The following is a 57,671-nucleotide window of genomic DNA, read 5'->3' as shown; positions in this document are numbered from 1 at the left end:
CTGCAGAAACACCACTTCCCGGTTATCGTCGCCTGAACCCAATGGTATTCTGTGGACTTTATCCGATTGATGCAAACAAATATAATGACTTAAGAGAAGCGCTTGAACGATTAGAATTAAACGACTCTTCTTTACAATATGAAGCAGAGACTTCTCAAGCATTAGGGTTTGGTTTCCGTTGTGGTTTCTTAGGATTACTACACATGGAAATCATTCAAGAGCGTATTGAAAGAGAGTTTAATATCGAGCTTATTACAACTGCACCAAGTGTAATATACCAGGTCAAATTAACCGATGGAGCGGAACAATCAATCGATAATCCATCCTTTATGCCTGATCCACAAAAAATCGAAGAAATTAGAGAACCATATGTAAAAGCAACGATTATGGTACCAAATGATTATGTGGGGCCTGTAATGGAGCTTTCTCAGAAGAAGCGTGGAGATTTTATCGATATGCAATATTTAGACGACAATCGTGTGAATGTTGTATATGAAATTCCATTATCCGAAATTGTCTATGATTTCTTTGACCAATTAAAATCGCAAACCAAAGGTTATGCTTCCTTTGATTATGTGATGATTGGGTATAAACAGTCCAATCTTGTGAAAATGGATATTTTATTAAATAGTGAAACGATTGATGCGCTTTCTTTTATTGTGCACAGAGATTTCTCGTTTGATCGAGGGAAGCAAATTGTTGAGAAGCTAAAAACACTTATACCTAGACAACAATTTGAAGTCCCTATTCAAGCTGCTATTGGTAATAAAATTGTTGCACGTTCAACGATTAAAGCAATGCGTAAAAACGTACTTTCTAAATGTTATGGTGGAGATATTTCACGTAAAAGAAAACTACTTGAAAAGCAAAAAGAAGGTAAAAAGCGCATGAAAATGGTTGGATCAGTGGAAGTACCGCAAGAAGCATTTATGTCTGTACTTCGTATGGATGATGATAATAAGTAATGAATCTAACAACCCTTGTCATTAACTGACAAGGGTTTCGCACTTATATCTGCTCCTATGTACGTTGATATCGCGTAACAGGTTAAAGTAAGAAGAATGTAGGGATCCATAACAAAAGAAAAAGAAACTTGAAGAAGGATTGCCTGTGTTCAGACAAACAGAAATAATCAAATAACAGCTATAAGGAGATGAAATGTATGGTTTCATCCGCATATATACACATACCATTTTGTGAAAAAATTTGTCATTACTGTGATTTCACAAAATTCTTTTATGAAGAAAAGATGGCCGATGACTATATTGAAGCATTACAGAAAGAAGTAACTACCTATATTCAAAAGCCAAAACAGAAGATGAAAACAATTTTTGTCGGTGGTGGAACTCCAACGGCATTAAATACTCGTCAATTAAAGCAGTTGCTAGAAATTGTTGATCAACATTTTGAAGTTGCAACATGCGAAGAGTATTCATTTGAAGCAAATCCCGGTGATTTAGATGAGGATAAAATCAAACTACTAAGGGATTATGGTGTTAATCGAATTTCCATGGGAGTGCAAGTATTCGATGATGAAATGCTGGAACAACTAGGGAGACTCCACCGAATTAAAGATGTGTACCAAAATGTAGATGCCCTTAAACAACATGGAATTCATAATATCAGCATTGATTTAATTTATGGTTTACCCAATCAGACCCTTAATCATTTTGAACACACGATAAAAGAAGCACTATCATTTGATTTGCCTCATTATTCGGCATATTCGTTACAGATTGAGCCTAAAACCGTATTCTATCAGCGTTATATGAAAGGTAAATTAATGAAACCAAAAGAAGAAGTAGAAGCACAAATGTTTCAAGTGCTAAGAGATCAAATGTTAAGACACGGGAAACAACAATATGAAATCAGTAACTTTGCAGAGCCGGGCTTTGAAAGTAAGCATAACTTAACATACTGGAATAACGATTTTTATTATGGTTTTGGTGCAGGAGCACATGGGTATTTGCCTGGTGAACGAATAATAAATCTAAGACCGTTTCCAGCTTACGTAAAAAAAGCAAATGAAGATGGATTGCCGGTTTTGCATAAAGAAGAAATTGGTTTGAAAGAACAAATTGAAGAAGAAATGTTCCTTGGTCTTAGAAAGTTAGAAGGTGTCTCGAAGCAAAACTTCTTCAACAAGTACGATATTTCCTTAACGGAGCTTTACGCATCTTCCATTCAATATCTAAAACAAAAAAATTGGCTAAAGGAAACTGAAGATTACGTCCAGTTAACTGAGAACGGTTTATTGTTCGGAAACGAAGTCTTTCAAGCATTTTTATTAGATGACGAAACTTTTAAGCTTTCGCATTGACAATTTGAGTACCTTTTGATAATTTATTATTAGATTTAGCACTCGTTAGATAAGAGTGCTAACAGAGGTGATCATCGATGTTAACAAATAGACAATTGTTAGTATTACAAGTGATTATTGATGAATTCATCCAGACGGCACAACCGATTGGATCTCGTTCTATTGCAAAAAAAGAAGACGTTTCGTTTAGTTCAGCCACCATTCGAAATGAAATGGCCGATTTAGAAGAAATGGGATTCATTGAAAAAACGCATTCGTCATCTGGGAGAGTGCCTTCTGAAAAAGGGTATCGATTTTATGTCGATCATCTACTTTCTCCTTTTCGTTTGTCGAAATCGGACTTGAACATAATAACCGATACATTTGAAAAGGAAATGGTGGAATTTGAACAAGTTGTTCAAAAGTCAGCGCAAGTATTGTCGAATCTAACAAATTATACGTCGATTATCCTTGGGCCTGAAGTTTTTGAGACGAAGTTGAAGCAGTTACAAATTATTAGTTTGTCTGCCCATACGGCTGTCGCCATATTAGTAACAAATACGGGTCATGTGGAACATCGTTCATTTAGTGTTCCTGCAAAGATTCGTCCAAGTGATTTGGAAAAAATGGTTAACATTTTAAATGAGCGATTGGTCGGAGTACCAATCATCCAATTGCATGAAAAACTATCGACAGAAATTGCTCTTCTTCTGCATTCGTATATGGAAGATGTTGACCTTGCATACCAATACTTGCAATCAGCATTTTTTGATGAACAACAGGTCAAGCTTTATGTTGGAGGGAAAACCAATATTCTGATGCAACCGGAGTTTAAGGATATAGAAAAGATTCGTTCTTTATATTCCGTAATAGAACAAGAAGATGAGATTGCTGATCTTTTACGTGCTGCAACTGGTGGATTAAAGGTGTCCATTGGTCAAGAGAATAAAATTGACGCAATGCAAGACTGTAGCTTAATAACAGCCACGTATTCTCTAGGAGATAATCAACTTGGAACGATTGCTTTATTAGGTCCAACTCGTATGGAATATTCACGAGTTATATCTTTACTTAACGTTCTTTCATCACGATTAACAAAGACATTCCATTCTTGGTATTAAAAGTGAGGGATAAGGGAATAGATGGTTGTGGTGGGGATTTTTCCCATCCCTTATTTTTGCGTTGATGGGCATACTACTTTTATCTTTTGGAACTAAAGGTACCGTATCGTTTAATTCGAATTGATTTATTTTCAAAATCATTCGTGATATATTCAACAAGGCTATTCTTAGTAAGGTCGAGGAGGTGACAATCGTGGAAGAAAAAGATCAAACAAAAGATTATGAAACAGTTGAAGAAACAAATACAAACGAAGAAGAAATCATAGAAAATAGTGAACAAGAAATAGTAGACGAAACCTCAGAACAAGAAGAAGTGGAAACAATAGATTCAGAGGTAGAGAAAGTGAAGCAAGAGAAAGATGAAATCTATCAACGATTGTTGAGGGTTCAAGCAGAATATGATAACTTCCGCAAGCGCACGCAAAAGGAGAAAGAAGCGGATCGTAAATATAGATCACAATCTCTAATAACCGAATTGCTTCCAGTGGTAGACAACTTTGAAAGAGCGCTTCAAATAGAGGTAGAAGATTCGTCTGCTTCAGGAGTAGTTGATGGATTGAAAATGGTTTATCGTCAATTAACAGATGCTTTGAAAAATGAAGGCGTCGAAGAGATTGAGGCGAAGGGTCAGGAATTTGATCCACACCTACATCAAGCTGTGATGCAAGTAGAAGATGATCAGTTTGATTCGAATGTAGTTGTAGAAGAACTACAAAAAGGCTATAAATTAAAAGATCGGGTTATTCGCCCTGCAATGGTAAAAGTAAATCAATAATCATTACATATGGTGTAAAGGAGGAAACAAGTCATGGGAAAAATTATTGGAATTGACTTAGGTACAACAAATTCTTGTGTAGCAGTAATGGAAGGCGGAGAAGCGAAAGTTATTCCTAATCCAGAGGGTAACAGAACAACTCCTTCAGTTGTTGCATTTAAAAATGGGGAACGTCAAGTAGGTGAGGTTGCAAAACGTGCATCCATAACTAACCCTAATACAATCATATCTATTAAACGTCACATGGGTACTGATTATAAAGTAGAGGTTGATGGTAAAGAACATACACCACAAGAAATCTCTGCGATCATCTTACAGTATATTAAATCATATGCGGAAGATTATTTAGGTGAGACTGTAGATAAAGCAGTAATCACTGTTCCTGCTTACTTTAACGATGCAGAACGTCAAGCAACAAAAGATGCAGGTAAAATTGCTGGTCTTGAAGTTGAGCGTATCATTAACGAACCTACTGCTGCAGCACTAGCATACGGTATTGATAAAGGAGACCAAGATCAAACTGTATTGGTTTATGACCTTGGTGGTGGTACGTTTGACGTATCGATCCTTGATATTGGTGAAGGTACTTTTGAAGTAGTAGCAACAGCAGGTGATAATCGTCTTGGTGGCGATGACTTTGATGAAGTAATTATCGATCACTTAGTTGCCGAATTTAAAAAAGAAAATGGTATTGATCTTTCTAAAGATAAAATGGCATTACAACGTTTGAAGGATGCTGCTGAAAAAGCGAAAAAGGATCTTTCTGGTGTAACGCAAACGCAAATCTCTCTACCGTTTATTACAGCTGGAGATGCTGGTCCATTACACTTAGAAATGAACCTTACTCGTGCTAAATTTGATGAACTATCAGCTAACTTAGTAGAACGTACAATGGGACCTACTCGTCAAGCATTAAAAGATGCTGGTATGAATGCTAGTGAGATTGACAAAGTACTTCTTGTAGGTGGTTCAACACGTATTCCTGCTGTTCAGGAAGCAATCAAGAAAGAAATCGGTCAAGATCCTTCGAAAGGTGTTAATCCAGACGAAGTTGTAGCTTTAGGTGCTGCAATTCAAGGTGGGGTATTACAAGGGGACGTTAAAGATGTAGTACTTCTTGACGTAACACCACTTTCTTTAGGGATTGAAACAATGGGTGGCGTAACAACTAAATTGATTGAAAGAAATACAACGATTCCAACTAGTCACTCACAAGTATTCTCAACTGCTGCAGATAGCCAAACTGCTGTAGATATCCACGTGCTTCAAGGTGAGCGTGAAATGGCTGCGGACAATAAGACACTTGGTCGTTTCCAATTAACTGATATTCCACCAGCACCACGTGGTGTACCACAAATTGAGGTTTCGTTTGACATTGATGCAAATGGTATCGTAAATGTACGTGCAAAAGATTTAGGTACAAACAAAGAACAATCTATTACAATTAAATCTTCTTCTGGCCTTTCTGATGAAGAAGTAGAACAAATGGTAAGAGATGCAGAAGACAATGCTGAAGCAGATAAGAAGCGTCGTGAAGAAATTGATCTTCGTAACGAAGCTGACCAAATGATCTTTACGACGGATAAAACGTTAAAAGATCTTGGTGAAAAAGTTTCTGATGATGAGAAACAAAAAGCTGAAACAGCAAAAGAAGAATTGAAAAAAGCACTTGAGTCTGATGATGTGGAAGAAATCAAAGCTAAGAAAGAAGCATTAGAAGAACAAGTTCAAGCATTATCAGTCAAATTATACGAACAAGCTCAGGCAGAAGCTCAAGCGCAAGGTGGAGCAGAAGGCGCAGCAAATCAAGATGATGATGTTGTAGATGCTGACTATGAAGAAGTTAAAGATGAGGACGAGAAGAAGTCCTAATTAATAAATGAATGAATGTTTTTATAAAAGTCAAAGTCAGGTCTTTCTTGGCTTTGGCTTTTTCATTCAATATAGTCTAAATATGATGCGATATCATTTGCTCATAAAATACAATAAATGTTATGATAAACTCTATGCTAAGAGAGTCGGGAGAGTGATCGGTACGTGAGTAAACGAGATTATTATGAAGTGTTAGGTGTATCTAAAGATGCCTCTAAAGAAGAGCTTAAAAAGGCTTATCGTAAGCTAGCACGTAAATACCATCCAGACGTGAATAAAGAGGCGGATGCATCTGATAAGTTTAAAGAAGCAAAAGAAGCTTATGAAGTATTAAACAATGATCAAAAACGTGCGCAGTATGACCAATTTGGCCATGCTGGACCTCAGAGTCAAGGCTTTGGTGGCGGATTCGGAGGAGCAGAAGACTTTGGTGGATTCGGTGATATCTTTGATATGTTCTTTGGTGGGGGCGGACGACGGAGAGACCCTAATGCTCCAAGGCAAGGTGCGGATCTTCAGTATACTATGACACTGAATTTTGAAGAGGCCATCTTTGGAAAAGAAACAGATATTGAAATTCCAAGAGAAGAAAATTGTGAAACCTGTGATGGCTCTGGAGCAAAACCTGGTACGAAACCTAAAACCTGTTCGCACTGTAATGGATCAGGTCAATTAAATGTGGAGCAAAATACACCGTTTGGTCGTGTTGTGAACAAACGAGTATGTCACTATTGTCAAGGATCCGGTAAGATGATTGAGGACAAATGTAATACATGTGGTGGCTCTGGTAAGGTTAGAAAACGCAAAAAAATCCATATCAGTATCCCTGCTGGAATTGACGAGGGACAACAAATTCGCGTTTCTGGTCAAGGTGAAGCTGGAGCAAATGGTGGTCCTCCAGGAGATCTTTATGTTGTTATTCAGGTTAGAGGCCATGAATTTTATCAACGTGAAGGGGACCATATCTTCTGTGAGATGCCAGTAACCTTTGCCCAAGCAGCACTAGGTGATGAAATTGAAATTCCAACTGTACATGGAAAAGTGAAGTTAAAGGTGCCAGCAGGTACACAAACGGGCAAAACATTCCGTTTGAAAGGAAAAGGTGCACCAAATGTAAGAAGTCAAGTTCACGGAGATCAACACGTGAAAATAAGAGTTGTAACACCTACAAATCTTGATGATAGACAAAAAGAACTATTAAGAGAATTAAATGATTTAGGTGGAAATAAACCGACGGATGAACATGAAGATTCATTTTTTCAACGTGTGAAAAGAGCATTTAAAGGGGAATAATACGTATAGTGGATAAATGGACCTATCTCATTATATCCATTTGGTGTTGACATGATACGGATGTGTCATCAATAAAAGACGAAATGAGTTGATCTTTTGAAGTGGACTGAGCTGTGTATCCATACCACTAATGAGGCAATTGAACCAATTTCCAACATACTTCATGAAGCAGGAGCTAGTGGCGTTGTTATTGAAGATCCACATGATTTAGTAAAGGAACGTGACACGCAACTAGGAGAGCTTTATGAGTTAAATCCGGATGACTATCCAGAAGAAGGTGTCATCCTAAAAGCATACTTACCAGTAAATAGCTTTCTAGGCGAAACAGTTGATGAAATCAAACAAGCAATAAATAACTTACTACTTTACGACATTGATTTAGGGATGAACCAAATCACGTTAAGTGAAGTGAATGAAGAAGATTGGGCAACTGCTTGGAAAAAGTACTATAAACCTGTAAAGATATCAGAAAAAGTTACGATTACTCCTACGTGGGAAGATTATACCCCGGTATCGAGTGACGAGCTCATTATAGAGTTAGATCCAGGTATGGCCTTTGGGACTGGAACGCATCCTACGACGGTTCTAAGTATTCAGGCTTTGGAGCGTTATATACAACAAGGGGATGAAGTGATTGATGTCGGTGCAGGTTCAGGGGTGTTAAGCATTGCTTCTGTTTTATTAGGTGCTAGTCACGTGAGCGCTTATGACCTTGATGAGATCGCAGTTAAAACAACAAAATTAAATGCAAAGATTAATAAAGTAGAAGACAAGATTATTTCCAAGCAGAACAACCTGCTAAATAATGTTACAAACCAAGTAGATATTATTGTCTCTAATATATTGGCAGAAATTATTTTGCGATTTGAAAAAGATGCTTTCAACTTGCTAAAGCCTGGCGGAATGTTTATCACATCTGGAATTATTCAAGCGAAAAAACAACTAGTAAAAGAGGCACTAATTGAAACAGGTTTTGAGATAGTAGAAATTAATCAAATGGAAGATTGGATTTCTATTACAGCAAAAAAACAATAAGGAGGTGACCCTTTCGTGCAAAGATACTTTATTACTAGTTCTAATTGGGCAGACGGCCATGTGAAGATCACTGGTGATGATGTTCATCATATTGTTAGAGTTATGCGGATGGAAAAAGGAGACCACATTTTGTGTGCGCATCCAGAAGGTAAGGTCGCAGTTTGTGCGTTAATGGAACTGACAAATGACCATGTGACGGCTCAGGTCCAAGAATGGAAAGAGGAACAAGTGGAATTACCTGTAGATGTAACAATTGCACAAGGGTTACCAAAAGGTGATAAATTAGAGCTGATCCTACAAAAGGGAACTGAATTAGGAGCAGCCTCATTTATCCCATTTCAAGCATCGCGATCGGTAGTGAAATGGGATGAAAAAAAAGCCGCTAAGAAATTGGACAGATTCAAGAAGATCGTAAAAGAGGCTAGTGAACAGGCGCATCGATCTCGTATTCCTGTCGTCGACACTGTTGTTAGCTTCCAAAAACTACTAGAGAAAAGTAATGATTATGATGTTAAACTATTTGCATATGAAGAGGAAGCACGATCATCACACTTTGAGAAATTAAGTAATGCAATGCATTCACTTAAAGACACTCAGAGTGTTATTGTGTGTATCGGTCCAGAAGGTGGCTTCTCTGAAGCAGAGGTTAGTCAATTAAAGGAAGCTGGTTTTCGTTCGGTTAGGCTCGGACCTAGAATACTGAGAACAGAGACGGCGCCCCTCTATTTTTTATCTAGTATTTCTTATCATTTTGAAGAATTGAGGTGATGAAATGCCAACAGTGGCTTTTCATACATTAGGTTGTAAAGTAAACCATTATGAAACAGAAGGAATTTGGCAAAAGTTTAAAAATGCCGGCTATGACCGCGTTGAGTTTGACCATGGTTCCGATGTTTATGTTATAAATACTTGTACAGTTACGAATACAGGAGATAAAAAAAGTAGACAGGTTATTAGGCGTGCTGTACGTAAAAATCCAGACGCTGTTGTCTGTGTAACGGGTTGTTATGCCCAAACATCCCCAGGTGAGATTATGGAGATACCTGGAGTAGATGTAGTTGTTGGTACACAAGATCGTGGGAAGATGATTGATTATATTGAAGAACATAAAAACAAAAATCAACCGATTAATGGTGTATCTAATATTATGAAAAACCGGGTGTTTGAAGAAATGGACGTGCCGGTATTTTCAGACAGAACAAGAGCTTCATTAAAAATACAAGAAGGTTGTAACAACTTTTGTACATTCTGTATCATTCCTTGGTCTCGTGGTTTATTGCGCTCTAGAGATCCTGAGAATGTGTTACAACAAGCACAACAGTTAGTAGATGCTGGATATAAAGAAATCGTGTTAACAGGGATCCATACAGCTGGATATGGTGAAGATATGAAAGATTATAACTTTGCTAAACTTCTTCGCGAACTTGAGACAAAAGTTGATGGATTAAAACGAATTAGAATCTCATCGATTGAGGCAAGTCAAATTACGGATGAAGTAATTGATGTATTAGATCAATCAGAGAAGATTGTACGCCATTTGCATATCCCTCTACAGTCTGGTTCTGACACTGTATTAGAACGAATGAGAAGAAAATATTCTTCTGCTTTCTATAAAGAAAAAGTAGATCGGATTAAACAAGCACTTCCTGATTTAGCGATTACTTCTGATGTGATCGTAGGTTTTCCTGGTGAAACGGATGAAGAATTTATGGAGACATACCGCTTTATCCAAGAAATAGGTTATTCAGAATTACACGTTTTCCCATTCTCAAGACGTACTGGGACTCCTGCAGCGCGCATGGATGACCAAGTAGATGATGATGTGAAAAATAACCGTGTACATCAATTGATTGAACTATCGAACCAACAAGCGAAAGAATATGCTTCTAAGTTTGAAGGAGAAGTTCTAGAGGTAATTCCAGAAGAGTATTTTGATGGTGAAGATCATATCTTAGTAGGCTATTCAGACAATTATTTAAAAGTTAAGTTTGAGGGTACAAAAGATATGATTGGAAAAATCGTTCGTGTCAAAATAAATAAAGCGGGCTATCCATACAACGAAGGCAGCTTTGTTAGAGTATTGGATGAACCTCGCATTACTGATAAGGTAGAATTATCATCATAAAACCCAGTCTTGCTGGTTTTTTTTATATTGTTTTGATTTGTGCATATTCGATGTGAAATGCGACGTAACATATATTGAAAAAAATAAGATATTTTGCAGTGCACTAGCTATTTTGTGCTCTTCTCTGACTATAAATTTCTATCGGGTCTTATTATAGTCAATACTCATGCACTTCACTGATTGTAACCGTCTCTCAAAAAAATACTGAAGAAACGATTATAGTCCGAGGCTAGCCCAACCTCGGACAAGAAAGAGAACGGAGAGCTAATTGTAGTCCGAGGCTAGCCCAACCTCGGACAAGAAAGAGAACGAAGAGCTAATTGTAGACCGAGGGCTAGCCCAACTGCAGTCTATAATGGGTCTTATTATTGTCTATAACCGTGCACTTCACTGACTGTAATTAGCTCTCGGGTCAAATTATAGTCAGTGATTGTGCTCATCGAGAATATTGGCTTACGCCAGAGGTTATATAAAAATATGTTAAAAGCCTATACATGTCTGCTTGTACATATTATTGCTAGCTATATCGAATCATAATAGTAATAATTCCATTCCAGTCATATTGGTATTTTGTAGAAGTTAATGCTAGAATGTGAACTGAAAACTTGAGCGAAAGAAGGGACAAATATGAGTCAAAATATTGCAAAAATGATCGATCACACGCAGTTAAAACCGGATACAGAAAAAGCAAAAATTGATCAAATCGTTGAGGAAGCCCGTGAGCATGGATTTGCTTCTGTCTGTGTAAATCCCTACTGGGTTTCTTATTGCTACAACCAATTAAAAGATTCTGAAGTGAAGGTTTGTACAGTTATTGGCTTTCCTCTAGGTGCTACAACATCTGAGACGAAAGCATTTGAAACAGAAAATGCCATAAAAAATGGTGCAACAGAAGTGGATATGGTTATCAACGTTGGGGCTTTAAAATCGAAGGATTACGACACGGTTGAGAAAGATATAAAAGCTGTCGTAGATGCGGCCAAAGGAAGAGCTTTAACCAAAGTAATAATTGAAACATCTTTATTAACAAACGAAAAAAAAGTAATCGCATGCGAACTAGCTAAAAAAGTCGGAGCTGATTATGTAAAAACATCCACAGGGTTCTCTGGGGGCGGTGCAACGATTGAAGATATTACTTTAATGCGTAATACAGTAGGACCAGAAATGGGTGTGAAAGCTTCCGGTGGTGTTCGTAACCTTGAAGATACAGAAGCAATGATCAAGGCGGGCGCAACACGTATAGGTGCGAGCGCAGGGGTTCAAATCATAGCGGGACAACAAAGCAACGAGGATTATTAAAAAAAAGTAACACCTTCCACGAACGGATAGGTGTTACTTTTTTCAATTATTCAATATTATAATTATACTGCTTTCCTATGTAACTTATAGATGAATTTTTCAAATAAATTTACAAATGGTAAGAAAATTAAAACGGAAAAAATATTGAACAATAAAGAAATGTGTGCGAGTTGTTCTTTCACGTCGCTAGCTAATAACTGTGCCAGATCCGATAACCAACCCAAGAAAGGAATAAACATCAGAACACTAATTATATTAAACCAAAAGTGCCCCATGGCCACTAGTTTGGCTTCTTTTTTGGTGCCAATTATTGCTAGTAAGGCAGTTATACACGTTCCGATATTAGCACCTAACACGATAGCTATTGAAACAGGTAATGTAATCAACCCTTCGTTTAAAATACTCATCGTTATCCCGATTGTAGCACTTGATGATTGAATGGTACCACTTACTAATGTTCCTATGATCACGCCAAATGACGGTGTATTGTTCGTATGTAGTAAACTCTCCGACAAGATTGGCATATTTGTGATTAATGGCGCTAGTGATTCAAACCCATCGAGTGCAACGAAAATAGTTCCTAGACCTACTAAAATTGCTCCTATACTAAAGATTGCTCGATTATTGATAAAGAGAAGTATCGCTCCAATAATTACAAAAGATGTTTCAGGAATGATGTTAGAAAAGGCCATTAATTCACCAGTTACTGTGGTACCGATATTAGCACCAAATATAATACCAATTGACTGTCTGAATGTAATAAATCCAATACTTACAAAGCTTACAGTTAGTACCATAATTAGAGAGCTACTTTGTAAAATTGCCGTAGCAATCGTTCCTGTTATGACGGCTAAGTAAATGTTCTGCGTAAAGTTAGTTAATAAATATGTCATCTTTTCATAGGACAACTGATATAAGCCTGTCCGTAAAATAGTTAATCCAAGAAAAAATAACATAATAAATACAGCTGTTAACGAAACAAGATCTCCCACCTTCTTCACCTCTATACCATTCTATGGACAAGATTCGTAAACATGTAACTTTTCTTTATAAAACAATTTTTTTATGTATATATGCCGGCTGGATTGACTTTTGAAGGAAATATTCATTTTCCTTACTAAAAAAAGTTGACCAGCAAAAATCATTATATTATAATTGTCGGGAGGCATGTGTTGTACTACATATGTCCACAGAATTTTGTTGTATGCTTCGGAGGGAGGGAAATTGCATGTCAAACACTACTCGCGTTCGTAAAAACGAGTCTCTTGAAGATGCTCTTCGTCGCTTTAAACGCAGTGTATCTAAATCTGGTACATTAGCTGAATATCGTAAAAAAGAATTTTATGAAAAACCTAGTGTTCGCCGTAAGAAGAAGTCTGAGGCGGCTAGAAAGCGTAAGTAAGAGTTAAGATTAAGAGGGTGTAAAGAGATTATGTCATTAGTAGAACGTCTGAACCAAGATATGAAACAAGCCATGAGAAATAAGGAAAAAGACAAGTTAAGTGTGATCCGCATGGTTAAGGCATCTTTACAAAACGATGCTATTAAGCTTGGAAAGGACGAATTAACTGAAGAAGAAGAGCTCACTGTTTTATCTAGAGAGTTAAAACAGCGAAAAGATTCCCTCCAAGAATTTAAAGAAGCTGGACGCGATGATCTTGTAGAGAAACTTATCGATGAAATTAAAGTTTTACAAGTATATATGCCAGAGCAGCTTTCAGAAGAAGAGCTAAAATCTATTGTGTTAGAAACGATTAAAGAAGTAGATGCTACCTCTAAAAAAGAGATGGGAAAAGTGATGAGCGCTTTAATGCCTAAAGTAAAAGGCAAAGCAGATGGTGGGCAAGTAAACCAACTAGTCCAGCAATTCTTAAGCTAATTACCAAAGCTATTACTCATTGTTCTAACAAACATATCCCTTGTCACAATGTGGCAAGGGATTTTTGATTGTATTAGACTTTTCATAATTTCAGATAAAATATAGAATAATAATGATGTGTACATAAAAAATTGAAACCTAAGTTTTCTTTGAAACGTATAACTACTATGTTGGTAGAAAGGAGGAGTGGGAAGTGCAAAACGCTAGATCTAAACTTTGGACAGTCCTTATCATTTTAAGTGCTTTTGTCTCACTTTTCTATGCAACGCCATTACAAGCACAAGAAAACGGCGAAGGAAAGATTGTCTACGTTATTCCTATTGAAAAGGAAGTAGAACGAGGCTTGGAAGCATTTGTCGAAAGGACGACTAATGAAGCGATGGAAGCAAATGCAGATCATATTATTTTTGAAATTGATACACCAGGTGGGCGTGTTGACGCCGCTAGAAATATTGCCACATTATTACAGGATCTAGATATAACCACTACATCGTATATTACTAGTGATGCGTTATCTGCGGGTTCTTACATTGCATTAAATACGGATAACATTTATATGACGTCAACTGCAAGAATGGGAGCAAGTGGTGTTATTACGTCAGATGGTAACGCTGCAGATAAAAAAGCACAGTCTGCATGGATTTCAGCTATGGAGAGTGCAGCTACTTCAAAAGGTCGAGACCCATTATATGCAAAAGCCATGGCAGATGCTGATATCGATTTATCAGAATATGGTGCTCCTAAGGGTGAGTTTTTAACACTTAGTCCAACATCAGCTGTAGAAGTAGGCTATGCAGAAGCGATTGTCCAACATCGTACAGAACTGCTAACGGAGCTCGGCCTCTCTAAAGCAAAGGTCGTTGAAAGTGAACCCACAGTGGCAGAAGAAATAGCTCGTTTTATAACAAATCCCATCGTTGTACCTATTTTGTTATCACTAGCAAGCATAGGATTGGTGGTAGAGTTATATTCTCCAGGATTTGGAGTGCCGGGTTCTATTGGACTATTATCACTTGTGCTTTTCTTTTATGGTCATATCGTTGCAGGATTAGCTGGTTATGAAGCAATTATTTTGTTAGTATTAGGTATTGGGTTAATTATCGCAGAGCTTTTTGTACCAGGTGGAATTTTAGGGATTATAGGCATAGCCGCCGTAGTGGGATCATTATTTATGTCATCGTACGATATTGGTCATATGGCGTTAAGTATTTCTATTGCATTGGTTGTAACCATCATCGTTTCAGTTATTTTGTTTAAACGACTAGGCTTAGAACGAGGTATATTTAAGCATATTATACTTAGTGATGCAACCACTACAGAAAAAGGCTACGTCTCGACGGTAAATCGTCTAGATTTAATAGGTTTACAAGGAGAAGCAGTTACGCCTCTCCGTCCATCTGGTACAGCGGTCTTTGATGATGAACGATTAGATGTCGTTTCCGAAGGCGGTTTCATAGGTGACCACGCTACAGTGAAAATTGTAAAGGTGGAAGGTTCAAGAATCGTCGTTCGTGAAATATAAAAATGTATTATATAGGAGGAAAAAACATGGATTTACAAGACCTTTTACCAATTATATTAATTGGGGTAATTATTATTGCGGTTGCGGTATTATTCACTTTTATTCCCGTAATGCTATGGATTAGTGCATTAGCTGCTGGTGTACGTGTAAGTATTTTCACATTAGTAGGTATGCGTTTGAGAAGAGTAGTTCCTGCTCGTGTCATTAATCCGTTAATTAAAGCACATAAAGCTGGTATCGATGTAAATACAAACCAGTTAGAAAGTCACTACTTAGCGGGTGGTAACGTTGACCGTGTTGTAAACGCATTAATTGCCGCTCAACGTGCGAATATTGATCTTAAATTTGAACGAGCGGCAGCTATTGACCTTGCTGGTCGTGATGTACTAGAAGCTGTTCAAATGAGTGTTAATCCAAAAGTAATTGAAACTCCATTTATTGCCGGTATTGCTATGGATGGTATTGAAGTAAAAGCAAAAGCAAGAATCACTGTTCGTGCCAACATTGATCGATTAGTCGGTGGTGCTGGTGAAGATACAGTTATTGCTCGTGTTGGTGAAGGTGTTGTAAGTACGATTGGTAGTGCAAAAACACATAAGCTAGTATTAGAAAATCCTGATTCTATCTCTAAAAACGTATTAAGTAGAGGTCTTGATGCAGGGACAGCTTTTGAAATCCTATCGATTGATATTGCTGACGTGGATGTCGGTAAGAACATTGGTGCGATGTTGCAAACAGATCAAGCTGAGGCTGACAAAAATATTGCACAAGCGAAAGCGGAAGAACGTCGTGCGATGGCCGTTGCACAAGAACAAGAAATGCTTGCTCGTGTTCAAGAAATGCGCGCGAAAGTTGTGGAAGCGGAAGCAGATGTTCCATTGGCTCTTGCAGAAGCATTACGTTCTGGTAACATGGGTGTAATGGATTATATGAATTATAAAAACATTAATGCTGATACGGATATGCGTGATTCGATTGGCAAAATAAATAAAGATGAGTCTGAAGATGAAGAATAAGTGATACATTGCTGACGAAAATGACACATTAGCACACCACCGTGTCTTTTCGTTATGCGTGTCGAAAGAACATTTTTTGTGCGTGAGTCACGATACATCATTCACTTGAATCCTCGAAGGGAGGGTTTTTATGGAAGATTTATTTGGAGCTATTATTCCAATACTAGTTGCTCTTGGTTGGCTGTTTGGAATGTTCAAGAAGGACGATAATGATCAACCAGCTAAAAGGCCGCAACCGAGGCCGACGCCATCTCCTTCTGGTCCAAACCAAACAGAAAGTCCTACAATAAGTGATGTACAGGAAGAACAAAGTAGTACACGTGTACAAACTTATTATGAACAAAAACAAGAGCAGTTGGATAAATTAAGAAATAACATGAATGCTGATTCGAATATCAACTCTGGAAAAATCGAGAGAATCTCATCAATTAATAACCAAAGAAATGAAAATAAAATTGAAGTCTCTTCTACAAAGAAGCAATCCAAGTTATCGGTAAAGCGTAATCTTACGAAAAGAGGTTTAGCAGAAAGTGTGGTAATGGCGGAAATACTCGGTCCACCAAAAGCTGTAAAACCGTATCGCAGTGTTGTGCAAAATAGAAGAAATTAAAAAGAAAACCCTTTGTCAATTTTAACAATGACAAAGGGTTTTCTTTTTGCTTTTTTAACACACATTTTGATAGCTCTGAAAGCATAAGTATAGATAAAGAGAACGGAACAGGTTCATGTTAAAAATATATCGTTTTGAATGTCAAAGCTTTTTTCTGTTCTTATACAAATGATTGTTTCATACATATGTATGTGAGAGGGGGCATCTTAGATGAAAAAATGGCAACAACGCATTGGAAGCTGGCTATCAGAACACTTAGAATTGCCATCCGATGTGGTCCTCGAGCTACCGAGAATTACAACAATTGGACAATTGCATGCATACATAGAGAATCACCGTGGCTTATTACTATTCTCTGAAAATGAGCTACGACTAAATATGGAATATGGTTATTTGAAAATTACTGGTAAAAATTTTGTGTTAAAAATGATGTTACCAGAAGAGATCTTATTAGAAGGAACGATAAAAGAAATTGTTTTCATTGAAGAATAGCTTATCTCGGATGGAAGGTGAATATAAATGAAACAGACACAAGGTGTGTTCTTTACTGGTTATGTAACAATAAAAGTAACAGGACACCACCCAGAATTGTTTTTTGATTTATGTGCAAGGAATGGTATAACGGTATGGAATATAAGAAAGGTAGATAATGCAACGTGTACAGGTAATGTAAAACTAGCACACATTCGAAATATCCGAGCTTTACGAAGAAAAACGATCTATAAGCTATCATTTGTAAATAAAAAGGGCCTTCCATTCTTGACTAAGATGGTTATGTTTAGAAGGCCTCTTGTTATTGGGTTGATTTTAAGCATGCTCTTCGTTTTTTTTCTATCTAATGTTGTGTGGGATGTGAAAATAAAGGGAGTTCCTCTAGATATTGAAAAAAAGATCACTACGCAGTTACAGAGTTATGGAATAAAACCAGGCGCTTTTAAGTTTAATATTGGCTCTCCTGGAGATATCCAACAAAAGCTTTTAGATGATATTCCGGAATTGCTTTGGGTTGGTGTAAGTGAAAAAGGGACAACCTATCATTTAGAAGGTGTAGAAAAAACAACAGTGGAAGAAAAAGAGAAAAAAGGTCCTAGAAACTTAGTAGCTACTAAAGAAGGCGAAATAGTTAAAATGTTTGTATCAAAAGGACAACCTATTGTGAAGGTGCATGATGTTGTCCACAAGGGAGATCTATTAGTTTCTGGTGAGCTTGGTAAGAGCAAAGAAGAAGAGGAAGATGAAAGTAAAGAACAAACTGCAAAAGAACTAGTAGCTGCAGAAGGTGAAATAATAGCAAAAACTTGGTATGAAACAGAAGTCATAATTCCTTTAGAAGCGAATTATGAAGTGTTAACTGGTGAAAATAAAAAGAAATATTATTTAGGTTTTGGTGACTTTTTATTACCGGTTTGGGGTTTCTTTGACCATGAGTTTGATCAAGTGTATAAGGAATCAAGCCAAAAAAACTTTCACTTTCTTAAATGGGAATTGCCTATTTCATTTGTGAAACACAATATTCAAGAGAAAGAATTTGTAAATGTGGAAAGAACAAATGATGAAGCAAAAGCAGAAGCAATCAAACAATCGACTAAGGATTTACAAGAAAAATTAGGACATGAAGCCGAAATAACTTTTGAAAAAGTTTTGCACGAAACTATAGACAATGGTAAAGTAAAATTAACATTATACTTTACCGTGTTAGAAGACATAGCAAAACCACAACCACTATCTCAAGGAGATTGATTATGCCTGAAGATTTAAAAACAATTGACTTACAATTAGATAACCCAAGTGAAGCGTTAAGCTTGTTTGGTACAGAAGACAGAAATTTAAAGCAAATGGAAGAGCAACTTAACATCACGATTGTTACTAGGGGCGAACAAGTTCGTGTTTCTGGTACAGATGAAGATGTTCGTTTGATAGAAGAAATTTTATTAGCTTTATTAAAAATCGTTAGAAAAGGTCTTACGATTACGGAAAGAGACGTTGTTTATGCCGTAGAATTGGCACTTAAAGGAAAGATAAGTCAATTCGAAACGCTTTTTGAAGACGAAATAACGAAGAATGCAAAAGGAAAATCCATCAGGGTAAAGACGTTAGGACAAAGAAATTATGTTAATTCAATAAAAGCAGATGATTTGGTGTTTGGTATTGGACCAGCAGGAACCGGTAAGACCTATTTAGCAGTTGTAATGGCTGTTAACGCACTTAAAAAAGGTCAAGTGAAGAAAATCATACTAACACGTCCTGCAGTAGAAGCAGGTGAAAGCTTAGGCTTCTTACCTGGTGATTTAAAGGAAAAAGTAGATCCTTACTTACGTCCACTTTATGATGCGCTTCATGACGTTTTAGGAACGGAGCATACGCTACGTTTAATTGAACGTGGTACAATAGAGATTGCCCCACTTGCGTATATGAGAGGTAGGACCTTAGATGATGCATTCGTGATTTTAGATGAAGCACAAAATACAACACATGCTCAAATGAAAATGTTTCTAACCCGGTTAGGCTTTGGTTCTAAAATGGTTATAACCGGTGATATTACACAAGTGGACTTGCCTAAAGGTGTTAACTCGGGTTTAAAGGCCGTTGAATCTAGACTGACTACTATAAAAGGAATATCATTTATTTATCTTAAACAATCTGATGTTGTGCGTCATCCACTCGTTCAAAAGATCATCGATGCATATGAAGATAAAGCAGAATAAGGGGTGGAGCACACCTTATATTAAGACCCAATTTAAATGGGTCTTATTTCTGTATTAACAGCTCTTTATTAAAGGGGAATAGAGTATGAAGTTAAAGTGGAAAAGTTTATTAAATGCTACACAATATCAAAAAAAATGGCTGATTATTAGTTTATCTATATTTGTATTAGGTTGTATTTACTTTGGTTTGACTCTATCTAATGTTTCTACAGAGACATATGACATGGAACGATTTAGTAATGCAAAAGACACAATTCGTTCTCCAATAACCATTGAAAATGTAAAAGAAACAGAGCGAATGAGAAGAGAAGCTGTACAAGCAGTAGAAGATCGTTATAATGTTTCTTCAGAGATCACACAGGAGAGAATTGGGTATATTAACGAAGTCTTTGAGGCAATAAATAAATTAGAAATACAGCAGCGAGAGTTACTAGACGCACAACAGGAGCAAAATGAACAACTGGATGAAGAGGAATCTGAGGTTGAGACGGTGGATGAACCAGAGTCAGAAGAAGTAGCACCTACAGAGGAATCAATTCCAATGACACTACCAGAAAAGGTTCAATACCTTCAACAAGTATTGAGCCCTGAGATTATAGAAGCTATTTCCGCTGAAGACCTAACACACCTTGTTGAAGCAAGTGCTCATGAACAGTCACTAGGTAAAGAGCTATTAACAACTTCATTGTATGACGTTTTGAATGAAGGAGTGCGAACAGAAGATGTACAAGCAGCGAAAAACAGTGTAATACAGAAATTAAGGTATTCCAGCGTGAAAGAAAGTACAAAAGATGCTCTGTCGTCACTGGCTAGTTTTGCAGTCGTTGACAATTCATTTTATGCAGCTGACAGAACAATGGAAGCACAAAAACAGGCAATAAATAATGTTGATCCGGTTTTAATTCGTGCAGGAGAGGTAATTGTTAGAGAAGGGCAAACCATTACAAATGAAATATATGAAGAACTTGAACTTGTAGGGTTGTTAAATGAAGATAGAAATATTTATCCGGTTATCGGACTGTTTATCCTAATTGTATTACTTTGTGGCATCATGGTATATGAACTTGGTGTACAGAATAAATTTAAATCAGTCGATACCGGACAGATTGCATCTTTTTTAATCATAAGTGCTTTGACGGTCCTCATTATGAAATTTGTTAGTATTTATACTACACCTGTAAATCAGTTGTATTTTCTAGTTCCTGCAGCAACTGGTTCAATGCTTCTTAAAGTTTTATTACACGATCGTATTGCTATCATTATGTCAGTCATTTACGCCATTTTGGGAAGTATCATTTTCAACTCGGAAATTACAGGAAACTTAAATATGGAAGCGGGGATCTATTTACTTTTCACCCAATTAGCCGGAGTTATATTTTTAATTAATCTTAAAGACCGTACTGCAATTTTGAAAGCGGGTAGTGGTATAACGATTGTTAACATACTAACAGTGCTAATATTCTTATTTCTATCTTTTGAAAAATATACGATATATGACGTATTACTATTATCCGGATATGGCATTGTGGGAGCGTTTTTATCTTGCGTATTAACAATGGGGATGCTTCCTGTTTTTGAGGCCAGTTTTGGTATTCTATCAGATGCAAAGCTTTTGGCATTGTCTAGCCCAACCCATCCTTTGTTAAGAAAAATATTAACAGAGGCACCGGGAACTTATCATCATAGTGTCATGGTTGCAAATCTTAGCGAAGCATCTTGTGAAGCGATTGGTGCAAATGGTTTGCTAGCTAGAGTTGCTGCATATTATCATGACTTAGGAAAGACAATGAGGCCACATTACTTTATAGAAAATCAAATGGGGATCAAAAATCCACATGATTATCTTGAACCACAGCAAAGTGCAGAAATAATCATTAGCCATCCGTATGATGGTGCGAAAATGCTAAAAAAGTATAAAATACCTAAGGAAATTATTGATATTGCAGAACAGCATCATGGCACAACTTTATTAAAGTATTTTTATTATAAAGCGAAGGAATCCTATAAAGAGGTTGATGAAAAAGAATTCCGTTACCCTGGTCCTATTCCACGGACAAAAGAAGCAGCTATCGTATCCATTTGCGATTCTGTTGAAGCTGCTGTTAGATCCTTGAAGGAACCTTCAAAGGAAAAAATTGAAGAAGTCTTAACATCCATTATTAATGATCGATTAATGGATGGGCAATTAAGTGATAGTTCTTTAACTTTTAGGGAATTAGAAAAAATTAAGCTTGCCATTAGTGAAACGCTAAATGGCATATATCATTCTAGAATTCAATATCCGACAGAAGAGAAAGTAAAGGAGGCTAATTAAATGCAAATAGATTTTCATGATGAGACAAATTCGGTTGAAGAACATGTAGACTTGATTCAACGGTTAATGTCATTTGCTGGAGAAAAGGAAAATGTCCCTAAAAATGCAGAGATTTCGATTAGCTTTGTTGACAACAAGGAGATCCAAATTATTAATCGAAACTATAGGCAAATTGATAAGCCAACAGATGTTATTTCATTTGCCTTAGAAGAGCCTGGGGAAGGTGAAATAAAAGTTATTGGAGTAGATCTACCCGTCGTACTTGGAGATATCGTTATATCCGTAGATAAGGCAAAAGAACAAGCAGTAGAATATAACCATTCATTTGAAAGAGAATTAGGATTTTTGGCGTTACATGGATTGCTCCACCTGTTAGGCTATGACCATATGAATGAGGACGATGAAAAGCAAATGTTTAAGAGACAAGAGGAAATTCTCCATGAGTTTGGACTTCCAAGAGTTTAATAAACGGCGAATAGCTTTCAGTTGTGCTCTTAATGGAATTAGGCAGGCGTTGAAGTCGGAAATGAACTTGAAGATTCATGTTTCAGTAGCTTTTATCGTTATTATAATGGCATACGCGTTTCGTGTTTCTTTATTGGAATGGGTTGTGTTATTTCTAACCATTGGTTCCGTTATCGCTTTTGAACTGATGAATACAGCGATTGAGAAAGCTATGGATTTTCTTGCTCCTGACTTTCATCCATCCGTTGGTTTAGTAAAGGATATAGCTGCTGGGGCAGTATTTATTGCTGTTCTAACTTCCGTTGTTATTGGGTGTATTATATTCATCCCAAAAATAATCCATTATTTTTGGTGATTCATGTGTTAAAAAAAACTCTTATTACAAAGATAATAAGAGTTTTTTTAATATCCGAGATCCAATAGTAAGTAAGGGGATTTATGGTGAAAGAAGCCCATTTAAAATATGACTGTTCCAATTAATTTATGTCATCATTTTTATAGAGGTTTTGTCGAAAATATGAAAGATGTTCTTTTTTATAGTAGAATGAAGATAATCAAATCAATCGCAGAACACACAATGGAGGAAACAACATGGAAAACACTTTCAAATCAGGCTTTATCACGATAATTGGAAGACCAAATGTAGGGAAGTCAACATTTTTGAATCAAGTTATTGGTCAGAAGATAGCAATTATGAGTGATAAGCCCCAGACAACAAGAAACAAAATCCAAGGAGTCTTAACACAAAAAGATGCTCAATTTATTTTTATTGATACACCAGGTATTCACAAACCAAAGCATAAATTGGGAGATTTTATGGTTAATGTAGCCGAACAAACATTAAATGAAGTAGACATTGTTATGTTTATGATTAATGCTGTTGAAGGATACGGACGTGGCGATCAATATATTTTAGATCGTCTGCAAAATGTTAAAAAACCTGTAATGTTGATTATTAATAAAATCGATCAAGTACATCCAGACGAATTATTACCAATTATTGATCTATATAAGGACAAATATGATTTTGAAGAAATCATTCCTATTTCGGCCAAAGAAGGTAATAATGTATCTCACTTATTAAATGTTTTAAAAGATAAGCTTCAAGAAGGTCCGCAATATTATCCTGAGGATCAAGTAACGGATCACCCTGAACGATTTATTGTTAGTGAATTAATTAGAGAAAAAGCTCTGCAATTGACAAGAGAAGAGATTCCACACTCTATTGCAGTAGTCATTGATAATATGAAGGAAAAAGAAACTTCAGGGAAATTACTTATTCAAGCTTCTATCATTGTCGAGCGAAAATCACAAAAGGGTATCATAATAGGTAAACAAGGTTCCATGTTAAAAGAAATTGGGATGAAGGCCAGAAAAGATATTGAGGCGTTGTTAGGGACAAAAGTATTCTTAGAACTTTGGGTTAAGGTTCAGAAAGATTGGAGAAATAAAGAATCGCAACTGAATGAGTATGGATTTAGAAGTGATGAATATTAAGTAAATCATTATACTTGGAAAATATTTAAACACATGCAAGGTCATTAGTTGGTCATCCTATAATTAGGCACATAAAAACTTACTAATAGAAAGGTGGGGTTTCTTGTGATCGACTTGTCATGGAAAATCTTTAGTCAGACAGGAAACATTGAAGCCTATTTATTAATGAAAGAGCTTGAGACTGTCTATGATAAAGATACTGGTGTAAGGCAGGACATCGAATTAACAGAATTGGATATGTAAGTAATATAAAGTATATAGGCTAAGGGATAGGTGGAAACGTGTTTGATAAAGTAGAGGGAATTATACTGCGAACACAGAACTATGGGGAAACACATAAGATCGTTACGATTTTCACTGGACAAACTGGAAAAATTGGCGCCATTGCTCGTGGTGCAAAAAAACCTAAAAGTAGAATGGCTGCTATTACGCAGCCATTTATTCATGGTTCATTTTTGATTCAATCAGGTAGAGGCTTAGCTACAATACAGCAAGGCGAAGTAATTAGTTCTTTGCGAAGTATAAGAGAAGATATCATCAAAACAGCATATGCTACCTATATTGCAGAATTAACTGACAAGCTTTTAGATGAAAAAGTAGTTGACGTACTGTTGTATAAGCAGTTGTTAAAAACGTTACAATGGATTGCAGATGATAAAGATCCTGAGATCCTTACCATCATCTATGAACTGAAAATGTATAAAAGAGCTGGCTTTGCCCCTGTTGTAACCAGATGTGTTCACTGTGGTCAACAAGAGCAATCCTATAGTTTTTCCGTAGCTGAAGGTGGATTTTTATGTTCCAGATGTCAATGGAAAGATCCAAATGCTACGAATTTACCAAACAATTTATCAAAGCTTTTATATATTTTTTCGGAAATTGACATTGAGAGAATAGGGAATATATCAATAAAACCAGAAAACAAAAAACTGCTTCAGCAACTAATGGAATTGTATTATGAACGTTATGGTGGATACTACCTAAAATCAAAGAAGTTCCTAAAGCAATTGGACCTTCTAAAATAAACACTGCATAGTCGATACATACTGTGCAGTTAAAAATTTCATTACTTCCTTACGGTCTTTTAGGATGAGTGCTAATACTCCGCTTCGTCAGAATACGTCGCTTTCCGAGGAGGAATCACGAAAAATCCCAGAACCCGGATTTTTCTAAGTTCAGATTCCTCTTGCGGGCACGGCCTCAGCTAACTCAGTCGCACACTACGCTTCTGAGTGGATCTTCGGCTCGCGCTGTTCCCGCAGGAGTCTCCATATTCTGACTACGCTAAGTTAAATTGGTCTAATTTAGGTGATCATTATCCTATAAATCAATTCATTCAGGATCACTTCTAACTTGAAAAGAAGACTAAACTCAGCGGAGGAAAAATACGAGACTCCTGTGGGAAAGGAACAGTCTGAAGATCCCGCAGTGAGCGCTCTTTGCGAGCGAGGAAGCTGAAGCGTTCCCCACGGAAAGCGAGTGTTTTTCCGCAGCGGCGATACAGCTCTCATCCCATAAATACCGTAAGGAAGTTGCTACGTAGTATATGCACACTATGTAACAAAATACGGTTGGAAAATGTACCGGCTTGACAAAGTGTTGTTTTTTTAATATGATTTAAATCAAATTTGAGTATGTTGCGTTGATAAAGAGTAGTACTTATGAATCTTCTTTTTAAGCGAGTTCAGAACGGTGGAAGCTGGGCAAAGAAGTCATAAGGAAGGCGCTTTGGAGCAGGTTTACGTAAAGGTGGCTATTTTTTACATAGCAAATAGGGTGGAACCGCGGAAATCCCGTCCCTATGTCTTCTTCAATGGAGGACATAGGGACGGGATTTTTACTTGTTCGATTCTAAGAGCTTTGATTTAGTAACCTAAACAATCTTTTTATTATAAAATGGAGGTTTGGAGTATGAATATACAAGAAATGATTTTAACCTTACAAAAACATTGGTCTGATCAAAATTGTATTCTAATGCAAGCGTATGATGTTGAAAAAGGTGCAGGAACAATGTCTCCGATGACGTTATTACGAAGTCTTGGTCCAGAACCATGGAATGTTGCCTATGTGGAACCGTCTAGAAGGCCAGCAGATGGAAGATACGGACAAAACCCAAATCGTTTGTACCAACACCATCAGTTTCAGGTAATAATGAAACCGTCACCTGATAACATTCAAGAACTCTATTTAGATTCATTAAAAGCATTAGGAATTGACCCGTTAAAACATGATATTCGTTTTGTAGAAGATAACTGGGAAAATCCAACATTAGGTGCTGCAGGTCTTGGTTGGGAAGTATGGTTAGATGGCATGGAGATTACGCAATTCACTTATTTCCAACAAATTGGAGGCTTGGAAGCAAAGCCTGTTGCTGTTGAAATTACATATGGGATTGAGCGATTAGCATCTTATATTCAAGATAAGGAAAATGTATTTGATCTTGAATGGACAGAAGGTGTGACTGTTGGAGATATTTTTTACCAACCAGAATATGAACATTCTAAATATACATTTGAAGAATCAAATACGGACATGTTATTCGAATTATTTACCACTTATGAACAAGAAGCAAAGCAAACGATGGAGAAGGGCTTAGTTTTTCCGGCGTATGATTATGTACTAAAGTGTTCACATACTTTTAATTTACTTGACGCTAAAGGCGTAATCTCGGTGACAGAAAGAACAGGCTATATCTCAAGAGTAAGAAACTTAGCAAGAGAAATTGCTAAATTATATGTGGATGAACGTGAACGTTTAGGGTTTCCAATGCTAAAAGAGGAGGCAAAGCGAAATGACAGTATCTAACGTATTGTTTGAAATAGGATTAGAAGAAATGCCTGCAAGATTCTTAAATGATGCACAGAAGCAATTAGAAACAAAAACAAAACAATGGCTAGAGGAATTACGACTACCATATAAGCAAGTTAAATCTTATGTTACTCCAAGAAGATTATCAATTGTTATTACCGACCTAGTAAAAAAGCAACCAGACATAGAAGAAGAAGCAAAAGGACCGGCAAAAAAAATAGCACTAGATAACGAGGGTAATTGGTCAAAAGCGGCAATAGGTTTCTCAAAAGGCCAAGGTCAATCCGCTGAGGATATATATTTTAAAGATGTCAATGGTACGGAATATGCGTTTGTAACTAAATTTATTGAAGGAAAGTCAACAACTGAATTATTACCTTCTTTTAAGGAAGTAATCACAAGTCTAACCTTCCCTAAAAATATGCGTTGGAGTAATCTAAGTATTCGTTTTGTAAGACCTATACGTTGGATTGTTGCTTTAAACGATGAAGAAGTAATTCCCTTAGAGATTGCCGGAGTGGAAGCATCCAATACTACGTTTGGACATCGATTCTTAGGTGAAAAGATAGAAATCTCTGATGCTTCTGATTATGAAAATACCCTAAAAAATCAGTATGTAATTGTTGATCCAGGAGCAAGAGAAAAGCTAATTTTATCCCAAATTGATGATCTAAAACAGAAGCAAAACTGGGATATTATTGTTGATCAAGATTTGTTAAATGAGGTAAGACACTTAGTGGAATACCCTACTGTGTTTTTCGGAACATTTAGTGAAGATTTTCTAGCAATTCCTGAAGAAGTATTAATTACATCCATGAAAGAACATCAAAGATACTTTCCAGTTAGGTCGGTAAATGGCGAGCTATTACCATTTTTTGTTGCTGTTCGAAATGGTGATGCACGATTTATTGAAAATGTAGCAAAAGGTAATGAGAAGGTTTTAAAGGCAAGGTTATCTGATGCTAGGTTCTTTTATGAAGAAGACCAAAAACAAACAATTGATGCTAACTTAAATAAATTAGAGAAAATGGTGTTCCAAGAAAATCTAGGAACTATTGCTCAAAAAGTAGAACGAGTAGTAAATATATCTAAGAAGATCGCAGCGCATCTAAAAGTTGATGAGCAAATAGAAAAAAACACCATTCGAACTGCAGAGATATGTAAATTTGATTTAGTTACGAATATGGTTAACGAATTTACAGAACTGCAAGGAATTATGGGTGAAAAATACGCACGATTATTTGGAGAAAACGAAAATGTAGCCAAGGCAATTAATGAGCATTACATGCCACGACATTCAAAGGACAACTTACCATCCACAACGGAAGGGGCAATCGTTAGTGTTGCTGATAAAATCGACACAATTATTGGTTGTATTTCAGTTGGCATCATTCCGAGTGGCTCTCAAGACCCTTACGCACTGCGTAGGCAAGCATTAGGTATATTGCAAATTATAAATGTGCAAAAATGGAATATAACTTTAGAAGATCTTTTTAATCTAACACTTACTATTCATGCTTCCCACAATATCCGGACACGGGATGAAAAAGAAATAAGAAGTGATGTTGCTGCATTCTTTAAAGCAAGAGCTGCTTTTATTATGAAGGATACGAATGTGGAACAGGATGTTGTAGATGCAGTGTTAACTAGTGGTATAGGAAACTTCTCTTATGCTATTCAAAAAGCACAACTTTTAGCCGCAAAAAGACAGGATAACGCATTTAAGGAAGTTCAGGAAGCGCTTGTACGGGTTTTAAATTTAGCTTCAAAAGGCGAGGATTTAGGTGTTAAAGAAGAGCTATTCGAAAATGAATACGAGAAAAACCTATATGCATCCTATAAACAAATCATTGATGAATATGAGAAAGCTATCGCTAATCATCTAGTCCAAGAACCACTTAACATATTGGGAACATTATCAAAACCAATTCATGATTTCTTCGATCATACAATGGTAATGGCAGATGACAAAAAATTAAAGGACAATAGGCTTTCTTTATTAAATAAAATTGCTGCTTTGATTCATGCGTTTGCAGACTTAAATAAGATTCAATGGAAACAACAGATGTAATCGTATTTTAATGGTAGGAAGGATGATTTCTCATGGGAAAACCTACCGTCTATGTTATTTCAGACTCCGTGGGTGAAACAGCTGAATTTGTAATCAAAGCGGCATTAAGTCAGTTTATTGAAGATGGGGAATATATCATGCATCGAATTCCCTATGTTAAAAATAAAGAAGTCTTAATGGGAGCTGTACATCAAGCAAAGCAACAAAATGCTATTATAGGTTATACGTTGGTAAATCCAATATATGGTTCTTTTCTAAGACAGGAAGCAGAGAAGAAAAACGTTGAATGTATTGATATCATGGGACCAATGATCAGTGCTATGGAACGTGTGTTTAAACTAAAGCCGAAGTTAGAACCAGGACTTGTGCATCAGCTAGACGAAGATTATTTTAAACGTGTGGAAGCAATAGAATTTGCAGTCAGGTATGATGACGGAAGAGATCCAAGAGGTATTTCTCAAGCTGATATTGTGTTAATTGGAGTGTCCAGAACATCTAAGACACCATTATCTCAATACCTTGCACATAAAAGGTTAAAGGTTGCAAACGTTCCTATTGTCCCTGAAGTAGAACCACCAGACGAGCTATTCAGGGCTAACCCGAACAAATGTATCGGATTAAAAATAAGTCCGGAAAAACTAAATCATATACGTCGAGAGCGTTTGATTTCCTTGGGACTAGGAGACAAAGCTATTTATGCTGATATGAAACGGATCGAGCAAGAATTAGAGCATTTCGGCAAAATTGTTGAACGTTTGGATTGTCCAGTAATCGATGTCTCTAACAAAGCTGTGGAAGAAACCGCCAATATGATTCTTACTATGATAAATGGGTCTTATTAGGGTCTGTATAATTGTTTGTTGATATAATTAAAGTATGAATATTGTTATATATGTGAAAGAAATTGCGTAAACTTGAGTAAAAGAGCGCTTTTGATATTCAGATTTACAATAAGAACTCTTGCATCTGATGTTTGTATGTGAGAGTTCTTACTCGTATTTAGTATAAAAATACAAAAAAAGCATAGCAATTTTGTTTTTTTTGTATTATAATTAATTTTTGTGAAAAAATGTTTCTAAGCAACTTATACGTGGAGCGATATTTTTATAACTGATTTCCTTTAACTTAAGCCCATTAGGGAGGAAAAACATAAGTCTTGGTAGAATAAGTAATATGCCCTATCATATGAAAGATACTAGGAACTATTGTTCTAAACGAATCCACAATTACATATAAGACACCATAACACTTGGATCTTCTGTAAGATAAGATCAAATGTATCCTCAGAAAGATTTGTTTATCTGTAATTCTTATCAGGGTATAGGATAGGGATGTTAAAAGTTCCATTAAAATTTTTTTATCAATTTTTAAAAATTTGTCGAAAGAGAAAGGATTTTCTTCATAAATCTAGAATAAGAGTAGACATGGTGATAAGATGCCGAAACAAATTCCGGAAGAATTAGTGGAAGAAATACGTAAGTCGAATGATATTGTGGATATTATCGGAGAGTATGTGCAGCTAAAAAAGCAGGGTAGAAACTATTTTGGGTTATGCCCTTTTCATGGTGAGAATACACCTTCTTTTTCGGTCACACAAGACAAGCAAATCTTTCATTGCTTTGGCTGTGGAAAAGGTGGGAATGTTGTTACCTTCGTTATGGAGATGGAGGGATATAACTTTTACCAAGCAATTAATTATTTGGCTGGTAAAAGCGGTCATACACTTCCGGACAAAGCTCAGAGCGAAGGTAGCTTTCAAAGTAAAGAAACCCTTGATGCTTTAAGTGCATATGAGTGGTTAACTAAATTATATCATCATTTATTGCGTCATACAAAAGAGGGTAAAGAAGGCTATCAATATTTGAAAGATCGTGGTTTCACGGATGATGTAATTGATACCTTTCAACTAGGATACTCACCAAACTCTAAAGACTTTATAGTGGAATTCTTGGAGAAAAAAGGTTTTCATCGGCAATCAATGGTTAAAGCCGGGATATTATCATCGAATGAGGATAATGTGGTTACGGATCGATTTAGAGGAAGAGTTATCTTTCCCATTCGTAACCACTTAGGAAAAACAATCGGTTTTGGTGGTAGGACAATTACAGATCAAAAACCTAAATATCTTAACAGTCCAGAATCAGAATTATTTCAAAAAGGAAAGTTGTTATATAATTTTGATCTTGCACGAAAGTCGATTCGTAAGAAACAAGAAGCTGTTTTGTTTGAAGGGCAAATGGATGTTATCTCCGCGCATAAAGCTGGTGTGATGAATGGTATTGCCACTCTTGGTACTGCTTTGACGGACATGCAAGCCAAGTTATTAAGAAGATATGTGGATACAGTTATCATATGTTATGACCCTGATAATGCTGGTTTCCTCGCATCTTTTAAAGCCGCAAAGCTCTTAAAGCAAGTTGGATGTGCAGTCAAAGTTGCTACACTCCCGAATGGACTTGACCCGGATGATTATATTAAAACATATGGTGCAGATCGCTTCCATCATGAAGTAATTGAAGCAAGTGATACCTACATGACTTTCATGATGAAATATCTAAAAAAAGATTATAATCTAAAATTAGAAGGAGATCGCATACAATATGTTGAAAATGTAATTGATGAGATAGCTTTGATTGAACGACCGATTGAAAGAGAACATTATTTGAAGGAATTAGCAAATGAATTTGAATTATCAATCGAAACCTTAACTCAAGAAGTGCGTTCGCGTAATGAAAAGATAGGTGGCAAACAGGATAAGCCTAATCAATCTAGCCATACTAATAAGGCAAATAGTTTTAAAAAAACACAAAAACTAAGGCCGGCTTATTATAATGCTGAACGACAATTGCTTGCATACATGTTGCAAGATGCTTCCATCGCTGAAAAAGTGAAAGTGGAAGTTGGTGGTGCTTTCAATGTTGATGAACATAAAATTATTGTAACTTACTTATATGGCTATTATGAGGAAGGGTACACACCTAATGTTAGTCAATTCATTGAAAAACTGCCTGACTCAGCAATTCAAAGTACAGTCGTACAAATTTCTATGATTCCTATACATGAAGATATCAGTGATAAGGAAATTAATGACTATATTCGAATGATCCGAATGGAGCAAAATGAAAAAGAAACAATTCACTCGTTAAAAATAGAGCAGAGGAATGCAGAAATGCAAAACGACCCTGTTCGAGCTGCACAAATTGCAATGCAAATTCTTGAGCTGAAAAAGCAAATTAAAAATTCAAATCATTGACATAGAATGCAAGTTGGAAGGAGGGGCACTCATGGCAAAAAACAAGCCATCACGTTCAAAAGAAAATGAAAGTGAGCTAACGCTAGAGCAAGCGAAGGAACAATTACTTGAACTTGGTAAAAAACGCGGTGTTTTAGCTTATGAAGAAGTAGCTGAGCGTTTATCCAATTTTGAATTGGAATCAGATCAGATGGACGAATATTATGAGTACCTAGGTGAACAAGGAATTGAAGTTATTGGTGATTCGGAAGAGGATCCAAGTATGCAACAACTATCAAAAGAGGAAGAATTTGATCTTAATGACTTAAGTGTACCTTTAGGAATTAAGATTAATGATCCAGTTCGTATGTATTTGAAAGAAATTGGTCGTGTTGACTTACTTTCAGCAGCAGAAGAAATTAACTTAGCAAAACGTATTGAAGAAGGTGAAGAGGAAGCAAAACGTCGCCTTGCAGAAGCGAATTTGCGATTAGTTGTTAGTATAGCGAAAAGATATGTAGGTCGAGGCATGCTCTTCTTGGACTTAATTCAAGAAGGAAACATGGGTCTCATTAAGGCTGTAGAGAAATTTGATTATCGCAAGGGATATAAGTTTAGTACTTATGCTACTTGGTGGATTCGTCAAGCGATTACAAGAGCAATTGCGGACCAAGCAAGAACGATTCGTATTCCCGTTCACATGGTTGAAACAATTAATAAGCTTATTCGCGTCCAAAGACAGTTACTTCAAGATCTTGGTAGAGAACCTAGTCCGGAAGAAATTGGAAAAGAAATGGAACTTAGTCCCGATAAGGTACGTGAAATTTTAAAAATTGCTCAAGAGCCAGTATCACTTGAGACGCCGATTGGGGAAGAAGACGACTCTCATTTAGGAGATTTCATTGAGGATCAAGAAGCAACATCGCCTTCAGATCATGCAGCTTACGAACTATTAAAGGAACAATTGGAAGACGTTTTAGATACACTAACGGATCGAGAAGAAAACGTACTTCGTTTACGTTTTGGTCTAGATGACGGACGTACTAGAACCCTTGAAGAGGTTGGAAAAGTGTTTGGTGTGACGAGAGAACGGATTAGACAAATTGAAGCTAAAGCTTTAAGAAAGCTTCGTCATCCAAGCCGTAGCAAACGTTTAAAAGATTTCCTAGAGTAAGGATCCAATTCGCTCAGTCATTGTCTGCACGATATGTCTTACAATGACTGTGCATTTTTATTTCATTTCACTTCATATGGAGTTGGCGAAATGGCTGAGGAACGAAAAAGTATTATAATTAAGGAAATCAATAACTGGAAACAGGCAAATCTGTTACCAAGTCATTATTGTGACTTTTTATTAGCATTATATACAGAAGGTAACGTTGAACAGGAGCAGGAAAAAAAAGAGCGTACATTGTTAGAGCGATTGTTCTTTATTTGTATCAGTCTATCAAATTTTCTGTTGCTGCCTCTCACCCTTCTTGTTATTTATTTTACTGAAATGAACTTTACAATGCAAATCCTTCTTGTAATTATTTTTTTAATTTTAACCGTGTGCTATTACCTATATTTTAAAAAAGATCATATGCTAAATGATTTGTATGCTTCGGTTATCATGTTATTAATTTTTTTAGTAATCACAGTTTACATAACGAACTACTTTTTTTCGTCCTATACTTTCATTATTATTGCAGGACATTGTTTGTTCTGGATCGCATTAGGTATTCGAAAAAAGTTAATATTTCTTACAATATTTGGAGTGTTAGGTGGCGTTATGTTAATTATCTATAATTTTATATAAAAATAATCAACCTTTTCCCTTTTATATATAGCGCTTTTGGAGTAAAATAAAGGTAGTTTTGGCTCTACTTATTTTACTTAATAGTCGCTAATGTTAAAAATTACTGGTTTTTAAGAGGTAGTAGATCTTTCATAGGGAAGTACATAAGGAGGACAAAAGAACATGAAGAGAAATCCGGTTATTCCTTTTGCAATTATTGCTGTTTTAGGGATCCTCACTATGATTGTTTTATCAATTGTTGGGTTAGATCAGCAAGATCAAATCGCTCAAGAAGATGGGACTGGTGGCGAGGAAGAAGTAATACAGGATCCAGAAGTGCTTATTGAAAGTTGTATTAGCTGTCATGGTAGTGACTTAGGTGGTAATAATGGTCCTAGTCTACAGAACGTAGGAAGTGACTACTCTGTTGATGAAATTCAAGACATTATTATTAATGGTAAAGGTACAGGAATGCCAGGTGGGCTAGTATCAAATGAAGAAGCTGCAATACTAGCTGAATGGTTGGCGGAGAAAAAATAAAAGATATGAGGTAAAAGCTTTCTGTTTATCAGAAAGCTTTTATTTTCGTTATAAAAAGTGTAAGCTTTTTTTGAAAGGTAATTAGTAATCAGCGGAGGGTTAATAAATGAACGAAAAAACTTTATCGAAGCGACTCCAGTTAGTTGCATCCTTCCTGCCAAAAGAAGCAAGATTTGCAGATATTGGATCTGATCATGCATATTTACCGTGCTTTGTATGCCTTCAAGACGAGCATGCAACAGCAATTGCTGGTGAATTGAATGAGGGACCATATCAAAGTGCAAAAAAAACGGTAGGAGATTTACAAATAGATGACCGAATCGAAGTAAGGAAAGGAAACGGGCTATCAGTAATTAAACCAGGCGAAGTGGAGCAAGTTGTTATTGCTGGAATGGGCGGAAGTCTAATTTCAACTATTTTAGAAGAGGGAAAAGATAAACTCCTTTCTGTAAAACGAATTATTACGCAACCTAATGTTGATGCGGACGCTATTAGAAAATGGTTTGATCAAAATGATTTTCAACTCACAGATGAAAAAATAATAGAAGAAGATGGTCATATATACGAAATTCTCGTAGGTGACCGAAATAGTGAATACGTTGCTTACACAATGGAAAACAAAAGAAGAGAACTATTATTTGGTCCGATTCTTTTGCGCGAAAAGTCAACGGCATTTAAGCAAAAGTGGAAAATAGAATTAGATAGAAAAAAACACGCATTAAAGCAAATGGAGAATGCGAAAACTCCCAATATCGAACGAATGAATATGTTTCAGGAAGAAATTAAGGAGATTGAGGAGGTTCTAGAAAATGAATAAAACAGTCCTGGCTAATGATCTAATTAAAGCTTTCGAACAATGGGCATCAAAATCATTAGCTTATGATTGGGATAATGTAGGGCTACAAGTCGGAACATTAAATAAAAAAACACAAAAGGTTATGGTTACACTGGATGTTTTGGAAAATGTAGTTGATGAGGCAATCACAAAAGGTGTTGATTTGATTATAGCTCACCATCCAATCTTATTTAAGCCATTAAAACAAATAAATTTAGATACAGCATCTGGTAGAGTAATACAAAAACTTATGAAGCATGATATAACGGTTTATGCAGCTCATACAAACCTTGATATAGCAAAGGGGGGAGTTAGTGACATTTTAGCAGATTATTTAGGTGTGGAAGATACAGAAGTTCTAGTACCGTCCACTCAAGATGATTGGTTTAAATTAATAGTTTATGTACCCGAAAGTCATGCGGAAAGTTTTACAGAAGCAATTGGTGATGCAGGAGCAGGTCATATCGGAAATTACAGCCACTGTGTCTTTCAAACGAAAGGAACTGGATCATTTAAGCCATTAGACGGAACTGACCCTTACATAGGAACGCAAGGAGAGATTGAAAAAGTCGACGAAATAAAGGTTGAAACTATTATAAGCCAATCGCAAGTTGCGAAGTTTCTTCCAATTGTTTTTGAAGCACATCCTTATGAAGAAGTTGCTTATGATTTAATTCCGTTGGGTAATAAAGGGGAGCCTGTAGGAGCAGGTAGAATTGGTGTATTACCTGAGCCGATATCACTTCAGTCATTTTGTGAACATGTAAAAGAGCGTTTAGATGTACCAACACTTCGAGTGACTGGTGATTTAACGAAGAAAGTTAAAAAAATTGCGATCCTTGGAGGAAGTGGTGAAGACTTTATAGTCAATGCGAAAAGAATGGGTGCTGATGTGTATGTTACTGGTGATATGACGTTCCATGAGGCACAGGACGCGTGGCAAATGGGATTGAACGTCGTAGATCCCGGGCACTATGTCGAGAAAGTAATGAAAAAGGCCGTGAAGGATTTCCTAGAGAAGGAAATAAAGACTATGGATGCTTCCGTGGAAGTAATCGTCTCAACCAGTAACACAGAACCATTTCAGTTTATTTGAAGCCATTTATTAATGCGTTGAAGATCCATACTGTGCAGTAACTATTACAGTCGCTATTGATTTTGGCGGCTAAGAGATCCGTTATTTTGCTTTAAATCCCAGACTTTATGATTTAACGGCTACCTTATCCCATATTTGCCCTGATTTCAATGATTTCGTAGGCATTTTGTTGAACTAGCGTATAACCGCTCAGATGAAAAATCCGCCTAAACAGGGTATATAAGGGCCACACATCCGCTTAAATTGCATTCGTAAAATATCTCTTTGTTATGTCATAGTTTATAGATTATGTGTAATAAAAAAGAGGACCGACTTGTGAAGTCAGGTCCTCTTTCATGTTTTTATTTCTTTACTTTTACTTTAGGTAAAATTTTAGTTTGTTGTACCTTAAATGTAAGGTCCCAAGTACTTTTATCGTTTTGATCAAAGGCTTCTATAAATTTGATTACTTCTTTTGTGATTGGAGTTGGCGTTGAAGCACCAGCTGTAATCGCTACTGTATTGACACCTTCCAACCACTCTAATTTAATCTCAGATACATCTGCAATGCGATAAGCTTTTGTACCAGCGTGTTCTTCTGAGACTTGTGCTAGACGATTAGAGTTGTTACTTCTAGGATCTCCGACAACTAAGGTAAGGTCTGCCTCTTTTGCTTGTTCTGCCACTGCCTCTTGTCGTACCTGAGTCGCCATACATATTTCTTGAATCATTTCAGTTTGTGGGAATTTTTCTTGTACTTTTAACATGACATCATATACATCCCACTGGCTCATCGTTGTTTGATTGGTAACAACAATTTTATCTGCATGTAAATCAAGTTGATCAACGTCATCTTCTGTTTGAATTAAGTGTACGTGATCGGGTGCCACACCAACTGCCCCTTCAGGTTCTGGGTGGCCTTTTTTACCAATATATACAATTTCATAGCCTTCTTTTACTTTTTCTCTAATTAAGTCATGTGTACGGGTTACATCTGGACACGTAGCATCTAGAACAGTTAACCCTTTATTCTCGGCGCGTTTTTTTACTTCAGGTGAAACACCATGTGCGGTGAAAACAACTGTACCTTCATTAATTTCTTCTAATAATTCCGCACGATTTTTACCATCTAGTGTGATCACACCTTCACTTTCGAAAGCATTTGTTACATGTGCATTATGAACAATCATTCCAAGAATATATATAGGACGGGGTAGATTTGGGTCTTTTACTGCGTTTTGAGCAATGACCATTGCATCTACTACACCGTAACAATAACCACGTGGAGCAATTTTAATAACATCCATTTTGGTTCCCCCTCTGTTTTGTATGTTTTTTATATTTTAGGGCATTAGTTTCATTATAAAGGTAAAACTAAGAGTTGACAAAGGTAAATGTGTACAAGAATGAAAGAATAATGATGAAAAGTATAAATCCATGTGCAATTTTGCATTAACTAACCTATAATGGTTAAAGTACCAACCATTAGAATTAAAGGAGTATTATACATGTCTAACCATTCGTTTAAGGAATATACACTTCAGCCGATCATGCAAGAAGTGATTGATAAATTACAATTTAAGGAACCAACACCTATACAGCAAAAAGTTATTCCTGCTGCACTTCGAGGTGAAAGTATTATTGGTCAATCCCATACTGGTTCAGGAAAAACACACGCTTTTTTATTGCCGCTTTTCAATGCGCTAAATGAGAATGATAAACAAGTGCAATTTGTTGTTACTTCTCCTACAAGAGAGTTAGCAACACAAATATATGATGAAGTAAAGAAAATAATTACCTATGCAGAGAAAGAAGATCAATGGTCTGCAAAACTTTTTATCGGTGGAACCGATAAAAAGCGAACGATCGAAAAGTTAAAAGAACAACCGCAAATCGTAATTGGAACACCAGGAAGAATACTGGATCTCATTAATGAGGGTGCCTTAGACATATTCTCTGCAAAATCCTTTGTAATTGATGAAGCGGATCTTATGTTTGATTTGGGACTAATTAAAGAAGTAGATCAAATGCTAGTGAAAGCTAATCCAGAGATTCAAGTAATGGTCTTTTCTGCTACAATTCCAGAGCGTTTGCAGCCTTTTCTGAAAAAATACTTACAAAATCCAGCCTATTTTAATTTACAGGATCAAATAGCGCCTGAAAAAATGGAGCATCGATTGGTACCTTTAAGACATAGACAAGTGTCAGAGATGGTATATCGTATTTCACAATCGATTCAACCATACCTTGCAATTATATTTACAAACGGAAAAGAACTAGCGAACGAGCTAGCAAAAGAGCTTACGGAAAAAGGAATGGACGTAGGTATAATCCATGGTGGATTAACACCAAGAGAGAGAAAACGAGTGTTAAAAGACATTCAAGGTCTTCGTTATCAATACATTGTTGCTACGGATTTAGCAGCGCGGGGAATTGATATCAAGGGCGTTAGCCATGTTATAAATGCGCAAATGCCTAAAGAGGAAGAGTTTTACGTGCATCGAGTTGGAAGAACTGCACGTGCCGGACTTGAAGGAACAGCGATCAATATTTATACAGACGAAGATCTATCCTTAGTTGAAAAATTAGAACAAAGAGGATTAACATTTGATAGTTATGATGTAGTGAACGGGGAATGGAAAGAATCTAAAGCTTGGAACGAAAGAGCTCAGAGAAAAAAGAAAAGTAATGAATTGGATCAAGAAGCATGGAGAAAAGTGAGAAAACCTAAAAAAGTAAAGCCTGGTTATAAAAAGAAAATGAAATACCAACAGGAAAAAGCGAAAAGGAAGATCGTACGAAGCAAGAATCCAAAAAAATAAATCACTTTATGTTAGAATCTTTTTATATTATTTTTTTCACTCATCTAACGCATGTTTTAGAAGTTAATTGCGCAATGAGTAACAAAGAGAGAGGTGTAGGAAGTGAAAATAGGATCGCATGTGTCCATGAGCGGAAAGAAAATGTTATTAGGTTCCAGTGAGGAAGCTACTTCTTATGGGGCTACAACATTTATGATTTATACTGGGGCACCACAAAACACGAGAAGGCGCCCGATTGAAGAGTTAAACATAGAAGCTGGAATTGCTCATATGAAAGAAAATAATATAGTTGATATAGTAGTCCATGCACCTTATATTATTAATCTTGGTAATACAACCAAAAAAGAAACATTTGAGTTAGGCGTTAACTTTCTTACAGACGAAATAAAACGTACGGAAGCACTTGGAGCAAAACAGATTGTGCTTCACCCTGGTGCACATGTTGGGGAAGGTGCAGATAAAGGAATAGCCAAGATTATTGAAGGTTTGAATGAAGTTTTGCATCAAGATCAAAATGTGCAAATTGCATTAGAAACGATGGCTGGAAAAGGGTCGGAAGTCGGTAGATCATTTGAAGAATTAGCAAAGATCATAGACGGAGTGCACTTAAACAATAAACTGTCCATTTGTTTAGATACCTGTCACGTTCATGATGCAGGTTATGATATTGTAAATGACTTTGATGGCGTATTAGATCAATTTGACCGGGTTATTGGCCTAGATCGGTTAAAGGTTATTCATGTTAACGATAGCAAAAATGTTACTGGTGCAGCCAAAGATAGACATGAAAATATTGGTTTCGGCCACATCGGATACGATGCGCTTCGGTATGTAGTTCATCATCCCCAACTGAAGGAATTACCAAAAATTCTTGAAACACCGTATGTTGGGGAAGATAAAAAGAATAAAAAGCCACCTTATCGATTTGAAATTGAAATGTTAAAAGGGGAAGGCTTTGTTACAGACCTAAAGGATAAAATTCTAGCACAATAATAATTACTCATAAGCAGTCAATACTGCTTATGAGCTTTTTTAGTTAAACCAGGATTCCACACCATATTGTTTGATTAATTTATTAAACAATTGTTGGGCTTTTTGAGCTGTTTGCAAATCTGTTAGTTGTGCTAATTTTTTATAAAGTGTTAAGCGGTCTTTCTCTTCGAATGGATCTAATTTTGTTGTAGACATATAGGATGTAATTTTTTCTGCTTGGGTTTTATTTATTGTTATACCATACTCTTTACTATAAGTAAGTAAATCCTCTACACTGATTTGTTTTAGTCTTTTTAATATCGTTTTTTTCATAATATTATTCATATAATAATAACTCCTTACATATGTTTTTTGGCAGTTAATTCAGTATATGCTAGTAATCTAAATTGTTTCGCAATTCTAACTTAGGCTTTAATTGTTGCATTTTTTTTCCTTTTTCGTTAGTATGTGTTGCTAGAGTACAAACCCTTGTACTTTCGATAAATAGAGGAGTGTTATTATGATTAAAATTTTAGCGAAATGGATGATAAGCCTTAGTTTACTAACCATTGCTGGCGTAGGTATATATCACGGTTATTCGACATATAAAACGAATATATTAACTTTAGAACAAGAGAATGAGCAATTAAAAAATAAGAATGATCGCTTAAGGGCGCAAGTTAGCTACAAGGATTCGAATCCAGAAAACCCAGAAAACACCAGTAGTTATGAAAATTGGTCATTGTTAGAGAAAAAAGCCAAAAGTATGGTAGAAAAAAGTGATGGGGCTTTTAAGTCTGCTTGGGCTTTTTACCTTGTGAAGGAGGCTAAGAAATATGATATCGATCCTTTCTTAGTTTTTGAACTATTGTATGTAGAAACTGGTGGTACTTTTAATCCAGAATTGGTTGGCCCTGAAACTGTTTATGGACATGCCTATGGTATGGGACAATTCATGAAGAACACGGCACCATGGGTTGCAGATATGGCTGAATTACCATATAAAGATGAATTATTGTTTGATCCGTTTTATTCTATTCAATTATCAATTGTGTATTTAGACTTTTTACATAGTCAATACGAAAATTGGGATGAAGCGTTAACTGCTTACCACCGTGGTATGGGCGGATTAGAACAATACAAAGAAAAGCATGGACATGCTAAAAGTAACTATGCTAGCAAAATTCAAAATAATGCGAAGGATCATCAAACAGTAGCGATTGCAAATTAATTTCCATTTCTAGCGGAAACTTCCTTGTAATAAAAATTGATAAGTCCATACACTATAAAAGCACCTCGAAACAGGAAAGTGAGGGTCTTAAAATGGACGAATCGTATCGTAATCAAAGAAACGAGGAAGTCGAAGACGCCCCAAGATTCGGGGAGGAAGAAGCTGATGTCGTAGCTGCAAGACAACAAGGTGCGCAAGAGCACCTTGTTGTTGAAGACGAAGAGCTTTATTCCTTAGATGAGGCATATAAAAGGGACGAAGAAATAGCCCAAGAGTTAACTGCAAATGAATTTAATCGACCAATGCGAGCAGAAGAAAAAGAAACCGAGATGAGATCAGAAGTGAAAACTGGTTTTGGCTGGTTGGCGATCATTTTGGCTGCATTATCTTTTTTCGTAATGCCAATCATTATGGGTGCTGCTGGGATTATCTTTGGTTTTGTTGCAAAAGGACGAGGTGCAGATACTTTAGGGAACACAGCGATTGTCGCGGGCGCTATTTCTATCGCCATTTCGCTCTTTATCACCCCATTTGTTTAAAAAAAGCTGGCTCATTTTAATGAGCCAGCTTTTTTACATTTGTTCTTGTTCTTCTTTTTCTCTTTTTTCAAGAAATTCTTGTGCTATTTTGTCTACTTCTTTTTTGAGTTCTTCTACCATTGTTTCTTCAGGAACTTTTCGAATAATTTCTCCATGGCGGAATAGTAGTCCTTCCCCACGCGCACCTGCAATCCCGATATCAGCTTCTCTAGCTTCACCAGGTCCATTGACTGCACAACCAAGTACTGCTACTTTAATTGGTGCTTTAATTGTGGAAATATATTCTTCCACTTCATTTGCAATTTTAATTAAATCAATTTCAATTCGCCCGCAAGTTGGACAAGAAATAAGCGTTGCTGCATTAGATGCTAATCCAAATGTCTTTAAAAGTTCTCTCGCTACTTTTACTTCCTCTACTGGATCCGCACTTAAGGAGATTCTCATGGTGTTCCCAATCCCTTTACTTAGGATTGCGCCCATACCTGCAGCACTTTTAATGCTTCCGGCAAAAAGAGTGCCCGATTCTGTTATGCCAAGGTGAAGTGGATATTTAATAACCTCAGCAGCCTTTTCGTAAGCTTCAATTGCAAGACCCACGTCGGAAGCTTTTAACGATACGACTATATCATGGAAGTCTAACTCCTCAAGAATTTGAATATGATGTAAAGCACTTTCTACCATACCATCAGCAGTAGGATAACCGTACTTTTCTAAAATGTGTCTCTCTAAAGAACCAGCATTTACACCTATACGAATTGGAATGCCTTTTGCTTTGGCAGCATTGACAACTGCTTCCACTTTATCTCTTTTCCCAATGTTTCCAGGGTTAATCCGAATTTTATCAGCGCCACCTTCAATTGCTTTTAGCGCCAATTTATAATTGAAATGTATATCAACTACTAAAGGAATATTGATTCTCTTCTTAATTTCAGGAATAGCATTTGCTGCACGTTCGTCCGGACAAGCAATACGAACTACTTGGCATCCAGCTTCTTCTAGTCTATTTATTTCTGCCACAGTTGCTTCTACGTCATGTGTTTTTGTAGTGGTCATCGATTGAATGATCACTTCATCCCTGCCACCTATAATTAGGTTACCAACTTTAACTGGACGCGTATCTTTTCTATGCGTTAGAGTCATAAGTATATCGCTCCTTTATTTGATCGTGTCGCGAATTATTATATTATTAATTACCACTGTCCATTATAAGGGTATAAAGATAAAATGAGAAGTAGCAAAGCTTATAATTTATTAATTCTTATAAATTGGAAAGAGATAGTTGGTGTTTGGTTGTATTTCATGTGGGTTAACACCAGGATTAAGCTTTTCAAAATCGGCAATAATAACTTCCATTTTTATCGATGAATTATGATCGGTATTGAATGTTTCTACAATGGATATCACTGTTTCTCCGGGCCTAACTTTGTAACTTTTAACGGCGTATCTTGTGGTTGGGTGCTCTTCCGTTATATTTTCTTTATCTACGTCATTAATTTCTTCTTCAACTTGTTCTGACTCGACCACATTTTCACTCGAATTAGAATCTATCGTAGTTGTATGTTCAACGTTTGTTCCCACGGTTAAGTCTTTAAAGATACTAAGGAATAATAAAATTATTCCTATAGTAAGGCACATTTTTTTGAATAAACCCATTTTATCTGCCTCCTTATATGTAATACTAATTCGACACTTCTTCATAAATCCTTTTTTTTTGAAACGTTATTTCGTTATAATACGTAAAGTATACAAGAGAGTAAAAATAAAGGAGGGAATGTAAATGGGGGATTGGATTAGTTTTGTAGTAGTTGGATTAGGTACTTTATTTTTAATTGGAGAATTATTAGTCAATATGAGAGGCCTTTTTGGTATCATAGGATTTGGATTTATTACCTTTTACTTTTTAGACTACTTAGATCCTGGTATGTTTTTTATCATGTTAGCTATTTATGTAATTGGGATTATTCTTATCGTTATCGATGGTAAATTTATAAATGATGGTACCCTTGCAACTATAGGTGCAGTTTGTATGATCCTATCAGTTGGTTTGAGTTCACCTAACTGGGTAGCGGGGTTATATGCAGTTATTGGTGTTATAATTGGTGGTTTTGCTTCGCTGTTTTTCTTGAAAGTATTTAAACGGAGAGATATGTGGACGAAGCTTACATTAGTCGATCAATTAACTGGGGACAAAGGGTATAGTACGATGAACCATTCCTATAGTGATTTAGTAGATAAAGAAGGAATCACGCTTACAGATATGAGACCAGTAGGAACGGTGCGAATAAAGGATCATGACTATAGTGCTGTTACAAATGGCCAATGGATTAAAAAAGATACATTAATTCGAGTTACACATGTCGATGGGACAAAGATTTTAGTATCAAAAATAGAAAGTGATGCAAAATAACGGTAAAGAAAAAGCATTTCATCCTTATAACGATGAAATGCTTTTATATTTATTAAAGCAATACATATAATGGATGAAATGTCGAATTATGACGTTTTGTTTTAAGTAATTGTAAATTTAGTGTAAAGAAATGACGATAATTATTTACAAGACATTTACTTATCCTTAATAATGGACAAGGTGTGCTTATACTATTTTTAATTACTCAAAATGTGAAGGGATGAATTTCCAGTGAATATTGATGTACAGACACTGATTTTTGAATTCGTTGGTGGACTTGGTATATTCTTGTTAGGATTAAAGTTCATGGGTGACGGGCTTCAAAAAAGTGCAGGGGATAGACTAAGAGATATATTAGATCGCTTTACAAGTAATCCATTTATGGGTGTATTGGCGGGTATCATTGTTACGATTTTAATACAGAGTAGTTCTGGTACTACCGTTCTTACTGTTGGTTTAGTAAATGCTGGTTTTATGACCCTTCGACAGTCCATTGGTGTTATTATGGGTGCAAACATCGGAACAACCGTGACAGCATTCATTATTGGTATCGACATTGGTGCGTATTCTTTACCAATCATGGCAGTAGGTGCATTTTTACTGTTTTTCTTTAAAAATAATAAGGTTTCAAACATCGGACAAACAGTCTTTGGATTTGGCTCTTTATTCTATGGTTTAGAATTAATGAGTGGAGGAATGAAGCCATTACGTGACGTACAAGCCTTTATTGATTTAACAGTAAGTATGTCAGAAAGCCCGATTTTGGGTGTTGTAATCGGGACATTATTCACATTTATAGTTCAAAGCTCTAGTGCTACTATTGGCATATTACAAGGTCTATTTAGTGAAGGTGCGGTAACATTAAATGCAGCCCTTCCGGTGTTGTTTGGTGATAATATTGGTACGACCATTACAGCAATTTTAGCATCAATTGGTGCGAGTATTGCAGCTAGAAGAGCAGCATTTACCCATGTCATATTCAACCTAATTGGGACAACGATATTCTTAGTTATATTACCGTTGTTCACAAAATTTGTTGTTTTCTTACAAGATCAATTGAATTTAAATGAAGAGATGACAATTGCATTCGCTCACGGCTCTTTTAATATTGCAAATACAATTATTCAGTTCCCATTTATTGCTGGTCTTGCTTGGTTAGTGACGAAGCTTATCCCTGGTGAAGATGTAGTTGTTGAATATAAACCAAAGCACTTAGATCCAATTTTTATTCAACAATCACCAATTGTTGCTTTAGATCAAGCGAAAGAGGAAATCCTTAGAATGGGCGAATATGCACACAAAGGGTTAGAAGAAACAAAATTATATTTAAATACACATCATCAAAAACATGCAGATATGGCACTTCAAATTGAAGGAGCCTTAAATAATCTGGATCGTGAAATTACGAATTATTTGGTTAGTCTTTCTGGAACATCCTTCTCTGAAGCTGATAGTGCAAAGCACTCGGCATTATTAGACTCAGTCCGGGATATCGAAAGAATAGGTGACCACTTTGAAAATATTGTTGAGTTAATTGAATATAAAATTTCTAACAAAGTTGTTATAACGGAACAAGCACAGGAAGATCTGAACGATATGATTGATCTTACCTTAATTACAGTTAAAGAAGCTATTTCAGCTCTAGATAATATGGATAGAGAATCAGCATTAGCTGTTGTTCGGAAAGAAAATCAAATTGACGATATGGAAAGAGCATATCGTAAGAAACACATCATAAGACTTAATGAAGGTGCATGTACGGGTACTGCTGGAATTGTCTTTGTGGACATTATAAGTAACTTAGAAAGAATTGGAGATCATGCAGTTAACATTGCAGAAGAAGTCTTAGGAGAAAAAGTAGATTAATGATAAGGAGGCTTATGCCTCCTTTTTCATTCTTAAATATAATAGTGACAAAATATAAAAAAGGTCTTGAATCAAATGTGTGGACGTGCTATATTATTTTTGTTGCCATTTTAATGAAACAACATTTTGTATTGACTTATTAATTGTAGGTAAGTATAATATAATTCGTCGCTTCACAAAATTTTCAAAATTATATTCCACAGTAGCTCAGTGGTAGAGCAATCGGCTGTTAACCGATCGGTCGTAGGTTCGAGTCCTACCTGTGGAGCCATATGGCGGTGTAGCTCAGCTGGCGAGAGCGTACGGTTCATACCCGTAAGGTCGGGGGTTCGATCCCCTCCGCCGCTACCATAAAATATATAAATAACATAATGGCGGTTGTGGTGAAGTGGTTAACACATCGGATTGTGGTTCCGACATGCGTGGGTTCGATCCCCATCATCCGCCCCATTTTCATTTGTTATAAGGACCCTTAGCTCAGTTGGTTAGAGCTATCGGCTCATAACCGATCGGTCGCAGGTTCGAGTCCTGCAGGGTCCACCATAAACGCGGAGGAATACCCAAGTCCGGCTGAAGGGATCGGTCTTGAAAACCGACAGGGGCTTCACGGCCCGCGGGGGTTCGAATCCCTCTTCCTCCGCCATACATAATTCCGGATAGAACTTTACGATTATACGTTTCTGATACAACATCGAAACAATTTTGAGAGAATCTAAATAAATAATTTTATGGCTCGGTAGCTCAGTCGGTAGAGCAACGGACTGAAAATCCGTGTGTCGGCGGTTCGATTCCGTCCCGAGCCACCATTTTATAACAAGCAAATATGCTTGTTTTTTTGTTGTTTAGAAAATAAATATTAGGGAAATATGAAATGGGAAAGATAATTTTTTTAGCTAAAGAGAGCAAAACAGTTGCATGGATTATATTATCTTTGATAATCTTTCCTAAAGAGGAGAAACTTTACAGTGTAAAAAGTTTTGTTTCTTACATAAATTAAAGGAGGAATTTATTATGGCAAAATTTGAATTACCAGAATTACCTTACGCTTATGATGCATTAGAACCGCATATTGACAAGGAAACAATGAACATCCACCATACAAAACACCACAATACGTATGTAACAAAATTAAATGGTGCGTTAGAAGGACATGAGGAGCTAGCTAACAAATCACTTGATGAACTTCTTTCTGATTTAAATAGTCTACCAGAATCAATTCGTACAGCAGTTAGAAACAACGGTGGTGGACATGCAAATCACAGTCTGTTCTGGACGTTACTTTCACCAAATGGTGGCGGTGAACCTACTGGTGAACTTGCTGATAAAATTTCTGCAAAATTTGGTAGCCTTGACAAATTTAAAGAAGAGTTCGCAGCAGCTGGTGCAGGACGATTTGGATCTGGTTGGGCATGGTTAATTGTTAACAATGGCGAGCTTGAAGTTACAAGCACACCAAATCAAGATACTCCTGTAATGGAAGGTAAAACGCCTATTTTAGGGCTTGATGTTTGGGAACACGCTTATTATCTTAAGTACCAAAACAAGCGTCCTGATTACATTGCAGCATTTTGGAATGTAGTTAATTGGGATGAAGTTTCTAAATTATATGAAGCAGCAAAATAATGCAAAAAAGCCCTTAAAAGGGCTTTTTTTTGTTTTGAATTATTATGAGTTTATACAAAACTTACATATTAATACAGTGTAGCTTCTTCTGCATATCTCGTTGTTTATTTGAAATAATAAAGACAGATAGACAAAGGAGACGGGAGCTATATGAAAATAAAGTTAAATTTGCTAGGAGATATTACAATTGATCGCGACTTAAAGTTACTTCTAACAATTGGTGGATTATATGCTCTATCAACATTTCTTTCCAATACATTTGTAAATATTTATTTATGGAAGCAATCTGGAGATTACATTAATATTGCTTTATATAATATTGCAGTTTATATTATGCAACCTCTCACCTTTATTTTAGCTGGAAGATGGGCGAAAAAAGTGGACAGAGTAATCGTTCTAAGGTTGGGGGTTATTTTTTTATCTCTTTTTTACATGACAGTTTTAATTGTAGGAGAGAGTGCGGCTAAATATAATATGTTGTTAGGGGCTTTGTTAGGGATTGGTTATGGCTTTTATTGGTTAGCTTTTAACGTATTAACCTTTGAAGTAACGGAACCCGAGACTAGAGACTTCTTTAATGGCTTTTTAGGATTAATGCAGTCTTTCGGTGGTATGATTGGTCCGGTTCTTGCTGGTTACGTTATTTCAAGGATGGATAGTTTTCAGGGTTACACCATTATCTTTTCCATTTCATTTGTTCTATTTGCGCTTGCTGTCATATGTACAATGTTCTTAAAGCGGCGTTCGGCAAAAGGGAACTTCTCTTTTCGGCGTATTATCTATGAGCGGAAGAATAATGAAGATTGGAAGCGAATTTTAAATGCACATGTGTTTCAAGGACTTAGAGAAGGAACATTTCTTTTTGTTATTTCGATATGGATTTTCATTACTACACAAAGCGAATTTGCTCTAGGGACATTTAACCTTGTATTTTCAGGTTTTTCTTTAGTGTTTTATTTTATGGCTACTAAATTTATTAAGCCAAGAATGCGAAAATGGGCGATTTTCGCAGGAGGACTTTCCCTTTATTTAGCAGTATATCTGATATTGATCCATACGAGTTATACAACACTATTGATTTATGGAGCTATCATTGGGATCTCCTACCCAATATTTACGGTTCCGTATATTTCCATGACATTTGATGTTATAGGAAAAGCATGGAAAGCAGGAGAAATGCGAATTGAATATATTGTTGTACGTGAATTATTTGTAAACTTAGGAAGGGTATCTTCTATTATCCTATTTTTACTTGCAGTTAGCATTTTCGAACCTGAAACCATTATTCCTTATTTACTAATGATTGTAGGGGCAGGTCATTTTGTTATATACTTCTTTATTAAGGATATAAAATTGCATGGTACAGCAAACGAAGAAGATGTGCCAGTAAAAGAAGGAATTGCAAATAATGAAAATAGATAAACGTTCTAGTTGCTATAGATAATAAATGGTATAATAATGATATCGTTGGTTAAAAGTTGAACAGGCCTTTTCCTGTTCAACTTTCTATGTTTACGTATCATAAATCATCTAGGAGTAGAGGGATCATTAATGGGAAAGAAAAAAAAGAAATCTTATCTTCCTTTTCGTTTAAATATATTGTTTATTTTTGTTTTTGCTTTGTTCTCTTTATTAATATTACAGTTAGGTGTCGTGCAAATCTTAAATGGTGAGGAAGCTCAAAAGGAAATAAAGAAAACAATAGATACAAATACGAAATTGCCAGTGCCGAGAGGACTCATGTATGACCGGTTTGGTCGAATTGTTTTAGATAACGAGCCAGTACGCTCGATTACCTACACTCCTCCAAAAGGGGGAGACACTGCAGAAAAACGCCTTGAGATTGCAGAGAAACTCGCTAATTTTATTACTATTGAAAGTGATGAAGAAGAGCTTTTAAAGAGAGTTAGAGAAAGAGATAAGAAAGAATATTGGTTTCTTTTTAATGAGGAAGATGCGCAATCCCGACTTACTTCCGAAGAGAAAGAGGAACTTACTGCAGGAGAGCAATATCAGGCGATGCTAGATAAGACTACGAGCGCGGATTATAATGAATTTGATTGGAATGACATGGATTTGTTAAATGTTGTTGCGATTAAGAAAGAATTAGATCAAGCTTTTGAGTTGTCACCACACGTTGTGAAAAATGAAGATGTAAGTGCAGAAGAATTTGCTATGGTAGCAGAACATTTGTATGAACTACCTGGTATAGATGCATCGAATGATTGGAATAGAAGAACAGTCTACGATGATACATTCAAAAATTTTCTTGGGAGAATTTCTTCTTCGAATGAAGGGATCCCGCGAGATAATAGTGATTTCTATTTAACACGTGGGTATAGTCGTAATGATCGTGTAGGCCTAAGCGGTCTAGAGCAACAATATGAAAGTGAATTGCGTGGGCTTAAGGAAGAAGTACAATATACAACTGACAAAACTGGTGCAGTTGTTGGAATGCAATCTGTAGTCGATGGACAAAGTGGGAATGATTTAATACTTTCAGTTGATATAGAACTGCAACAAAAAGTTGACCAAATTGTCAGAGAGGAATTAGAAGCTGCAGTCACAGAAAGTCCAGAGAAGAACAAATTCTTAGAGGATGCAATGGTTGTCATGATGGAACCTAAAACGGGAGAAATATTGGCAATATCCGGTGCACATTATGATCGAGAAAACGATGAGTACAGAGATGAGTCTTTTCGAGTTGTATATGACGCCCATCAGCCTGGTTCAGCTATTAAAGGTTCTACGATATTAGCGGGATTTGAGTCAGGAGTTATAAATATTGGTGAATCAATTTATGACCGACCAATTAAAATTGCAGAATCTGTTAAAAGTTCATGGCGTAACCTTGGTCCAACCAATGATATTCGTGCCCTAGAACAGTCCTCAAATGTTTACATGTTCCACATTGCCATGCGAATGGCAGGAGCAACATATCAATATGGTGAACCGCTCTATAATTTTAATTGGGATACATTTCAAACGATGCGAAATTACTTCCATCAATTTGGACTAGGGGTTGAAACAGGAATTGACTTGCCATTTGAAAGTACCGGTGTTGTTGGGACTAGTCCAATGGCGGGGAATTTGCTTGATTTTTCGATTGGTCAGTATGATACGTACACAACACTACAGTTAGCGCAATATGTATCTACAATAGCAAATGATGGGTATAGAGTGCGTCCACGACTAGTAAAAGAGGTGCGTAAGCCTGAACCGGAAAAAGAGAAGTTAGGTCCGGTAATCAGTTCTTTTAATACAGAAGTTCTTAATAAAATCCAAATGGATGATCGGTACATCTCTCGTGTGCAAGAGGGATTTGTAGATGTTTTTAGCAAAGGAACTGCAGCTAACGCATGGGGTGATCGCGCTAGTGAATATAAAATGGCAGGAAAAACAGGCACTGCAGAAAATGATATATATGAAAACAGAGCATTGGTTGGTGAGACCGAGAACTTAACGCTAGTTGGTTATTCACCTTATGACAATCCAGAAGTTGCATTTGCTATTGTAGTTCCAAGGAACGGTCAAAATACTGGTCTTAATCCACACCATACTATTGGTAAGCGAATTATGGATGCTTATTACGAATTGAAAGAAGCGCGGGCAAAAGATGGTATAAATCTCGATTTGTCTTCAGAAGATAATGACGAAAACGAAGAAGAAATAACAGAGACAGAAGCAGAATAAATATTGGCACTGGCCATGATAACATTCTTATTGTTATCATGGCTTTTTTTGTTTGTTCGAGATCAACTAAGAATAAAGGCTCAACTTCATAGTATGACGATCCGACAAAAAAATATTCAAATTTACATTTTCTTTACAGTAGCTTAACGGTAAGTTCATACTGAAGCGTTAAGATGTATTTGTGGCAGAGTTAAGCCAAGCCCAAATTATTAAAAACAAATCAGTAGGGGGAAATTTCAAATGAAGAAAATCAAGTTGTTTACTTTAGCTGCACTTCTTATGTTACTAATAGGTTTACTTGCGGCATGTGGTACAGATGAGGAAACAGAGGGAAACACTGGTAATGAGAACACAAATGCTGAAGAGCCGGAAAACACAGATTCAGAAAATGCGGAAGAAGGATCTGAAGAAGAAGCTAGTGCTCTTGAAGGTAGCGTAGTTATAGATGGTTCTGGTACGGTTTATCCTTTCATGGCAAAAATGGCTGATAACTACATGACAAATGAACAACCTGAGGTTTCAGTTGAAGTAGGTCGTGCTGGTACTTCTGCAGGATTTGAGAAATTCTTGGTTGCAGAAAGCGGAACAGATTTTAATGATGCATCACGTACAATTAAAGATGAAGAAGCTGCAAAAGCCGAGGAACTAGGTATTGAGCACAAAGAATTCCAAGTTGCTCTTGACGGTATTACAATCGTTATTAACCCTGAAAACGACTGGGCTGAAGAACTTACTGTCGATCAAGTGAAGGAATTATTCCTAGCTAGCTCTGGATACAAAAACTGGAGCGACGTTGATCCAAGCTTCCCAGATCAACCTATCGTTGCTATGGGTCCTAACGAAAACCACGGTACGTATGAGTTCTTCTATGAAGAAATCCTTGAAGAACAAGATTTAGTGGATGGAATTAACTTACAACAAGACTATTCAACTCTAGTTCAATTAGTATCCCAAGATAAAAATGCTGTTGCGTTCTTTGGCTTTGGATACTATGACAACAATCAAGATAAAGTAAAAGCTATAAACATTGACTTTGGCGACGGTCCAGTTGCTCCGTCTCTTGATACAATTGGTTTAACGGAAGACTTTGGTTACATGCCTTTCACACGTCCGGTATTTACTTACTTGAATGTAGGAATGGCTAAAGAAAAAGCGCAAGTGCTTGACTATGCAATCTATACAATGGAAAATGCGCAAGATGTAGCAGCCGAAACTGGCTTTGCTCCACTAGCGGATGACAAAATTCAAGAATCTCTTGATTTTTTAAACGGATTGAAGTAATTTCAGGAAACGAATAATCTTAGCGGGAAGGTGAGAAGTAGACTTCTCACCTCCTTCTAATGTGATGGATACTCAATTTAAATATGCATTTTTTATTTGTCCTTCAAAAAAGGATGAAAGGGGTTTTATCATTTGGGACGTTCTAATAAAAAAAATAGAGAAGAAAATTTAAATATTCGTGCAATGATAGAAAAAAATAAAAACTCTTTTAGTATAGCTACCATCACGGAAAAAACGATCCCATATTTTCTGTTAGGGATAGCAACGATCTCAATCTTAACAACAATTGGTATTGTTTTCACGTTGTTAAGTGAAACAATTTCTTTTTTTCAAGCAGTTCCATTTTGGGATTTTTATACAGGAACAACATTGAAACCTTTAGGTGATGACGCGCAGTTTGGAATCCTACCTTTGTTAACAGGTACAATTCTTTCTACCCTTATTGCTATCGCCGTTGCTATTCCTATCGGTTTAATGACTGCGGTTTTCTTGAGTGAATACGCATCTGATCATATAAGAAAAGTATTAAAGCCAATTCTTGAAATACTAGCAGGAATTCCAACGATTGTTTATGGCTTTTTTGCATTTACTTTTGTTACACCACTACTAAGATCCTTTATTCCTGCTTTGGATCCAACTAATATCCTCAGTCCAGGGATAGTGATGGGAATTATGATTATTCCAATGGTTGCATCGCTCTCGGAGGATGCCATGAGTTCTGTGCCTAATTCAATGAGAGAAGGGGCACTAGCATTAGGTGCAACCAAACTGGAAGTAACGTGGAAAGTTATTGTTCCAGCAGCTATTTCTGGTATAATCGCTTCTTTTGTACTTGCGATATCGCGTGCAATAGGAGAAACAATGATTGTGACGATTGCAAGTGGAAGTACCAAGGCATTCACATTTGATATTACACAATCTATGCAGACGATGACGGCATACATTGTTGAAGTAACGGGTGGAGAAGCTGCTGCAGGTACAACACTTTATTATAGTTTATATGCAGTTGCCATGACGTTGTTTGTATTTACTCTAGTAATGAACCTAATAGCACAATATATTTCCCGTAAATTTAGGGAGGAATATTAAGATGAAATATATGGATATCGAACAAGTACAAAAAAATATGACACCTCGTTTATTTAAAAATAATTTAGCGAAATCAGGTTACTTTATAGCCTCTTTATTTGGATTACTTGTCTTAATAATCCTCATATTTAGAGTCTTTTCCGACAGTCTAGGATGGATTGATTGGCAATTTTTGTCGAATAAATTATCGACAGACGCCGAACGAGCAGGTATCTTAGGCGCAATTATGGGAACCGTTTGGCTGATGTTCGTTGTAGCACCTGTTACTGTATTCTTGGGTGTTGGAACAGCTATTTACCTAGAAGAGTATGCAAAAAAAGGGCGAATTAGAGATATAATTCAAACGAATATTGCAAACCTAGCTGGTGTTCCTTCCGTAGTGTTCGGGATTCTTGGTTTAACTGTATTCGTAAGGGCAATGGGGTTAGGCAACATAATTTTAGCTGGTGGTTTAACCATGGCCCTTCTCATACTTCCAATCGTTGTAGTAGCAAGTCAAGAAGCAATAAGAGCAGTGCCGCAGCAATTAAGAGAGGCCTCTTACGGTATGGGAGCAACAAAATGGCAAACAGTTAAGCGTATCGTTATACCAGCAGCAATTCCAGGTATCTTAACAGGGGTGATTTTATCTCTTTCAAGAGCAATCGGTGAGACGGCTCCACTAGTGGTAATCGGCATTCCGGCTTTAATAATGCCAATTCCGGAAGGCGTTTTTGATAAGTTTACCGTAATGCCTATGCAAATTTATTATTGGACGATTGACTCAGTTTTGGTCGAAGAGTATGCCAATCTTGCAGCTGCTACAATCGTTATTCTGTTGATTATTTTATTCTTAATGAATTCAATCGCGATTATAATTCGGAACAAGTTTCAAAAAAGATTCTAAAAGTAGGAGTGATCATTAATGAGTATTAACATGCAACTTCACGTAGATAACCGAAATGCAAATCAACTTTCTAGTGTTGATACTAGCTTAGATCATAATATCGTTTATGATACAGAGGATTTAAATTTATGGTATGGCAATACACATGCATTAAAAAGTATTACGTTACCTATTTATGAAAAGCAGGTAACTGCAATTATTGGACCTTCAGGTTGTGGAAAATCAACCTACCTGAAAACGTTAAACAGAATGGTGGAATTAGTTCCAGGTGTCCGTACCTCCGGAGTAATTAAATATAGAGGGCAAAGTATATTAGATCGATCATTTAAGGTGGAAGAATTAAGAACAAAAGTTGGTATGGTATTTCAAAAACCTAACCCATTTCCTAAATCCATCTATGACAATATTGCATATGGACCTAGAATTCATGGTATTAAAAACAAAAAAATCTTGGATGAAATTGTGGAAAAGAGCCTTCGTGGTGCCTATATTTGGGATGAAGTAAAGGATCGACTCAAAGAAAATGCTTATGGATTATCAGGTGGTCAGCAACAACGAATTTGTATTGCTCGCTGTTTGGCAATTGAACCAGATGTTATTTTAATGGATGAACCTACTTCTGCACTTGATCCTAAATCAACATTAAAGGTGGAAGAGTTAATTGAGAAGTTGAAACAAGACTATTCCATTATCATTGTTACGCATAACATGCAGCAAGCAGCGAGAATCTCCGATAAGACAGCATTCTTTTTAAATGGAGAAGTAATTGAATATGCGGATACAAATTTCTTATTCTCAACACCAAAAGATAGAAGAACAGAGGATTATATAACTGGCCGTTTCGGATAATAGGAAAAGAGGGGAAAATATGGTTGCTAGAGAACAATTTCAAATGGAGTTAAATACATTAAAGGCGATGATTATAGATTTAGCTCATGGTGCAGAAAAGCTTTTATACGATGCTGTTCAAGCTTTATATACTGCGGATATTGATTTAGCTAAACAAGTGATTGCATATGATAAAGAGTTAGATAAAAAGGATATGCAAATTAATGAAGCGGCAATATTACTCATCGCTAAGCAACAGCCAGTAGCTTCTGATTTAAGAAGGTTAATCGTTGCCATTAGAACGTCTTCGGATTTAGAGCGTATGGCTGATAATGCAAAAAATATCGCGAAGGCTACCATCCATTTAGGTGAAAATCATGGGATAGAAATACACAGTTCTATTAAAGAAATGAAAAATGTAGCCATAGATATGATTGATTTGTCGATAAAAGCATATGAAAATGAGGATATCACCTTAGCTAGGAAGCTTGGTGAATTGGATGATCATATTGATGGTATGTATTCTTCTATGCTTAAAGAGTTATTGGAAGAAACGGCAACTAACCCTGAAAAAATACAACATATTATGCAAATGGCCTTTAGTGGACGATATATTGAAAGATTCGGTGATCATGCGACAAACATCGGAGAAAGTATTATGTATCTGGTGAAAGGCGAATCATTTGATTTGAATGAATAAATAGGTAAAGAGGGACCAGTTATAAAATGGACTCCCTCTTTTTCTTCTACCACTAAGACTAATTTGTGATAATCTTTGCGATCTCTTCTACGGTATTCGTCGAAGTAATTTCAAATTCACCGATTTGAATTTTAGTACTGTAGTCGTTTTCCTCTAGATAAGAAATAAAGTCGTCTGGATCTTCAATCAGCCCAGCTGAATTTAATTGATCAGCAATTTTACCAACATTCATCCCAGGTTCGATAACGAGATTGAATGTGGATGGTTGTTGCTCAGAGATAGGTTCCTCTTCCTCTGATTCTCCTCCACCTTCTGCTTCGTTTAGTGGTTCTTTTATTTCTGGCTCATCACTAGTTGAATCTGGTGATTCATCACTTTCGGTTTGATCGACCGGATCTTTTTCAATCGTGTACCCTTCTTTTTCTAACTCGAGTATCATTTCTTCCGTAGTCATCGCTAGTTGCGGTTGGTTAGAAGGCTCTGGTTCGTTTGCGTCTGCTTCTATATAATAAGTTAATGCCAATAATCCTGTGGCACAAAAAACACCTAACGAAAATGCCTGGATAATTTGTTTCATATAAACGCCTCTACTTTTCCTTTAATTGATTGACGATTGAATGGACATCGTATTCGCTGAGCTCTGTTTCTTTAGCAATATCATTAACCGAATATCCTTGCCGATACATCTGATTAATTTTTTGCATTAATGGACTATGAACCGTTTTTGTGGTTTGGAATTTGGGATCTATCAACTCTTCAGGTAGTAGCTCTTCTTCTAATATCTTCATTTTCTTTTTGAGTTGATAGGAATCCTGTAATGAAGAAATAGATAACTGTTCTAATTGTTCTTCTATTTGTTTAAACCGATCGTTCATAAAAAAAGATAAGATAAATAAAACGATAGCAACTGTTATAAGACTAATTATTGTAATAATCACGATGTTCCCTCCAGTATAAACTACGTATAGTTTATACTATAACAGTTTATATGACAAAAAACTGAATATGAATATAAAAGTGAGTAATCTTTTGTATGCCTACTTGAAATTAACAAGAAATTTTGGTAATATGATTAAGTCTGAAATAAGATATGCAGTAATTGTAGTTTTTTATTGATAAAAGGTTTGGAGGGATAATCATGCGCGTAAACATCACACTTGCTTGTACTGAAACTGGTGATCGTAACTATATTACAACTAAAAATAAACGTAAACATCCAGAACGTTTAGAATTAAAAAAATACAGCCCGCGATTAAAAAGACATACTTTACATCGCGAAACAAAATAATACGATCAAAGTACATTACAAACTCTTACCATCACATACTAATATGTGGGTAAGAGTTTTTCATTTAATTAAGTGAAGTCAGAGGGGTGTTTTCTTGCTGGAGAAAGAGATGCTAAGAAAAGAAGCAAAACAAAGACTTGCTCAAATAACCGAATTGGATCGAGCTAGTATCGAAAAGAATATGCTTCATCATCTTTTACATAGTGAAATTTGGAATAAGGCAAACCGTATTGCCATAACGATCTCCCAACCATATGAATGGAGTACAAAAGAGATAATTA

Annotated in this window: 56 protein-coding genes, 6 tRNA genes and 1 other annotated feature (2 of these 63 only partly in view); of the genes, 55 read left to right on the top strand and 7 right to left on the bottom strand. The window is 36.3% G+C overall.

Annotated elements, in window-relative coordinates:
• From lepA to deoC, 10 genes are all read left to right on the top strand, one after another.
• Positions 1-965, top strand: partial view of a translation elongation factor 4 gene (gene lepA / locus NYQ66_RS17925; protein ID WP_259871450.1) — the 3' portion only. The gene continues 856 nt to the left of window position 1, outside the view; 965 of the gene's 1,821 nt are visible here — the last part of the coding sequence; its start codon lies off the left edge, out of view; its stop codon occupies positions 963-965.
• 197 nt (positions 966-1,162) lie between these two features.
• Positions 1,163-2,320 (top strand): radical SAM family heme chaperone HemW, encoded by a 1,158-nt coding sequence (gene hemW / locus NYQ66_RS17920; protein ID WP_259871449.1) that lies wholly within the window; start codon positions 1,163-1,165, stop codon positions 2,318-2,320.
• Positions 2,321-2,397: 77 nt separating this feature from the next.
• Positions 2,398-3,420 carry a heat-inducible transcriptional repressor HrcA gene (gene hrcA / locus NYQ66_RS17915; RefSeq protein WP_259871448.1) on the top strand — a complete coding sequence of 341 codons (1,023 nt, stop codon included), beginning with the start codon at positions 2,398-2,400 and terminating at the stop codon, positions 3,418-3,420.
• Between the two features lie 193 nt (positions 3,421-3,613).
• Positions 3,614-4,195 carry a nucleotide exchange factor GrpE gene (gene grpE, locus NYQ66_RS17910; protein ID WP_259871447.1) on the top strand — a complete coding sequence of 194 codons (582 nt, stop codon included), beginning with the start codon at positions 3,614-3,616 and terminating at the stop codon, positions 4,193-4,195.
• Positions 4,196-4,228: 33 nt separating this feature from the next.
• The gene (gene dnaK / locus NYQ66_RS17905; protein WP_259871445.1) at positions 4,229-6,067 is read left to right on the top strand and encodes a molecular chaperone DnaK; all 1,839 of its coding nucleotides are present in this window, start codon (positions 4,229-4,231) and stop codon (positions 6,065-6,067) included.
• 165 nt (positions 6,068-6,232) lie between these two features.
• The gene (gene dnaJ / locus NYQ66_RS17900) at positions 6,233-7,360 is read left to right on the top strand and encodes a molecular chaperone DnaJ (RefSeq protein ID WP_259871443.1); all 1,128 of its coding nucleotides are present in this window, start codon (positions 6,233-6,235) and stop codon (positions 7,358-7,360) included.
• A gap of 96 nt (positions 7,361-7,456) precedes the next feature.
• Entirely contained in the window at positions 7,457-8,395 is a 939-nt protein-coding gene (prmA, locus tag NYQ66_RS17895) for a 50S ribosomal protein L11 methyltransferase (RefSeq protein WP_259871441.1), read from the top strand.
• Between the two features lie 15 nt (positions 8,396-8,410).
• Positions 8,411-9,163, top strand: coding sequence for a 16S rRNA (uracil(1498)-N(3))-methyltransferase (locus NYQ66_RS17890; RefSeq protein ID WP_259871440.1), 753 nt, complete (start codon positions 8,411-8,413; stop codon positions 9,161-9,163).
• Between the two features lie 4 nt (positions 9,164-9,167).
• Complete coding sequence (gene mtaB / locus NYQ66_RS17885; protein WP_259871439.1) at positions 9,168-10,520, top strand: tRNA (N(6)-L-threonylcarbamoyladenosine(37)-C(2))-methylthiotransferase MtaB; 1,353 nt, start codon at positions 9,168-9,170, stop codon at positions 10,518-10,520.
• Positions 10,521-11,147: 627 nt separating this feature from the next.
• Positions 11,148-11,819, top strand: a complete 672-nt coding sequence (gene deoC, locus NYQ66_RS17880) for a deoxyribose-phosphate aldolase (protein ID WP_259871438.1) — start codon at positions 11,148-11,150, stop codon at positions 11,817-11,819.
• 62 nt (positions 11,820-11,881) lie between these two features.
• Here deoC and NYQ66_RS17875 read toward each other — a convergent pair whose 3' ends face one another.
• The gene (locus NYQ66_RS17875; RefSeq protein WP_259871437.1) at positions 11,882-12,811 is read right to left on the bottom strand and encodes a Na/Pi symporter; all 930 of its coding nucleotides are present in this window, start codon (positions 12,809-12,811) and stop codon (positions 11,882-11,884) included.
• A 236-nt stretch (positions 12,812-13,047) separates the two neighbouring features.
• Here NYQ66_RS17875 and rpsU point away from each other — a divergent pair, with 236 nt between their 5' ends.
• From rpsU to NYQ66_RS17760, 23 genes are all read left to right on the top strand, one after another.
• The gene (gene rpsU / locus NYQ66_RS17870; RefSeq protein ID WP_259871435.1) at positions 13,048-13,221 is read left to right on the top strand and encodes a 30S ribosomal protein S21; all 174 of its coding nucleotides are present in this window, start codon (positions 13,048-13,050) and stop codon (positions 13,219-13,221) included.
• Between the two features lie 30 nt (positions 13,222-13,251).
• The gene (locus tag NYQ66_RS17865) at positions 13,252-13,698 is read left to right on the top strand and encodes a GatB/YqeY domain-containing protein (RefSeq protein WP_259871433.1); all 447 of its coding nucleotides are present in this window, start codon (positions 13,252-13,254) and stop codon (positions 13,696-13,698) included.
• Positions 13,699-13,891: 193 nt separating this feature from the next.
• Complete coding sequence (locus NYQ66_RS17860; RefSeq protein WP_407652111.1) at positions 13,892-15,220, top strand: NfeD family protein; 1,329 nt, start codon at positions 13,892-13,894, stop codon at positions 15,218-15,220.
• Between the two features lie 26 nt (positions 15,221-15,246).
• Positions 15,247-16,236, top strand: a complete 990-nt coding sequence (gene floA, locus NYQ66_RS17855; RefSeq protein WP_259871432.1) for a flotillin-like protein FloA — start codon at positions 15,247-15,249, stop codon at positions 16,234-16,236.
• Positions 16,237-16,366: 130 nt separating this feature from the next.
• Positions 16,367-16,846 carry a hypothetical protein gene (locus NYQ66_RS17850; protein ID WP_259871430.1) on the top strand — a complete coding sequence of 160 codons (480 nt, stop codon included), beginning with the start codon at positions 16,367-16,369 and terminating at the stop codon, positions 16,844-16,846.
• 210 nt (positions 16,847-17,056) lie between these two features.
• Positions 17,057-17,338 carry a sporulation protein YqfC gene (gene yqfC / locus NYQ66_RS17845; RefSeq protein ID WP_259871428.1) on the top strand — a complete coding sequence of 94 codons (282 nt, stop codon included), beginning with the start codon at positions 17,057-17,059 and terminating at the stop codon, positions 17,336-17,338.
• 27 nt (positions 17,339-17,365) lie between these two features.
• On the top strand, positions 17,366-18,586 hold the full coding sequence (gene yqfD, locus NYQ66_RS17840) for a sporulation protein YqfD (protein WP_259871426.1): 1,221 nt from the start codon (positions 17,366-17,368) through the stop codon (positions 18,584-18,586).
• 2 nt (positions 18,587-18,588) lie between these two features.
• Positions 18,589-19,551, top strand: coding sequence for a PhoH family protein (locus NYQ66_RS17835; RefSeq protein ID WP_259871424.1), 963 nt, complete (start codon positions 18,589-18,591; stop codon positions 19,549-19,551).
• An 85-nt stretch (positions 19,552-19,636) separates the two neighbouring features.
• Positions 19,637-21,865, top strand: a complete 2,229-nt coding sequence (locus NYQ66_RS17830) for an HD family phosphohydrolase (RefSeq protein WP_259871422.1) — start codon at positions 19,637-19,639, stop codon at positions 21,863-21,865.
• Positions 21,866-22,330: an rRNA maturation RNase YbeY gene (gene ybeY, locus NYQ66_RS17825; protein WP_259871421.1), complete on the top strand. Its 465-nt coding sequence runs from the start codon at positions 21,866-21,868 to the stop codon at positions 22,328-22,330.
• Positions 22,257-22,685 (top strand): diacylglycerol kinase family protein, encoded by a 429-nt coding sequence (locus NYQ66_RS17820; RefSeq protein ID WP_311202029.1) that lies wholly within the window; start codon positions 22,257-22,259, stop codon positions 22,683-22,685. The genes ybeY and NYQ66_RS17820 overlap by 74 nt, the downstream gene beginning before the upstream one ends.
• Before the next feature lie 236 nt (positions 22,686-22,921).
• Positions 22,922-23,827: a GTPase Era gene (gene era, locus NYQ66_RS17815; protein WP_259871419.1), complete on the top strand. Its 906-nt coding sequence runs from the start codon at positions 22,922-22,924 to the stop codon at positions 23,825-23,827.
• A gap of 105 nt (positions 23,828-23,932) precedes the next feature.
• On the top strand, positions 23,933-24,070 hold the full coding sequence (locus NYQ66_RS17810; RefSeq protein WP_259871417.1) for a YqzL family protein: 138 nt from the start codon (positions 23,933-23,935) through the stop codon (positions 24,068-24,070).
• 38 nt (positions 24,071-24,108) lie between these two features.
• A complete protein-coding gene (gene recO, locus NYQ66_RS17805; protein WP_259871416.1) occupies positions 24,109-24,852 on the top strand; it encodes a DNA repair protein RecO in 744 nt (247 codons plus the stop codon).
• A gap of 608 nt (positions 24,853-25,460) precedes the next feature.
• Positions 25,461-25,631: a binding site (T-box leader), on the top strand.
• Positions 25,632-25,738: 107 nt separating this feature from the next.
• A complete protein-coding gene (gene glyQ, locus NYQ66_RS17800; RefSeq protein ID WP_259871415.1) occupies positions 25,739-26,632 on the top strand; it encodes a glycine--tRNA ligase subunit alpha in 894 nt (297 codons plus the stop codon).
• Complete coding sequence (gene glyS / locus NYQ66_RS17795; protein ID WP_259871414.1) at positions 26,619-28,706, top strand: glycine--tRNA ligase subunit beta; 2,088 nt, start codon at positions 26,619-26,621, stop codon at positions 28,704-28,706. The genes glyQ and glyS overlap by 14 nt, the downstream gene beginning before the upstream one ends.
• Before the next feature lie 32 nt (positions 28,707-28,738).
• Positions 28,739-29,548 carry a pyruvate, water dikinase regulatory protein gene (locus tag NYQ66_RS17790; RefSeq protein WP_259871413.1) on the top strand — a complete coding sequence of 270 codons (810 nt, stop codon included), beginning with the start codon at positions 28,739-28,741 and terminating at the stop codon, positions 29,546-29,548.
• Between the two features lie 593 nt (positions 29,549-30,141).
• Positions 30,142-31,959: a DNA primase gene (gene dnaG, locus NYQ66_RS17785; RefSeq protein ID WP_259871412.1), complete on the top strand. Its 1,818-nt coding sequence runs from the start codon at positions 30,142-30,144 to the stop codon at positions 31,957-31,959.
• Positions 31,960-31,990: 31 nt separating this feature from the next.
• Entirely contained in the window at positions 31,991-33,112 is a 1,122-nt protein-coding gene (rpoD, locus tag NYQ66_RS17780; RefSeq protein ID WP_259871411.1) for an RNA polymerase sigma factor RpoD, read from the top strand.
• 90 nt (positions 33,113-33,202) lie between these two features.
• The gene (locus tag NYQ66_RS17775; protein ID WP_259871410.1) at positions 33,203-33,736 is read left to right on the top strand and encodes a hypothetical protein; all 534 of its coding nucleotides are present in this window, start codon (positions 33,203-33,205) and stop codon (positions 33,734-33,736) included.
• A 162-nt stretch (positions 33,737-33,898) separates the two neighbouring features.
• Positions 33,899-34,255 (top strand): cytochrome c550, encoded by a 357-nt coding sequence (cccA, locus tag NYQ66_RS17770; protein WP_259871409.1) that lies wholly within the window; start codon positions 33,899-33,901, stop codon positions 34,253-34,255.
• Between the two features lie 106 nt (positions 34,256-34,361).
• Complete coding sequence (locus NYQ66_RS17765; protein WP_259871408.1) at positions 34,362-35,072, top strand: tRNA (adenine(22)-N(1))-methyltransferase; 711 nt, start codon at positions 34,362-34,364, stop codon at positions 35,070-35,072.
• Positions 35,065-36,186, top strand: coding sequence for a Nif3-like dinuclear metal center hexameric protein (locus NYQ66_RS17760; RefSeq protein ID WP_259871407.1), 1,122 nt, complete (start codon positions 35,065-35,067; stop codon positions 36,184-36,186). Before NYQ66_RS17765 ends, NYQ66_RS17760 begins: the two co-directional genes overlap by 8 nt.
• A gap of 341 nt (positions 36,187-36,527) precedes the next feature.
• Here NYQ66_RS17760 and NYQ66_RS17755 read toward each other — a convergent pair whose 3' ends face one another.
• Positions 36,528-37,472, bottom strand: coding sequence for a 4-hydroxy-3-methylbut-2-enyl diphosphate reductase (locus tag NYQ66_RS17755; protein WP_259871406.1), 945 nt, complete (start codon positions 37,470-37,472; stop codon positions 36,528-36,530).
• A gap of 201 nt (positions 37,473-37,673) precedes the next feature.
• On the opposite strand from NYQ66_RS17755, the gene NYQ66_RS17750 reads away from it, so the two are divergent.
• Together NYQ66_RS17750 and NYQ66_RS17745 are read left to right on the top strand one after the other, a co-directional pair.
• The gene (locus NYQ66_RS17750; protein WP_259871405.1) at positions 37,674-38,987 is read left to right on the top strand and encodes a DEAD/DEAH box helicase; all 1,314 of its coding nucleotides are present in this window, start codon (positions 37,674-37,676) and stop codon (positions 38,985-38,987) included.
• A gap of 102 nt (positions 38,988-39,089) precedes the next feature.
• Positions 39,090-39,980 carry a deoxyribonuclease IV gene (locus NYQ66_RS17745; RefSeq protein WP_259871404.1) on the top strand — a complete coding sequence of 297 codons (891 nt, stop codon included), beginning with the start codon at positions 39,090-39,092 and terminating at the stop codon, positions 39,978-39,980.
• Between the two features lie 39 nt (positions 39,981-40,019).
• Here NYQ66_RS17745 and NYQ66_RS17740 read toward each other — a convergent pair whose 3' ends face one another.
• Entirely contained in the window at positions 40,020-40,304 is a 285-nt protein-coding gene (locus NYQ66_RS17740) for a DUF2624 domain-containing protein (protein ID WP_259871403.1), read from the bottom strand.
• Positions 40,305-40,479: 175 nt separating this feature from the next.
• On the opposite strand from NYQ66_RS17740, the gene NYQ66_RS17735 reads away from it, so the two are divergent.
• Positions 40,480-41,190, top strand: coding sequence for a transglycosylase SLT domain-containing protein (locus NYQ66_RS17735; protein WP_259871402.1), 711 nt, complete (start codon positions 40,480-40,482; stop codon positions 41,188-41,190).
• A 92-nt stretch (positions 41,191-41,282) separates the two neighbouring features.
• Positions 41,283-41,729 carry a DUF4190 domain-containing protein gene (locus tag NYQ66_RS17730; RefSeq protein WP_259871401.1) on the top strand — a complete coding sequence of 149 codons (447 nt, stop codon included), beginning with the start codon at positions 41,283-41,285 and terminating at the stop codon, positions 41,727-41,729.
• 33 nt (positions 41,730-41,762) lie between these two features.
• Here NYQ66_RS17730 and ispG read toward each other — a convergent pair whose 3' ends face one another.
• Together ispG and NYQ66_RS17720 are read right to left on the bottom strand one after the other, a co-directional pair.
• Entirely contained in the window at positions 41,763-42,869 is a 1,107-nt protein-coding gene (ispG, locus tag NYQ66_RS17725) for a flavodoxin-dependent (E)-4-hydroxy-3-methylbut-2-enyl-diphosphate synthase (RefSeq protein ID WP_259871400.1), read from the bottom strand.
• A 111-nt stretch (positions 42,870-42,980) separates the two neighbouring features.
• Entirely contained in the window at positions 42,981-43,382 is a 402-nt protein-coding gene (locus NYQ66_RS17720) for a LysM peptidoglycan-binding domain-containing protein (protein ID WP_259871399.1), read from the bottom strand.
• A gap of 124 nt (positions 43,383-43,506) precedes the next feature.
• Between NYQ66_RS17720 and NYQ66_RS17715 the strand changes: the two genes are divergently transcribed.
• The 16 genes from NYQ66_RS17715 to phoU all read left to right on the top strand — a co-directional run bounded on the left by NYQ66_RS17715 (position 43,507) and on the right by phoU (position 56,102).
• Entirely contained in the window at positions 43,507-44,136 is a 630-nt protein-coding gene (locus NYQ66_RS17715) for an NfeD family protein (RefSeq protein ID WP_259871398.1), read from the top strand.
• Between the two features lie 231 nt (positions 44,137-44,367).
• Entirely contained in the window at positions 44,368-46,002 is a 1,635-nt protein-coding gene (locus NYQ66_RS17710) for a Na/Pi cotransporter family protein (RefSeq protein ID WP_259871395.1), read from the top strand.
• Positions 46,003-46,198: 196 nt separating this feature from the next.
• Positions 46,199-46,273: transfer RNA gene (locus NYQ66_RS17705), tRNA-Asn, on the top strand.
• A 3-nt stretch (positions 46,274-46,276) separates the two neighbouring features.
• Positions 46,277-46,353 (top strand) — tRNA-Met (locus NYQ66_RS17700).
• A gap of 23 nt (positions 46,354-46,376) precedes the next feature.
• A tRNA-His gene (locus NYQ66_RS17695) sits at positions 46,377-46,452 on the top strand.
• Between the two features lie 16 nt (positions 46,453-46,468).
• Positions 46,469-46,545, top strand: a tRNA-Ile gene (locus tag NYQ66_RS17690).
• Positions 46,546-46,552: 7 nt separating this feature from the next.
• Positions 46,553-46,645: transfer RNA gene (locus NYQ66_RS17685), tRNA-Ser, on the top strand.
• Positions 46,646-46,732: 87 nt separating this feature from the next.
• A tRNA-Phe gene (locus NYQ66_RS17680) sits at positions 46,733-46,808 on the top strand.
• A 205-nt stretch (positions 46,809-47,013) separates the two neighbouring features.
• Positions 47,014-47,625, top strand: a complete 612-nt coding sequence (sodA, locus tag NYQ66_RS17675) for a superoxide dismutase SodA (protein WP_259871393.1) — start codon at positions 47,014-47,016, stop codon at positions 47,623-47,625.
• 150 nt (positions 47,626-47,775) lie between these two features.
• Positions 47,776-49,047, top strand: a complete 1,272-nt coding sequence (locus tag NYQ66_RS17670; RefSeq protein WP_259871392.1) for an MFS transporter — start codon at positions 47,776-47,778, stop codon at positions 49,045-49,047.
• A 129-nt stretch (positions 49,048-49,176) separates the two neighbouring features.
• Entirely contained in the window at positions 49,177-51,318 is a 2,142-nt protein-coding gene (locus NYQ66_RS17665; protein ID WP_259871391.1) for a penicillin-binding transpeptidase domain-containing protein, read from the top strand.
• Positions 51,319-51,558: 240 nt separating this feature from the next.
• A complete protein-coding gene (locus NYQ66_RS17660) occupies positions 51,559-52,599 on the top strand; it encodes a PstS family phosphate ABC transporter substrate-binding protein (RefSeq protein ID WP_259871388.1) in 1,041 nt (346 codons plus the stop codon).
• A 183-nt stretch (positions 52,600-52,782) separates the two neighbouring features.
• Positions 52,783-53,688 (top strand): phosphate ABC transporter permease subunit PstC, encoded by a 906-nt coding sequence (pstC, locus tag NYQ66_RS17655; RefSeq protein ID WP_407652114.1) that lies wholly within the window; start codon positions 52,783-52,785, stop codon positions 53,686-53,688.
• A gap of 1 nt (position 53,689) precedes the next feature.
• On the top strand, positions 53,690-54,574 hold the full coding sequence (pstA, locus tag NYQ66_RS17650) for a phosphate ABC transporter permease PstA (RefSeq protein WP_259871385.1): 885 nt from the start codon (positions 53,690-53,692) through the stop codon (positions 54,572-54,574).
• A 30-nt stretch (positions 54,575-54,604) separates the two neighbouring features.
• Positions 54,605-55,423, top strand: a complete 819-nt coding sequence (pstB, locus tag NYQ66_RS17645) for a phosphate ABC transporter ATP-binding protein PstB (RefSeq protein ID WP_259871522.1) — start codon at positions 54,605-54,607, stop codon at positions 55,421-55,423.
• 19 nt (positions 55,424-55,442) lie between these two features.
• Positions 55,443-56,102 (top strand): phosphate signaling complex protein PhoU, encoded by a 660-nt coding sequence (gene phoU / locus NYQ66_RS17640; protein WP_259871384.1) that lies wholly within the window; start codon positions 55,443-55,445, stop codon positions 56,100-56,102.
• A 58-nt stretch (positions 56,103-56,160) separates the two neighbouring features.
• On the opposite strand, the gene NYQ66_RS17635 is transcribed toward phoU, so the two are convergent.
• On the bottom strand, positions 56,161-56,679 hold the full coding sequence (locus NYQ66_RS17635; protein ID WP_259871383.1) for a hypothetical protein: 519 nt from the start codon (positions 56,677-56,679) through the stop codon (positions 56,161-56,163).
• A gap of 10 nt (positions 56,680-56,689) precedes the next feature.
• Complete coding sequence (locus tag NYQ66_RS17630; RefSeq protein ID WP_259871382.1) at positions 56,690-57,040, bottom strand: hypothetical protein; 351 nt, start codon at positions 57,038-57,040, stop codon at positions 56,690-56,692.
• Between the two features lie 200 nt (positions 57,041-57,240).
• Here NYQ66_RS17630 and rpmG point away from each other — a divergent pair, with 200 nt between their 5' ends.
• Positions 57,241-57,390, top strand: a complete 150-nt coding sequence (gene rpmG / locus NYQ66_RS17625; RefSeq protein WP_018933855.1) for a 50S ribosomal protein L33 — start codon at positions 57,241-57,243, stop codon at positions 57,388-57,390.
• A gap of 94 nt (positions 57,391-57,484) precedes the next feature.
• Positions 57,485-57,671: the start of a 5-formyltetrahydrofolate cyclo-ligase gene (locus NYQ66_RS17620; RefSeq protein ID WP_259871381.1), read on the top strand. It continues 371 nt past the right edge of the window; 187 of the gene's 558 nt are visible here — the first part of the coding sequence; it begins with the start codon at positions 57,485-57,487; the stop codon falls past the right edge of the window.

Source organism: Aquibacillus koreensis, from assembly GCF_025154055.1.
Lineage (GTDB): Bacteria > Bacillota > Bacilli > Bacillales > Amphibacillaceae > Aquibacillus_C > Aquibacillus_C koreensis.
Note: the sequence above shows the minus strand (reverse complement) of the source record. Positions and strands in the feature narration are given on the sequence as shown.

Excerpts from the sequence above, each read along its gene's own strand:
- hemW (WP_259871449.1), top strand. The coding sequence starts at position 1,163 with ATGGTTTCATCCGCATATATACACATACCATTTTGTGAAAAAATTTGT.
- hrcA (WP_259871448.1), top strand. The coding sequence starts at position 2,398 with ATGTTAACAAATAGACAATTGTTAGTATTACAAGTGATTATTGATGAA.
- dnaK (WP_259871445.1), top strand. The coding sequence starts at position 4,229 with ATGGGAAAAATTATTGGAATTGACTTAGGTACAACAAATTCTTGTGTA.
- mtaB (WP_259871439.1), top strand. The coding sequence starts at position 9,168 with ATGCCAACAGTGGCTTTTCATACATTAGGTTGTAAAGTAAACCATTAT.
- deoC (WP_259871438.1), top strand. The coding sequence starts at position 11,148 with ATGAGTCAAAATATTGCAAAAATGATCGATCACACGCAGTTAAAACCG.
- rpsU (WP_259871435.1), top strand. The coding sequence starts at position 13,048 with ATGTCAAACACTACTCGCGTTCGTAAAAACGAGTCTCTTGAAGATGCT.
- NYQ66_RS17865 (WP_259871433.1), top strand. The coding sequence starts at position 13,252 with ATGTCATTAGTAGAACGTCTGAACCAAGATATGAAACAAGCCATGAGA.
- floA (WP_259871432.1), top strand. The coding sequence starts at position 15,247 with ATGGATTTACAAGACCTTTTACCAATTATATTAATTGGGGTAATTATT.
- NYQ66_RS17850 (WP_259871430.1), top strand. The coding sequence starts at position 16,367 with ATGGAAGATTTATTTGGAGCTATTATTCCAATACTAGTTGCTCTTGGT.
- yqfC (WP_259871428.1), top strand. The coding sequence starts at position 17,057 with ATGAAAAAATGGCAACAACGCATTGGAAGCTGGCTATCAGAACACTTA.
- yqfD (WP_259871426.1), top strand. The coding sequence starts at position 17,366 with ATGAAACAGACACAAGGTGTGTTCTTTACTGGTTATGTAACAATAAAA.
- NYQ66_RS17835 (WP_259871424.1), top strand. The coding sequence starts at position 18,589 with ATGCCTGAAGATTTAAAAACAATTGACTTACAATTAGATAACCCAAGT.
- NYQ66_RS17830 (WP_259871422.1), top strand. The coding sequence starts at position 19,637 with ATGAAGTTAAAGTGGAAAAGTTTATTAAATGCTACACAATATCAAAAA.
- ybeY (WP_259871421.1), top strand. The coding sequence starts at position 21,866 with ATGCAAATAGATTTTCATGATGAGACAAATTCGGTTGAAGAACATGTA.
- NYQ66_RS17820 (WP_311202029.1), top strand. The coding sequence starts at position 22,257 with ATGAGGACGATGAAAAGCAAATGTTTAAGAGACAAGAGGAAATTCTCC.
- era (WP_259871419.1), top strand. The coding sequence starts at position 22,922 with ATGGAAAACACTTTCAAATCAGGCTTTATCACGATAATTGGAAGACCA.
- glyQ (WP_259871415.1), top strand. The coding sequence starts at position 25,739 with ATGAATATACAAGAAATGATTTTAACCTTACAAAAACATTGGTCTGAT.
- glyS (WP_259871414.1), top strand. The coding sequence starts at position 26,619 with ATGACAGTATCTAACGTATTGTTTGAAATAGGATTAGAAGAAATGCCT.
- NYQ66_RS17790 (WP_259871413.1), top strand. The coding sequence starts at position 28,739 with ATGGGAAAACCTACCGTCTATGTTATTTCAGACTCCGTGGGTGAAACA.
- dnaG (WP_259871412.1), top strand. The coding sequence starts at position 30,142 with ATGCCGAAACAAATTCCGGAAGAATTAGTGGAAGAAATACGTAAGTCG.
- rpoD (WP_259871411.1), top strand. The coding sequence starts at position 31,991 with ATGGCAAAAAACAAGCCATCACGTTCAAAAGAAAATGAAAGTGAGCTA.
- NYQ66_RS17775 (WP_259871410.1), top strand. The coding sequence starts at position 33,203 with ATGGCTGAGGAACGAAAAAGTATTATAATTAAGGAAATCAATAACTGG.
- cccA (WP_259871409.1), top strand. The coding sequence starts at position 33,899 with ATGAAGAGAAATCCGGTTATTCCTTTTGCAATTATTGCTGTTTTAGGG.
- NYQ66_RS17765 (WP_259871408.1), top strand. The coding sequence starts at position 34,362 with ATGAACGAAAAAACTTTATCGAAGCGACTCCAGTTAGTTGCATCCTTC.
- NYQ66_RS17760 (WP_259871407.1), top strand. The coding sequence starts at position 35,065 with ATGAATAAAACAGTCCTGGCTAATGATCTAATTAAAGCTTTCGAACAA.
- NYQ66_RS17755 (WP_259871406.1), bottom strand. The coding sequence starts at position 37,472 with ATGGATGTTATTAAAATTGCTCCACGTGGTTATTGTTACGGTGTAGTA.
- NYQ66_RS17750 (WP_259871405.1), top strand. The coding sequence starts at position 37,674 with ATGTCTAACCATTCGTTTAAGGAATATACACTTCAGCCGATCATGCAA.
- NYQ66_RS17740 (WP_259871403.1), bottom strand. The coding sequence starts at position 40,304 with ATGAATAATATTATGAAAAAAACGATATTAAAAAGACTAAAACAAATC.
- NYQ66_RS17735 (WP_259871402.1), top strand. The coding sequence starts at position 40,480 with ATGATTAAAATTTTAGCGAAATGGATGATAAGCCTTAGTTTACTAACC.
- NYQ66_RS17730 (WP_259871401.1), top strand. The coding sequence starts at position 41,283 with ATGGACGAATCGTATCGTAATCAAAGAAACGAGGAAGTCGAAGACGCC.
- ispG (WP_259871400.1), bottom strand. The coding sequence starts at position 42,869 with ATGACTCTAACGCATAGAAAAGATACGCGTCCAGTTAAAGTTGGTAAC.
- NYQ66_RS17720 (WP_259871399.1), bottom strand. The coding sequence starts at position 43,382 with ATGGGTTTATTCAAAAAAATGTGCCTTACTATAGGAATAATTTTATTA.
- NYQ66_RS17715 (WP_259871398.1), top strand. The coding sequence starts at position 43,507 with ATGGGGGATTGGATTAGTTTTGTAGTAGTTGGATTAGGTACTTTATTT.
- sodA (WP_259871393.1), top strand. The coding sequence starts at position 47,014 with ATGGCAAAATTTGAATTACCAGAATTACCTTACGCTTATGATGCATTA.
- NYQ66_RS17670 (WP_259871392.1), top strand. The coding sequence starts at position 47,776 with ATGAAAATAAAGTTAAATTTGCTAGGAGATATTACAATTGATCGCGAC.
- NYQ66_RS17665 (WP_259871391.1), top strand. The coding sequence starts at position 49,177 with ATGGGAAAGAAAAAAAAGAAATCTTATCTTCCTTTTCGTTTAAATATA.
- NYQ66_RS17660 (WP_259871388.1), top strand. The coding sequence starts at position 51,559 with ATGAAGAAAATCAAGTTGTTTACTTTAGCTGCACTTCTTATGTTACTA.
- pstC (WP_407652114.1), top strand. The coding sequence starts at position 52,783 with ATGATAGAAAAAAATAAAAACTCTTTTAGTATAGCTACCATCACGGAA.
- pstA (WP_259871385.1), top strand. The coding sequence starts at position 53,690 with ATGAAATATATGGATATCGAACAAGTACAAAAAAATATGACACCTCGT.
- pstB (WP_259871522.1), top strand. The coding sequence starts at position 54,605 with ATGCAACTTCACGTAGATAACCGAAATGCAAATCAACTTTCTAGTGTT.
- phoU (WP_259871384.1), top strand. The coding sequence starts at position 55,443 with ATGGTTGCTAGAGAACAATTTCAAATGGAGTTAAATACATTAAAGGCG.
- NYQ66_RS17635 (WP_259871383.1), bottom strand. The coding sequence starts at position 56,679 with ATGAAACAAATTATCCAGGCATTTTCGTTAGGTGTTTTTTGTGCCACA.
- rpmG (WP_018933855.1), top strand. The coding sequence starts at position 57,241 with ATGCGCGTAAACATCACACTTGCTTGTACTGAAACTGGTGATCGTAAC.